This window comes from Paenibacillus sp. Y951, from assembly GCF_056786395.1.
The window spans coordinates 57,672-115,342 of sequence record NZ_JBXCIY010000012.1; the positions used below are offsets into that span (position 1 = coordinate 57,672).

Annotated in this window: 58 protein-coding genes (1 of these 58 only partly in view); 2 read left to right on the forward strand and 56 right to left on the reverse strand. The window is 39.2% G+C overall.

The genetic code is table 11. The features are described from left to right. Positions 1 to 193: 193 nt before the first annotated feature. Entirely contained in the window at positions 194 to 352 is a 159-nt protein-coding gene (locus tag AC1TPB_RS16795) for a hypothetical protein (protein WP_482077560.1), read from the forward strand. Between the two features lie 5 nt (positions 353 to 357). Here the strand turns inward: AC1TPB_RS16795 and AC1TPB_RS16800 are convergent, their stop codons facing one another. The 55 genes from AC1TPB_RS16800 to sucC form a co-directional block, all read right to left on the reverse strand. Next, positions 358 to 4,677: a PolC-type DNA polymerase III gene (locus AC1TPB_RS16800; RefSeq protein WP_482077660.1), complete on the reverse strand. Its 4,320-nt coding sequence runs from the start codon at positions 4,675 to 4,677 to the stop codon at positions 358 to 360. Positions 4,678 to 4,891: 214 nt separating this feature from the next. Continuing rightward, positions 4,892 to 6,340, reverse strand: coding sequence for a proline--tRNA ligase (gene proS / locus AC1TPB_RS16805; RefSeq protein ID WP_482077561.1), 1,449 nt, complete (start codon positions 6,338 to 6,340; stop codon positions 4,892 to 4,894). A 9-nt stretch (positions 6,341 to 6,349) separates the two neighbouring features. Further along, complete coding sequence (gene rseP, locus AC1TPB_RS16810) at positions 6,350 to 7,615, reverse strand: RIP metalloprotease RseP (protein ID WP_482077562.1); 1,266 nt, start codon at positions 7,613 to 7,615, stop codon at positions 6,350 to 6,352. A gap of 85 nt (positions 7,616 to 7,700) precedes the next feature. After that, positions 7,701 to 8,840, reverse strand: a complete 1,140-nt coding sequence (locus AC1TPB_RS16815; RefSeq protein WP_482077563.1) for a 1-deoxy-D-xylulose-5-phosphate reductoisomerase — start codon at positions 8,838 to 8,840, stop codon at positions 7,701 to 7,703. A 16-nt stretch (positions 8,841 to 8,856) separates the two neighbouring features. Further along, the gene (locus AC1TPB_RS16820) at positions 8,857 to 9,651 is read right to left on the reverse strand and encodes a phosphatidate cytidylyltransferase (protein ID WP_482077564.1); all 795 of its coding nucleotides are present in this window, start codon (positions 9,649 to 9,651) and stop codon (positions 8,857 to 8,859) included. A gap of 27 nt (positions 9,652 to 9,678) precedes the next feature. Further along, positions 9,679 to 10,443, reverse strand: a complete 765-nt coding sequence (locus tag AC1TPB_RS16825; protein ID WP_482077565.1) for an isoprenyl transferase — start codon at positions 10,441 to 10,443, stop codon at positions 9,679 to 9,681. A gap of 78 nt (positions 10,444 to 10,521) precedes the next feature. Beyond that, a complete protein-coding gene (gene frr, locus AC1TPB_RS16830) occupies positions 10,522 to 11,076 on the reverse strand; it encodes a ribosome recycling factor (RefSeq protein WP_482060998.1) in 555 nt (184 codons plus the stop codon). Beyond that, positions 11,076 to 11,804 carry a UMP kinase gene (gene pyrH / locus AC1TPB_RS16835; protein WP_482060999.1) on the reverse strand — a complete coding sequence of 243 codons (729 nt, stop codon included), beginning with the start codon at positions 11,802 to 11,804 and terminating at the stop codon, positions 11,076 to 11,078. Before pyrH ends, frr begins: the two co-directional genes overlap by 1 nt. 105 nt (positions 11,805 to 11,909) lie before the next feature. Then, on the reverse strand, positions 11,910 to 12,560 hold the full coding sequence (gene tsf / locus AC1TPB_RS16840) for a translation elongation factor Ts (protein WP_482061000.1): 651 nt from the start codon (positions 12,558 to 12,560) through the stop codon (positions 11,910 to 11,912). A 115-nt stretch (positions 12,561 to 12,675) separates the two neighbouring features. Next, positions 12,676 to 13,374 carry a 30S ribosomal protein S2 gene (gene rpsB, locus AC1TPB_RS16845; RefSeq protein ID WP_482077566.1) on the reverse strand — a complete coding sequence of 233 codons (699 nt, stop codon included), beginning with the start codon at positions 13,372 to 13,374 and terminating at the stop codon, positions 12,676 to 12,678. 180 nt (positions 13,375 to 13,554) lie between these two features. Next, positions 13,555 to 14,127: a hypothetical protein gene (locus tag AC1TPB_RS16850; protein ID WP_482077567.1), complete on the reverse strand. Its 573-nt coding sequence runs from the start codon at positions 14,125 to 14,127 to the stop codon at positions 13,555 to 13,557. After that, the gene (locus AC1TPB_RS16855; protein ID WP_482077568.1) at positions 14,120 to 14,710 is read right to left on the reverse strand and encodes a DUF6115 domain-containing protein; all 591 of its coding nucleotides are present in this window, start codon (positions 14,708 to 14,710) and stop codon (positions 14,120 to 14,122) included. Before AC1TPB_RS16855 ends, AC1TPB_RS16850 begins: the two co-directional genes overlap by 8 nt. 27 nt (positions 14,711 to 14,737) lie before the next feature. Further along, positions 14,738 to 15,058, reverse strand: a complete 321-nt coding sequence (locus tag AC1TPB_RS16860; protein ID WP_482061004.1) for a hypothetical protein — start codon at positions 15,056 to 15,058, stop codon at positions 14,738 to 14,740. A 29-nt stretch (positions 15,059 to 15,087) separates the two neighbouring features. Then, entirely contained in the window at positions 15,088 to 16,491 is a 1,404-nt protein-coding gene (locus AC1TPB_RS16865; protein WP_482077569.1) for a DUF342 domain-containing protein, read from the reverse strand. 14 nt (positions 16,492 to 16,505) lie between these two features. Continuing rightward, positions 16,506 to 17,291, reverse strand: coding sequence for a FliA/WhiG family RNA polymerase sigma factor (locus tag AC1TPB_RS16870; protein ID WP_482077570.1), 786 nt, complete (start codon positions 17,289 to 17,291; stop codon positions 16,506 to 16,508). A 4-nt stretch (positions 17,292 to 17,295) separates the two neighbouring features. After that, positions 17,296 to 17,751, reverse strand: a complete 456-nt coding sequence (locus AC1TPB_RS16875) for a hypothetical protein (RefSeq protein WP_482077571.1) — start codon at positions 17,749 to 17,751, stop codon at positions 17,296 to 17,298. A 1-nt stretch (position 17,752) separates the two neighbouring features. After that, positions 17,753 to 18,247: a chemotaxis protein CheD gene (locus tag AC1TPB_RS16880; RefSeq protein WP_482061008.1), complete on the reverse strand. Its 495-nt coding sequence runs from the start codon at positions 18,245 to 18,247 to the stop codon at positions 17,753 to 17,755. Further along, positions 18,244 to 18,864, reverse strand: coding sequence for a chemotaxis protein CheC (locus tag AC1TPB_RS16885; protein ID WP_482061009.1), 621 nt, complete (start codon positions 18,862 to 18,864; stop codon positions 18,244 to 18,246). Before AC1TPB_RS16885 ends, AC1TPB_RS16880 begins: the two co-directional genes overlap by 4 nt. A gap of 3 nt (positions 18,865 to 18,867) precedes the next feature. Continuing rightward, on the reverse strand, positions 18,868 to 19,329 hold the full coding sequence (locus AC1TPB_RS16890; protein WP_482077572.1) for a chemotaxis protein CheW: 462 nt from the start codon (positions 19,327 to 19,329) through the stop codon (positions 18,868 to 18,870). A gap of 139 nt (positions 19,330 to 19,468) precedes the next feature. Then, positions 19,469 to 21,535 (reverse strand): chemotaxis protein CheW, encoded by a 2,067-nt coding sequence (locus tag AC1TPB_RS16895; RefSeq protein WP_482077573.1) that lies wholly within the window; start codon positions 21,533 to 21,535, stop codon positions 19,469 to 19,471. Positions 21,536 to 21,575: 40 nt separating this feature from the next. Then, positions 21,576 to 22,853, reverse strand: coding sequence for a protein-glutamate methylesterase/protein-glutamine glutaminase (locus AC1TPB_RS16900; protein WP_482077574.1), 1,278 nt, complete (start codon positions 22,851 to 22,853; stop codon positions 21,576 to 21,578). A gap of 23 nt (positions 22,854 to 22,876) precedes the next feature. After that, positions 22,877 to 23,743, reverse strand: a complete 867-nt coding sequence (locus tag AC1TPB_RS16905; protein ID WP_482061013.1) for a MinD/ParA family protein — start codon at positions 23,741 to 23,743, stop codon at positions 22,877 to 22,879. After that, a complete protein-coding gene (gene flhF / locus AC1TPB_RS16910; protein WP_482077575.1) occupies positions 23,736 to 25,163 on the reverse strand; it encodes a flagellar biosynthesis GTPase FlhF in 1,428 nt (475 codons plus the stop codon). Before flhF ends, AC1TPB_RS16905 begins: the two co-directional genes overlap by 8 nt. Continuing rightward, the gene (gene flhA / locus AC1TPB_RS16915; protein WP_482077576.1) at positions 25,160 to 27,190 is read right to left on the reverse strand and encodes a flagellar biosynthesis protein FlhA; all 2,031 of its coding nucleotides are present in this window, start codon (positions 27,188 to 27,190) and stop codon (positions 25,160 to 25,162) included. Before flhA ends, flhF begins: the two co-directional genes overlap by 4 nt. Positions 27,191 to 27,208: 18 nt before the next feature. After that, on the reverse strand, positions 27,209 to 28,309 hold the full coding sequence (flhB, locus tag AC1TPB_RS16920) for a flagellar biosynthesis protein FlhB (protein WP_482077577.1): 1,101 nt from the start codon (positions 28,307 to 28,309) through the stop codon (positions 27,209 to 27,211). A 15-nt stretch (positions 28,310 to 28,324) separates the two neighbouring features. Further along, positions 28,325 to 29,116: a flagellar biosynthetic protein FliR gene (fliR, locus tag AC1TPB_RS16925; RefSeq protein ID WP_482077578.1), complete on the reverse strand. Its 792-nt coding sequence runs from the start codon at positions 29,114 to 29,116 to the stop codon at positions 28,325 to 28,327. 12 nt (positions 29,117 to 29,128) lie between these two features. Further along, positions 29,129 to 29,398, reverse strand: coding sequence for a flagellar biosynthesis protein FliQ (fliQ, locus tag AC1TPB_RS16930; RefSeq protein ID WP_482061018.1), 270 nt, complete (start codon positions 29,396 to 29,398; stop codon positions 29,129 to 29,131). Positions 29,399 to 29,419: 21 nt separating this feature from the next. Further along, positions 29,420 to 30,175, reverse strand: a complete 756-nt coding sequence (fliP, locus tag AC1TPB_RS16935) for a flagellar type III secretion system pore protein FliP (RefSeq protein WP_482077579.1) — start codon at positions 30,173 to 30,175, stop codon at positions 29,420 to 29,422. 14 nt (positions 30,176 to 30,189) lie between these two features. Next, entirely contained in the window at positions 30,190 to 30,810 is a 621-nt protein-coding gene (locus AC1TPB_RS16940) for a flagellar biosynthetic protein FliO (protein ID WP_482077580.1), read from the reverse strand. Between the two features lie 13 nt (positions 30,811 to 30,823). Further along, complete coding sequence (locus AC1TPB_RS16945) at positions 30,824 to 31,189, reverse strand: response regulator (protein WP_482077581.1); 366 nt, start codon at positions 31,187 to 31,189, stop codon at positions 30,824 to 30,826. A gap of 21 nt (positions 31,190 to 31,210) precedes the next feature. Beyond that, on the reverse strand, positions 31,211 to 32,452 hold the full coding sequence (fliY, locus tag AC1TPB_RS16950) for a flagellar motor switch phosphatase FliY (protein WP_482077582.1): 1,242 nt from the start codon (positions 32,450 to 32,452) through the stop codon (positions 31,211 to 31,213). Then, complete coding sequence (gene fliM, locus AC1TPB_RS16955) at positions 32,442 to 33,443, reverse strand: flagellar motor switch protein FliM (RefSeq protein ID WP_482061023.1); 1,002 nt, start codon at positions 33,441 to 33,443, stop codon at positions 32,442 to 32,444. Before fliM ends, fliY begins: the two co-directional genes overlap by 11 nt. A gap of 34 nt (positions 33,444 to 33,477) precedes the next feature. Continuing rightward, positions 33,478 to 33,942: a flagellar basal body-associated FliL family protein gene (locus AC1TPB_RS16960; RefSeq protein WP_482077583.1), complete on the reverse strand. Its 465-nt coding sequence runs from the start codon at positions 33,940 to 33,942 to the stop codon at positions 33,478 to 33,480. Continuing rightward, positions 33,939 to 34,166: a flagellar FlbD family protein gene (locus tag AC1TPB_RS16965; RefSeq protein ID WP_482061025.1), complete on the reverse strand. Its 228-nt coding sequence runs from the start codon at positions 34,164 to 34,166 to the stop codon at positions 33,939 to 33,941. Before AC1TPB_RS16965 ends, AC1TPB_RS16960 begins: the two co-directional genes overlap by 4 nt. A gap of 57 nt (positions 34,167 to 34,223) precedes the next feature. Further along, the gene (gene flgG / locus AC1TPB_RS16970; protein ID WP_482077584.1) at positions 34,224 to 35,036 is read right to left on the reverse strand and encodes a flagellar basal body rod protein FlgG; all 813 of its coding nucleotides are present in this window, start codon (positions 35,034 to 35,036) and stop codon (positions 34,224 to 34,226) included. A gap of 76 nt (positions 35,037 to 35,112) precedes the next feature. After that, positions 35,113 to 35,493, reverse strand: a complete 381-nt coding sequence (locus AC1TPB_RS16975) for a TIGR02530 family flagellar biosynthesis protein (RefSeq protein ID WP_482061027.1) — start codon at positions 35,491 to 35,493, stop codon at positions 35,113 to 35,115. Beyond that, entirely contained in the window at positions 35,493 to 36,026 is a 534-nt protein-coding gene (locus AC1TPB_RS16980; RefSeq protein WP_482077585.1) for a flagellar hook capping FlgD N-terminal domain-containing protein, read from the reverse strand. The genes AC1TPB_RS16975 and AC1TPB_RS16980 overlap by 1 nt, the downstream gene beginning before the upstream one ends. Before the next feature lie 31 nt (positions 36,027 to 36,057). Continuing rightward, positions 36,058 to 37,383, reverse strand: coding sequence for a flagellar hook-length control protein FliK (locus AC1TPB_RS16985; RefSeq protein WP_482077586.1), 1,326 nt, complete (start codon positions 37,381 to 37,383; stop codon positions 36,058 to 36,060). Between the two features lie 27 nt (positions 37,384 to 37,410). Continuing rightward, positions 37,411 to 38,316, reverse strand: coding sequence for a MotE family protein (locus AC1TPB_RS16990; protein ID WP_482077587.1), 906 nt, complete (start codon positions 38,314 to 38,316; stop codon positions 37,411 to 37,413). A gap of 32 nt (positions 38,317 to 38,348) precedes the next feature. Continuing rightward, entirely contained in the window at positions 38,349 to 38,795 is a 447-nt protein-coding gene (gene fliJ, locus AC1TPB_RS16995; RefSeq protein WP_482077588.1) for a flagellar export protein FliJ, read from the reverse strand. A gap of 7 nt (positions 38,796 to 38,802) precedes the next feature. Then, on the reverse strand, positions 38,803 to 40,128 hold the full coding sequence (gene fliI, locus AC1TPB_RS17000; protein ID WP_482077589.1) for a flagellar protein export ATPase FliI: 1,326 nt from the start codon (positions 40,126 to 40,128) through the stop codon (positions 38,803 to 38,805). Beyond that, complete coding sequence (locus AC1TPB_RS17005; protein ID WP_482077590.1) at positions 40,115 to 40,960, reverse strand: FliH/SctL family protein; 846 nt, start codon at positions 40,958 to 40,960, stop codon at positions 40,115 to 40,117. Before AC1TPB_RS17005 ends, fliI begins: the two co-directional genes overlap by 14 nt. After that, complete coding sequence (fliG, locus tag AC1TPB_RS17010; RefSeq protein WP_482077591.1) at positions 40,953 to 41,966, reverse strand: flagellar motor switch protein FliG; 1,014 nt, start codon at positions 41,964 to 41,966, stop codon at positions 40,953 to 40,955. The genes AC1TPB_RS17005 and fliG overlap by 8 nt, the downstream gene beginning before the upstream one ends. Positions 41,967 to 41,977: 11 nt before the next feature. After that, entirely contained in the window at positions 41,978 to 43,561 is a 1,584-nt protein-coding gene (gene fliF / locus AC1TPB_RS17015; RefSeq protein ID WP_482077592.1) for a flagellar basal-body MS-ring/collar protein FliF, read from the reverse strand. A 40-nt stretch (positions 43,562 to 43,601) separates the two neighbouring features. Beyond that, positions 43,602 to 43,904, reverse strand: coding sequence for a flagellar hook-basal body complex protein FliE (fliE, locus tag AC1TPB_RS17020; RefSeq protein ID WP_482061036.1), 303 nt, complete (start codon positions 43,902 to 43,904; stop codon positions 43,602 to 43,604). A gap of 26 nt (positions 43,905 to 43,930) precedes the next feature. After that, positions 43,931 to 44,389: a flagellar basal body rod protein FlgC gene (flgC, locus tag AC1TPB_RS17025; protein WP_482077593.1), complete on the reverse strand. Its 459-nt coding sequence runs from the start codon at positions 44,387 to 44,389 to the stop codon at positions 43,931 to 43,933. 3 nt (positions 44,390 to 44,392) lie between these two features. Continuing rightward, on the reverse strand, positions 44,393 to 44,812 hold the full coding sequence (flgB, locus tag AC1TPB_RS17030) for a flagellar basal body rod protein FlgB (RefSeq protein ID WP_482077594.1): 420 nt from the start codon (positions 44,810 to 44,812) through the stop codon (positions 44,393 to 44,395). Between the two features lie 212 nt (positions 44,813 to 45,024). Further along, on the reverse strand, positions 45,025 to 45,792 hold the full coding sequence (gene codY / locus AC1TPB_RS17035) for a GTP-sensing pleiotropic transcriptional regulator CodY (protein ID WP_482077595.1): 768 nt from the start codon (positions 45,790 to 45,792) through the stop codon (positions 45,025 to 45,027). 28 nt (positions 45,793 to 45,820) lie between these two features. Continuing rightward, a complete protein-coding gene (hslU, locus tag AC1TPB_RS17040; RefSeq protein ID WP_482077596.1) occupies positions 45,821 to 47,224 on the reverse strand; it encodes an ATP-dependent protease ATPase subunit HslU in 1,404 nt (467 codons plus the stop codon). A 20-nt stretch (positions 47,225 to 47,244) separates the two neighbouring features. Next, the gene (gene hslV, locus AC1TPB_RS17045; RefSeq protein WP_482061041.1) at positions 47,245 to 47,790 is read right to left on the reverse strand and encodes an ATP-dependent protease subunit HslV; all 546 of its coding nucleotides are present in this window, start codon (positions 47,788 to 47,790) and stop codon (positions 47,245 to 47,247) included. 84 nt (positions 47,791 to 47,874) lie between these two features. Continuing rightward, a complete protein-coding gene (gene trmFO, locus AC1TPB_RS17050) occupies positions 47,875 to 49,194 on the reverse strand; it encodes an FADH(2)-oxidizing methylenetetrahydrofolate--tRNA-(uracil(54)-C(5))-methyltransferase TrmFO (protein WP_482077597.1) in 1,320 nt (439 codons plus the stop codon). A gap of 102 nt (positions 49,195 to 49,296) precedes the next feature. After that, a complete protein-coding gene (gene topA / locus AC1TPB_RS17055) occupies positions 49,297 to 51,393 on the reverse strand; it encodes a type I DNA topoisomerase (RefSeq protein WP_482077598.1) in 2,097 nt (698 codons plus the stop codon). Positions 51,394 to 51,421: 28 nt separating this feature from the next. Then, a complete protein-coding gene (gene dprA / locus AC1TPB_RS17060; protein ID WP_482077599.1) occupies positions 51,422 to 52,546 on the reverse strand; it encodes a DNA-processing protein DprA in 1,125 nt (374 codons plus the stop codon). A 185-nt stretch (positions 52,547 to 52,731) separates the two neighbouring features. After that, positions 52,732 to 53,664, reverse strand: coding sequence for a succinate--CoA ligase subunit alpha (gene sucD / locus AC1TPB_RS17065; protein WP_482077600.1), 933 nt, complete (start codon positions 53,662 to 53,664; stop codon positions 52,732 to 52,734). Between the two features lie 51 nt (positions 53,665 to 53,715). Next, positions 53,716 to 54,876, reverse strand: a complete 1,161-nt coding sequence (gene sucC, locus AC1TPB_RS17070; RefSeq protein WP_482077601.1) for an ADP-forming succinate--CoA ligase subunit beta — start codon at positions 54,874 to 54,876, stop codon at positions 53,716 to 53,718. 436 nt (positions 54,877 to 55,312) lie between these two features. Between sucC and AC1TPB_RS17075 the strand changes: the two genes are divergently transcribed. Next, positions 55,313 to 56,200 carry a magnesium chelatase domain-containing protein gene (locus tag AC1TPB_RS17075; protein WP_482077602.1) on the forward strand — a complete coding sequence of 296 codons (888 nt, stop codon included), beginning with the start codon at positions 55,313 to 55,315 and terminating at the stop codon, positions 56,198 to 56,200. On the opposite strand, the gene AC1TPB_RS17080 is transcribed toward AC1TPB_RS17075, so the two are convergent. Continuing rightward, a protein-coding gene (locus AC1TPB_RS17080; RefSeq protein WP_482077603.1) for a recombinase family protein crosses the window boundary here: on the reverse strand, positions 56,169 to 57,671 show its 3' portion. 255 nt of this gene lie beyond the right edge of the window; 1,503 of the gene's 1,758 nt are visible here — the last part of the coding sequence; its start codon lies off the right edge, out of view; its stop codon occupies positions 56,169 to 56,171. The two genes, AC1TPB_RS17075 and AC1TPB_RS17080, sit on opposite strands and share 32 nt — an antisense overlap.

The following is a 57,671-nucleotide window of genomic DNA, read 5'->3' on the forward strand; positions in this document are numbered from 1 at the left end:
TGCGAATAAGGACGCCCTCGTATACGTAGTATAGCCCGAGAGACCGGAGTTTTTCAAGTACGTTTCATCTTCGATGTCGAATAAGCTACCTGCGGCGCATCGCAATCACAAGCGCTGAAACGAAACCCAGCAACGTGTACGGCACGAGTACACAAGCGGTCAATGCCCGATACTTTCAATAAAGGTTCAAAAAGTGGGCTTTCAGAACCGAGAAGATGGAACGCTACTTGAGAAAGGCGGAAGCGCAAGTGTACGTGGTTGGTACACGCGAACCGTACTTTCCAAGTTCGTTTCATATTCGACGCCGACTATGCTACGAAGCCAATCATCGTTATCAAAGTCCACTGTTTGAACTTCCTAAAAGAGTGAAAGTTGGTTGGATTCTGGCATCCCTCTAAAACATCCCATCGCAGTTAATAGCTCGATAATCGTCTTAGAAGCTTTTGTTCTCATCTGAAAATCTTCAATAGATAAGTACTCTCCATCATCTTTTGCTGCTGCAATATTACGTGCAGCATTTATGCCAATACCGCCTACCGCCGCAAAAGGAGGGATTAATGCTTCACCCTCTATTTGGAATTTTTCCGCGTCTGAACGATAAATGTCGATCGGTTTGTACGTAAAGCCACGTGCAGTCATTTCAAGAGACATTTCTAGCTGAGACAGCATACTTTTCTCTTTTGGTGTTGCACTGAAGCCCTTACCTTCAATCTCTTCAATCTTCTTGTAGATAGCCTCATAACCTTGACATAGCAGCTCAAGATCAAAATCATCCGCACGAACTGTAAAGTATGTCGCATAAAATTCAGCAGGGTAATAAAGCTTGAAAAATGCAGTACGAACTGCAGATATAACATATGCTGCCGCATGTGCTTTCGGGAACATGTATTCAATACGTAGACAAGAATCGATATACCACTGTGGCACTTTACAATCCTTCATATCTTGAATCCATTCAGGTGTTAATCCTTTACCTTTACGTACGCTTTCCGTAATTTTGAACGCCAATGACGCATCCATATCTGCTTTATATATTAAGTATAACATAATATCATCACGACATCCGATAACCGTCTTAATGTTACATGTGCCATTTTTAATTAATTCTTGAGCATTCCCTAACCAAACCCCAGTACCGTGAGATAAGCCTGAGATTTGCAGCAGATCGGCAAAGCTTGATGGTTGTGTCTCATGAAGCATTTGACGAACGAACTTCGTTCCCATTTCCGGTATACCATAAGTAGCAACCGCAGAACGTATTTGTTTTGCGTTTACGCCCAGTGCATCCGTCGAGTTGAATAGACTCATAACCTTCTGATCATTCATCGGAATCGTCGTCGGATCAACACCGGTAAGATCTTGCAGCATCCGCATCATTGTAGGATCATCATGACCCAAAATATCGAGCTTCAATAAGTTTTCATCAAACGCATGATAATCGAAATGAGTAGTTTTCCATTCCGCATTCACATCATCTGCTGGGAATTGTACCGGTGTAACATCCTCAACTTCCATATAATCAGGAACAACGACGATTCCCCCTGGATGCTGACCAGTACTTCGCTTAACTCCAGTGCAACCACTAGCTAATCGAACAACTTCCGCATTACGCCATTTTTTACCATGCTCTTCTTCATATTTCTTTGCAAAACCATAGGCTGTTTTATCGGCAACTGTACCAATTGTACCCGCACGAAACACACTTTTTTCGCCAAACAGCTCTTTTGTATAGTTATGAGCAATAGGCTGGTAATCACCTGAGAAGTTAAGATCGATATCAGGTACTTTATCCCCTTTAAATCCTAAAAACGTTTCAAACGGGATATCATGGCCTTCACCTTTCATCGGTTTACCGCATTGAGGACAGTCCTTATTAATCAAGTCAAAACCACTCGGTATGCTGCCATCTAAAAACCAATCGCTATGTCTACAGTCTGAATTCAAACATAAATAGTGCGATGGCAATGGATTAACCTCGGAAATACCAAGGAACATCGCAACGACTGATGAACCAACTGAACCTCGTGATCCTACAAGATAGCCATCTGCATTTGATTTTTTAACTAATTTCATCGAAAATAAATAGTTGGCCGAAAATTTAAATTTGATAATTGGAACAAGCTCTTTCTCAAGGCGATCAATGACAACTTGCGGCAGCTGCTCACCGTACATTGATTTGGCAGTATCGTAGCATATATTACGAATATCCTCATCTGCACCTTCAAGAATCGGTGTAAACAACTCACTAGGAAACATATCATATGCTTCAAAGCGCTCAGCCAATTCATTCGTATTCGTAATGACGACTTCATAAGCAATTTCTTCACCTAGAAAAGCAAATTCCTTCAGCATTTCATCGGTTGTTCGGAAATGTGCATCTGGCTTGCGCATACTTTTCAGTGGACTAAATCCAGTAATACCTAGTATTGTAATCTCGCGATATATTTTATCCATTGGGTTAAGATAATGAACGTTGCCGGTAGCAATAACTGGTTTATTCAATTTAATACCAATTTGATACACTCTTCTCAGTGCCTGTTCTATATCCGCACGCGAGCCAACTAATCCTTTATCAACTAAATGCATATAGAAATCTATCGGTTGAATTTCTAACACATCATAGAACTGTGCAACCTCTTCCGCTTCCTCTTGCGATTTATTGAGCACCGTCTCAAAAAACTCACCCTTTTCACAGCCAGATATAACTAGTAACCCTTCACGATGAGCCATTAGTTTACTTTTGGGAATGGTAGCTACCTTTTTGAAATGCTCTGTATGAGAAAGTGAAATTAGCTTGAACAAATTTTTCTTCCCTACTGCATTAAGCGCGTAGACGGAGGAATGGAATGGTCTTGCATTAGAAAGATCAAGCCCTACGTAATCATTAAGCTGAGTTAGTTTAATAATATTTCGATCTGTTGCATCTTTTATTAGCCCATTCAATATTCCACCAAGTGCAATCGTATCGTCGATGGCACGGTGATGATTATCAAGACTAACTTTATATTTATCAGCTAACGTATTCAACCGATGATTTTTCATAGTTGGGTAAATTAAACGGGCTAGTTCAAGCGTGTCTAGCACAGGATTTTTCACTTCTGGAAAACCTAATGTTTTACAATTCGCTTGAATAAAACCAATATCGAAGCGAGCATTATGGGCAACTAGCACATCATCGCCTATATATTCAATAAACGCCTTCAATGTAGGTTCAAGCTCTGGAGCATCAACAACCATGTCATCGGTTATATTGGTTAATTGCTGAATATTGTATGGAATTCTCTGATGGGGATTTATGAACGATGTAAAACGATCAATTTCTTCTCCATCTTTCATTCGTATACCAGCAATTTCAATAATTTTATTGTTAATGACAGATAGCCCAGTAGTCTCGAGATCGAATACGACGTAAGTTGTATCTACTAATGATAATGGTTGCGCATTAAGGACAATCGGAACTGCATCATTAACTAAGTTCGCTTCCAAGCCGAACATGACTTTCATATCATGTTTCTTAGCTGCTTTCACAGCGTCTGGGTAGCATTGTATATTGCTATGATCTGTTACAGCGATCGCTTTATGACCCCATTTGGCAGCCATCGCTACATAATCGCTAATATGTGTGACCGCATCCATCGTACTCATCGTCGTATGAAGATGGAATTCCACACGTTTTTCCTTCGCATAGTCCATCCGACTTGGCGGAGCATTTACTTCATGAAGATCATTAGGAATCATGACAAGCTCAGGCTCTTGCATAAAGCGATCGTACTCTACTTTTCCGCGAGCTTTGATCCACTTACCATTTTTCAGTTTACTTAAAATCTTAACATCATCTTTCGTCTTAGCAAAAACTTTCATCGACAAAGAGTCCGTAAAATCAGTCAAATAAAACGTAAATAATGTACTTCCGTTACGTAATTCTTTCTTATCTAGTGAGAAAACTGAGCCTTGTACAGCAATTTTCTTTTCTTCATCGACAATATTCATAAGCGGAATAGCTTCATCACGAATATCATAGCCAATCGCAAGACGGATGACTTCTTCATTGCTCGGAGTCTCTTCTTCATCAACTTCAACAGGCACTTCAGCCATAAGTTGTGATATCGCTTCGCTATCTTCTTGCTGAATTTCATCACGGAATTGCTCATAAATTTCTTGCTTACTTTCAGAAAGAATAAGTTTAACCGTGATGTCGCGTGAGAAATATTTTTGATAGAAATTACTCACTTCTTCATCTATTTTCTTCTTCTTAGCTAGCTCTAATCCTGTATGATCCATTAATCCAATCGTTAGTAACTTATCGGCAACTACAATATCCGCTCTTTGCATCCAACCATTAACTGATGCAATATTTTTCTGGGCCCACTCAAGAAATACCGGCCAATATTGCATCACAATATTTTCAGACTCGACTATAGAATCATAGTTAAAATTAAAAGAAGTGCTCGCTATATGAGCAAACTTTTTACGAACTTGATGTGTTAAGCCATTATATGCCTGTAAAGGAACTAAAGACGTCTTGCGTATGCAAAACGTCCAGTCATTGTTGTGCTTATTGACGATGACTTGATCAATGTACCCATCTTCAAAATAAGCTTGAATGAGTTCCTGCGGCAGCCCTGACTGTTCTAACAACATCTCAAAGCGCTGACGCTTACCGTCGGCATGGTTCATCATTATCCACTCCTGACGTTAGATCATTTTAGAGGTTGTTCAAAAAGCGGACTTTGATAACGATGATTATGCTAACGTAGCGTAATCGACATCGCATCTGAAGCGAACTTGGAAAGTACGGTTCGCGTGTACGAATAACGTACACTTGCGCTTCCGCCTTTCTCAAGTAGCGCTTCACCTGCTCGGTTCTGAAATCCCGCTTTTTGAACTTATATTAATATGCTCTTGCAAAAATAACTGTATGTATGGCTTCGTCGCCACACACTAAACAAGTCGATTTCGGAGTATCCGGCTCGAATGGAATGTTACGACTCGTCGCACCCGTCTCATCTTTTACCGTTTTCTCACAAGCGGCAGAACCACACCAGCCAGCTTCAACAAATCCACGTTTTTTCTCCATAGCTGCTTTCATCTCATCTAGCGTATCTACTGAATAAGAATTTTCTTGACGGAATGCTAGCGCACGATCGTACATCGCTTGTTGTGTTTCTGCAAGAAGCTTCTCTACTTCAGCAACTAGATCTGTTTGAAGTACTGCACGTTTCTCACCAGTTATACGGGAAACAAGCATAACTTGTCCATTATCCATATCGCGAGGACCAAGTTCAAGACGAACAGGGATTCCACGCATTTCATATTCATTGAATTTCCAGCCTGGACTAACATCAGAACGATCGTCTACACGAACCCGAATTCCTGCTTTTTTCAGTTCAGTATACAATTCATCAACACGTCCAACGACAGCATCTCTCGTTTTGGCAGGTCCAATTGGAAGCATAATAACTTGAGTTGGTGCAATTTTCGGTGGCAATGCAAGCCCACGATCATCACCGTGAACCATAATTAATGCACCGATTAACCTTGTACTTACACCCCATGATGTTGTATGACAATATTGCAATTCATTGTTGCGATCCAAATATTTAATATCAAAGGCAACAGCGAACTTTTCGCCAAGATAATGTGATGTACCTGCTTGTACTGCTTTACCATCTTTCATCATTGCCTCGATGGAATAAGTATCCACAGCACCAGCAAAGCGCTCAGATGGTGTTTTTTCGCCTTTAATAACAGGAATCGCAAGGAATTCCTCTACAAAGTCTGTATAGATATCAAGCATTTGACGTGTTTCTTGACGTGCTTCTTCTTCTGTTTCATGCGCTGTATGTCCTTCTTGCCATAGGAACTCACTTGTACGAAGAAACGGAAGTGTTCTTTTCTCCCAACGAACAACGTTTGCCCACTGGTTAATTAGAACGGGTAGATCACGATAAGATTGAATCCATTTGGAATACATATGTCCGAACATCGTTTCAGAAGTAGGGCGAATCGCTAGACGTTCCTCTAGCACTTCACCTGCCGCTTCTGTTACCCATGGCAATTCAGGGTTGAAGCCTTCAACATGTTCCTTCTCCTTTTGGAAGAAGCTCTCTGGAATGAATAATGGAAAATAAGCATTTCTATGTCCTGTTTCTTTGAAGCGACGGTCAAGATCCTTCTGAATATTTTCCCAGATCTCATAACCCTCAGGTCTGAAAATGATACAACCACGGACTGGAGAATAATCCATTAATTCCGCTTTTTTAATTACATCGATATACCATTTAGAAAAGTCCTCAGATTGAGGTGTAATCTCTGTTACAAATTGTTTATCCTTAGCCATATGCTAGAATTACTCCCCTCTAATTAATCTCAAAATATCATTATATGTGACGACAAGCATTAATAACATGAGCATTGCAAAACCAATAAAGTGAACAAATGCTTCTTTGTTCGGGTTAATCGGCTTACGACGAATCGCTTCAAGTCCGATAAATAACAACCTGCTGCCATCTAATGCAGGGACAGGCAACAAATTAAATATACCTAAGTATAGACTAAGTACTGCAGTCCAACTCGTCAACTGCACAATACCTTGGCGAGCGATTTGACTCGTAATTTCAGCAGTACGAACGGGTCCACCAAGATCGTCTAACTTAAACTGACCTGTAACTAGCATTTTTAAGCCGTCAAAGATCATTATGGTCATATCTTTCATTAATGTACCAGCCTCGGTAAACGTCTCTCCAAACCCTGCTGAGCGTGTACCATAACTTGGGGAGACACCGATCTTGCCGTCTCCAGCTTCATCTGGAAGTGGCGTTACATTAATGTTTTGGACTGTACCATTACGCTCAATTTGTATCTCAACTGGTTTGTTTGCACTTTCGGCTACAATATCAATCATTCTTGTAAAATCAACACCAATTACTTCGCCGTTCACCATAATAATTTTATCTCCGACTTGTAAATTTGCCGTGGCAGCAGGAGATTCTTGACTAACAATTTGACCAATCAAAATACTATCCTTAATTCCAGCCATCTGGATATAGACCAAGAACAAGACAAAAGCCAAAATAAAGTTCATCAGCGGGCCTGCAAAAATAGCCATTGCCCGTTTGCCAACCGATTTACTAGAAAAATGACGATCGATTGGAGCGATCTGAGTTTCATTCCCTCTAGCTATAACTAAAGCCTGTGGATGAATACTATATTTTTCCACTTCACCATCGATATCAAGATCGATATGTAATTGGCGTTCTAAATCTACGGAGACCACTTCACCACGGATCGATTCACTACGTTCATCGAGACGATCCAAATAGATCCGATGTACAACCCCATCCTTTAACCTTACAGCTATCGTCTGTCCCGTCTGTACTTCGACAATTTCAGGATCTTCGCCAGCCATCCGCACGTAACCACCTGCTGGAACTAAACGAAGCGTAAACTTCGTCTCGCCACGCTTGAACGAGAATAGTTTGGGTCCAAAACCAATTGCGAATTCCCTTACAAGAATACCCGCTCGCTTGGCGAAATAGTAATGACCCCATTCATGGATCGTAACAATTACGAAAAATACTAATACCGTTAATAGCACCGTTTGAATCATTTGCATACTTTCTCATAGCCTCCCGTTGTTACGGCCTGTACATAGATTATCATTATTCTACTGCGAGACACAAGAGAACTACCCTTCACAATTAAATTCGAGCGGCAATTGTTCTTGCTTCTTGATCGACAGCAATGATGGCCTCAATACTATCAACTTTGCAGCTATGATGTTGTGAGAGAACAGACTCTACAACATTTTCGATGGCTAAAAATGATATTTCACCACGTAAAAAGCGTTCAACAGCAATTTCATTGGCAGCATTGAACACTGTAGGAGCAGACAAGCCGGCTCTTCCACATTCAAAAGCCAATCTCAACATTGGATATCGCTCGAAATCCATATGACGGAAATTAAGTTTGCTAATAGAAGCTAAATCTAATCGATCCGTACGTGTTGCAATTCGCTCAGGATATGTTAATGCGTATTGAATCGGCACTCTCATATCAGGCATTCCAAGCTGAGCAATTACACTACGATCATTGAATTCAACATACGAATGAATAATACTTTCCGGATGTATAATGACTTTGATCTGATCATAGCTGAGATTGAACAACCAGTGAGCTTCGATTACTTCAAGACCTTTATTTGCCATAGTAGCTGAATCTATCGTTATCTTCGCGCCCATCGACCAATTGGGATGGTTCAATGCTTGCTCTACCGTAACATTCGCTAATTGTACTCTAGAATAATCACGGAACGAACCGCCCGAGGCAGTTAATGTAATATGATCAATGCTACTTATCGATTCACCGTTAAGGCATTGAAAAATAGCAGAATGTTCGCTATCAATCGGTAAGATCGCAACTTGCTTCTTTCTAGCTCGCTCCATAACGATATGTCCTGCCGTCACAAGCGTCTCTTTGTTAGCTAGTCCGATTGTCTTACCTTCGTCGATCGCTGCTAATGTAGCCGGCAACCCACGGCTTCCTAGTATTGCGGTAACAACGATGTCGGCATCTGAAACAGTCGCCACTTCGATTAAGCCTTCTTCTCCATATACAACTTTAATATGAGGAGGAATATGTAATTTTAATTGCTCTGCAAGTTCTTTCGTTGCAACGCTTATGACTTGAGGTTTATACTTTTGCGCTTGTTGTATTAATCTTTCAATATTACTACCAGCGGAAAGTGCAACCACTTCAAATTTATCAGGATGCTGATCAACGACATCTAATGTTTGCGTACCTATTGATCCTGTTGACCCTAGCAGTGAAATTTTTTTCAAAATATTACCCTCCACCTTAGACAGGAATAAGCCCAGTTAACACTAATATTGGAAAAACAATGATCCAACTATCTGTGCGATCAATTATCCCGCCATGACCAGGCATTATATTACCCATGTCTTTAATTCCACGTACGCGCTTGTATGCGGATTGAATTAAATCACCGAATTGTCCTGCTACAGCAGCAACCATACCAATCACGATTGCACGCCACATTTCAATTAGATCAGGAGCAAATAGTGCAAAAATGACAGCAACAATAACGGAACTAACAACCCCGCCAATTGCACCTTCAATCGTCTTGTTAGGACTTATTAATGGCCATAGTTTATGTTTTCCAAATGCACGCCCAGAGAAATACGCACCAATATCCGATGCCCATATGACACAAAATGCTAGTATACTCCACCATAAACCATGCTGTTCAAGTAGGCGAACATCGATCATCGACGCAAAGCCGATACCTATATACACTGTGCCTAAAAAACTTACAGCTACTTCATCAATCGTATACTTATTTTTGGATAATACCGTAAACGCAAATAGCACAAACATAAGTAACCATATCATCGTTTGATCAGTAATCCACTTCAAGCCATAATGCTCATAAGGAAATACAAGCGCTAATAATCCGACGACCGAAATGATATGTATCGGATTACTCCAGCTTAATTTATTCATACGAGTAAATTCAAACAATCCAATAATCGCCATTAGAAGTACTAATACTGAATATAGTGGACCCCCGACAATTAATAAACCAATAAAAAAAGCACCAAATAATAGACCAGTAACCATTCTTTGCTTCATTACAAAATTTCACCTCGAATGATGAGACTATACACCGCCGAAACGGCGAGCTCGCCGCTGATATTCTTCTATCGCTGCAGTGAAATGCTCTTCAGAGAATTCAGGCCAGTATACATCTGTGAAATAAAATTCGCTGTACGCTAATTGCCAGAGCATAAAGTTACTTAATCTAACCTCACCACTAGTACGAATTAGCAAATCTGGATCTGGCATTTGCTCTGATTGCATATATGAGGATAGTAATTCCTCATCGATATCGTCTAATTGAATTTGCTGTTGTGCGACTTGAGATGCAACAAGTTTAACGGCTTCAATAATTTCCAATCTTCCCCCATAATTCAAGGCGAAATTCAGAACAAGTCCAGTGTTTTTAGCTGTTTTTCTCATCGCTACTTCTACAGCAGTTCTAGTATGAGCAGGAAGGTTTTCAATGTCGCCCATCATACGTACTTGAACATTATTTTCCATTAACTCATCAATTTCCATTTCAAGAAATTGTTGCGGTAACTTCATTAGAAAGTCAACTTCTTCTTTTGGGCGTTTCCAATTTTCAGTTGAAAAAGCATACATCGTTAAATATTTCACACCTAGATGACTAGCAGCCATCGTAATTTTCTTCACTGTTTTCATACCAGAACGATGTCCCGCAATCCGAGGAAGCCCCTTTTTCTTAGCCCATCGCCCGTTCCCATCCATTATAATTGCAATATGAACTGGAATATTGTCAGATTTCAAGGTTTGTTCTGAAACAGATAATTTCTCGTTTTTTCTGGACCAAAGACGCTTAATCAATTAGCTCTCCCCCCGACAAAATCAAAGAATATTGTCCATTTATTGAAAGAACCCCACCTTATGGAGGGGCACTAATCATTAAACTTCCAATATTTCTTTTTCTTTTGTAGCTAATACTTTATCGCTTTCAGCAATGAATTTATCAGTTAGTTTCTGAACATCATCTTGAAAACGTTTGGATTCATCTTCAGAAATCTCAGATTTCTCAAGTTTTTTAATGCTATCATTAGCATCGCGACGAACATTACGAATGGCTACTTTTGCTTCTTCAGCAATTTTTTTCGCTGTTTTCACAAGCTCCATACGACGTTCTTCTGTAAGCATTGGTACAGACAAACGAATCGTACCACCATCATTTGATGGTGTCATGCCTACATCCGATTTCATAATCGCACGTTCTATCTCACTTACAGAGGATTTATCCCATGGTTGAATAATTATAGTTCTAGAATCCGGAGTTGTAATATTTGCTAATTGATTCAATGGTGTTGTTGCACCATAGTATTCAACTTGAATACGATCCAAAAGAGCAGGACTAGCTTTTCCAGCACGAAGCGTAGCAAATTCACGCTTCAATGAACTGATCGCTTTTTCCATTCTCTCTTCAGCAGATGTCTTAATTTCTTGTGACATTACTTCCCACTCCCTTTTACAATAGTACCAATCTTTTCACCTAATACGACACGTTTAATATTGCCGTTTTCGGTGATCGAAAATACGATAAGCGGAATATTGTTATCCATACATAGAGAAGTTGATGTAGAATCCATAACTCCAAGATTACGATTCAACACTTCCATGTACGTCAATTCTTCAAATTTCTCAGCTGTTTCATCTATGAATGGATCAGCAGAGTATACACCATCAACTTTATTTTTCGCCATTAGGATAACTTCTGCTTCAATTTCAGCAGCACGAAGCGCAGCTGTTGTATCTGTAGAGAAGAATGGGTTACCTGTACCAGCTGCGAAAATAACGACGCGGCCTTTTTCAAGGTGACGAATAGCGCGGCGGCGAATGTAAGGCTCAGCAATTTGTTGCATTGCGATTGAGGTTTGTACACGTGTTGGCACATCAATTTGTTCTAATGCGTCTTGAAGAGCTAAGGAATTCATTACTGTTGCTAACATCCCCATATAATCAGCCGTTGCACGGTCAATACCTTTTGCAGTACCAGCGATACCACGCCAAATATTTCCACCACCAACTACGATTGCTACTTCTACACCAAGTGCGATTACTTCTTTAACTTGGCTTGCAATAGAAGAAATGACTGTTGCTTCAATTCCATATCCTTCTTGACCTGCTAGTGACTCACCACTAACTTTCAATACGATGCGTTTAAATACTGGATGCTCCAACTTTTATACCTCCATCTTACACCTCTTTAACGAGGTCTTCAATTATGTTGCTTTTGATACAAGTAAGGCGGGGCAGACGCCCCGCCCTTTATCCTTGAGTTCGGATTAATTATTGATTTGAGCCATTACTTCTTCAGCGAAGTTTTCAACTTTTTTCTCTAAACCTTCACCTAGTTCGAAACGAACGAAACGACGGATTGAGATATTTTCACCGATTGTGTTAATTTTTTCATTAACAAGCGCCGCGATCGTTTTGTCTGGATCTTTGATGAATGACTGTTCAAGCAAACAGAATTCTTCATAGTATTTAGAAATACGACCTTCAACCATTTTCTCTACGATTTTAGCAGGTTTACCTTCGTTAAGAGCTTGAGCAGTAAGAATTTCTTTTTCTTTCTCAATTTCTTCCGCAGAAACTTCTTCACGGCTTACGAATTTCGGGTTAGAAGCAGCAATGTGCAATGCAATATCTCTTACGAATTCTTTGAACTGATCTGTTTTTGCAACGAAGTCAGTTTCACAGTTAACTTCAACTAGAACACCGATACGACCATTACTGTGGATATAAGATTCAACTAGACCGTCAGAAGCAAGACGACCTGCTTTGTTTGCTGCAGCCGAAAGCCCTTTCTCACGTAGGAAATCAATCGCTTTATCGATATTATTGTCTGTTGCTTCTAGGGCTTTCTTGCAATCAAGCATTCCTGCCCCTGTTCTTTCACGTAATTCTTTAACTGCCTTCGCATCTACTGCCATCTAAAAAACCTCCTAAAGTTGTTTATCATATTTTAGTTCAAAAAAAAGGATGGTGAGAGGTTTTCACCATCTGACCACCCTTTGTTGTTTATATGGTTATACCCAAAACCTGCAATTAAGCAGTTGTTTGCTCACCTTGGTTAGCTTCAACGATAGCATCAGCCATTTTAGCAGTAAGCAATTTAACAGCGCGAATTGCATCGTCATTACCAGGAATAACGTAGTCAATTTCGTCTGGATCACAGTTTGTATCAACGATACCTACAATTGGGATACCCAATTTGCGAGCTTCTGCAACAGCAATACGCTCTTTACGAGGATCGATTACAAACAATGCGCTTGGAAGTTTTTTCATGTTTTTGATACCGCCTAAGAATTTCTCTAGACGATCTTGCTCTTTCTTAAGAAGAATAACTTCTTTCTTAGGAAGAACTTCATAAGTACCATCTTGCTCCCACTTCTCAAGCTGTTTCAAACGATCAATACGTTTTTGAATAGTTTGGAAGTTAGTAAGTGTACCACCCAACCAACGTTGGTTGATAAAGAAGTTACCACAACGCTCAGCTTCTTCTTTTACAGAATCTTGAGCTTGTTTCTTAGTACCTACGAAAAGAACAGTACCGCCATCAGCAGCGATTGATTTGACAAAGTTATAAGCTTCATCAACTTTTTTCACTGTTTTTTGTAAGTCGATAATGTAAATCCCGTTTCTTTCTGTGAAGATATAACGATCCATCTTAGGGTTCCAACGACGAGTTTGGTGACCAAAGTGCACACCAGCTTCTAGTAGTTGTTTCATGGAAATAACCGCCATATTCAACACCTCCTGTTTGGTTTTTTTATTGTGTCCGCCGCTAATCGCATTTCTCATTATCACTTTTGCATAGCAAAAGCACCAATAATAAGATTGATAAGCGTGTGTTTTTAACACCGAAAATTAATATACCATATCGTGGTTACAGAATCAACCTAAATTGTACAGCAATCGTTGATTTTATTCGATTAACGTTAATTTTTCGACATTAATTAAGTTTTTACTCTCTTTTTCAGTTAATGGAATGCCCGATAGCAGCTTACGAATTTGCTCATCAGTACTCCCTTCCTCTACTAAAAAGAAACCAGCTCTGATCCTCTTATCGTGCTCTTTCAAATGTGCTGCAAAAGAAGTTGCACTTTCAATAATACTATTGCTTACAAGCAATTTCGCTGTTTTGTTCACCGATGCACCTGGATGAATACGCAATACATACCGCTTAGCAGGCTCATCAGCTACGATAGGCGGCTCTGATGACTCAATGGTATCGTCCAGTCCTGTTTGCCCCTCAACAACGGCTGCAGCAGTTGTACTAGGTGTCTGGGCCTCTAGATCAGTTTCATCATCCATCTCTAGTTCAATCTTATTCGAAGGGGTGGGTTCAATCAGGTCTCCGCCTGTCGTATTATTGATTTCATCGCTTATCTGATTAAGCTGCTTTTGACTATCTGAACCTAGATTATAAAGCTGGAGTAGCAATGCGCCAATAATTATTCCAATTCCTACGCCGATTAATAAAGAACGCTTATGCATGACGAGCATTCTCCTCTTGCTTCGCGAGCTGTAATATTAATTGTACTTCTCCTTTGTTTTTCCCAAGTTTTTTGGCAATAGCTTCTACCGATTTTCCATTTTCATACAATTCAAACAATTCTGTATATCTGCTATGTATACTGTTTTCCGGCACAATACTTTGCTTCAATTGTTCAATCTGTACGTCAAATGAAGATTGTTGCATAACAGGTGTCGAACTTTCACCTGAAAAAGCAGAATTTCCAGCCAATATTGATACTTTTGCATCAAAAGCTGCATTGGCATGCGAAAGGGAAGATAGTCGCTCTTCTAATTCTGAGCACTTCTTCTCCAGTCGCATCATTTGATCTGTCTTCAAGCGATCTTCTTCGCGCATTGTTTGCAATGAGTTTGTGAGCATTTTGACCAATCCATCATGCTCTTTCTCCATATTTTCCATAAACTGTTCGAATGACATTTCTAGTTGTTCGAATTGGGCATGATTTGAACTAGTAGTCGCTTGATTCTTCTTGTTCTTTGGTAATATCGCTGCTGTAACCGCAATAACTGCCCCTAATAAAGCGATATATTGCCAAGATTGCATAGAGTATCCCGCCTTGATTAATCTGAATTATAGTCGAATATCAAATCTATGCCCTTTATATGGATGCTTGCTGTCATCATTAAGCTCCTGGTCAAGAGCGTTATCGGTTTGTGTGCGCTTCTTAGATTTTTGTTCTTGTTGATTACCATTTTCCTGATCACGAATAAGTGCTTTATCCGTTTCCTCAACCGATTGGGCTACAGATCTTAATTCGTCAGTATGCTTCAATGCATTTGAAGCTAATATTGTCTGTTCAGTTACTGGTCTTTGCATTGCCTGCTGTTGAAGAGAACTCATCTCAGGAGTTCGCGGAACAGATAGCTGGAGATTTAATGGATTAATGCCCATATCTTGCCCCCCAATTCATATCGTTCTAATTAATAAATTGGTACCATAACAATTTCGCCGTCTTCATACTTGAATATGATATTCGATGTGCTATCTTTGATATACCTAGTATATCGTCCAATAACGATCTTGACACCACCATATACCGTGTTTTTAACACTTACACTAGCATTTTCACTATTTTCTAGCTGCTTCTCTATTTCAAACAAGCGATCCTTGAACTCAGTAATTGAAGTAACCGTCTGTTGCTTCGTATTAATTAGCTTTTGTCTCATAGCTAAGCGATCAGGCGTTAATTTTCCTGCTGCTGCCATTTGATCTAGAATAACAAGTGCTTTCTCGGTCCGATCCAAGTTTTCTGTATGCTCTTTCATTCCATGACGCAGTTGAACTTGTTCTTCACGCAAAGTCGGATTAACACCTACTTCAATAACTGTGTTTGTAGACATAGAATTACCTATTGTTCTTGCCGATACGCCTTCTCCTGCTTGAATCGTTCCGCCGACGATGAGTCCTTTGGAGCTACTGCATTCTACGGAATGTCCAGCTCGTACGATAGAATGCATAATGCTTTGAGATACAATAATATTATTACCTGCAATAAGAGTAGCATCTTGAATAAAGGAACACTTAATATTATTTTTGGCTTTAACCTGTCCTTTACCTGAAGCCATTATTCCGCTAGTAACTTCAATAGAGCCCTCTGACTCCAAGTCTGCACCCTCTACTCCACCAATAACGCGAATATCACCTACTGCTTTAATCTTGAAGCCTGTAAGTACATTACCACGTATTACAACTGTTCCGACAAAATCAATATTTCCAACGCGATAATCAACGTCACCATTTACTTCAAACACTGGAAACACATTAATTCTTTCTTGGTCGGTAATCGAGATCAATCCATCAATTGCAGCATATAATGCATTTCCTTCACCGTTCTTCACTACATTTTTGCCTACTTTAAATCGTGCAGACTTTCCAAGTGTAGCAGTTATTGGATCATCGGTTACACTAATACCTGCCTTTCCGTAGGTTGGAGCAATTAATTGTGCAATAAGTTGACCTCTATTAACATTATCAAGTTTCGAAATTTGTTTGAAATCAATCGTTTCTGATTCATTCATTTCACCGATTGACACTTTGTTACTTATTTTACTTACAAAATCGACCTTACCATCTATGCCTTTACCAGGAGGAGTTCCCTTTGCGATCTCTATCTTTTGTTTCATATAAACAAGGGGATCTTTAGCTATTAATCGTAAATTGTCGTACAGTATTCCATGGACAATACCTTTTGATCTAATATATTCGTCTAGGTCTGCCACTTCATAGGATACTTGATCGGAAATATAATGAAAATTAAACAAAGCGGTTAGCTTATCAGCAGAAATTTCGATATTAATGTTGGAATCAAAAATTTGTTTGTCCATATCTATTCACCTCTCTACGATTGAAATAATTGATCTTTGTAATGCTCTAGCACTCCACGTAATCTTTGTATAGCTTTTGAATGGAGCTGAGAGATCCGTGAAGGCGACAAAGACATTACTTCAGCAATTTCACTTAACGACAAATCCTCGAAGTAAAACAACGAAATAACCGTTCGTTCTTTCTCCGTTAGTCGATCAATACCCTTCACCAAGCTTTGTTCTAAAAAGACATCATCAACTGTTGATTCCGGTCTTTTAGCGGCTGGATCTATTAAAAGAGACATTCGAGTCTCTGACTCTTCTTCGCGAAGTGGTTCCTCTAGTGAAAATATCGTAGTTACAGAAATATCCTGAACCATACTGGAAAACTCTTTTTCACTAATATCTAGATACTCACATACTTCCATATCAGTAATCGAACGCATATGACGTTGTTCTAATACTTGATACGCTTCTTCAATCTTTTTGGCCTTTTCTCTAACTGAACGAGGGACCCAATCAGCTTGACGTAATCCATCAATAATTGAACCTCGAATACGCCATGAGGCATAGGTTTCAAATTGCAAACCTCTTAAATAATCAAACTTCTCAATCGCATCAATTAAGCCCATTATACCATGACTTGCCAAATCGTCTTTAATAACATTTTTCGGTAAACCAATTGCCATTCTATTCGTAACATATTCAACTAACGGTAAATAATTTTCAATCAAATCTTTTTTGGCGTCTATCTCACCTTGTTCTCGCCATGCCCGCCACAATTCAATGTTAGTCAAATGAGGCACTTTTTGCTCGTTCATCGACTCACTCTCCTGTTAGATGACGTATTACTTTTGTCAATTCCTCAGATTCCATACTATCAGTATTTACAAGCTGAGTGGGTTTCAATGGTTGAAATTGTTCACTCAGATCTTGTGAAACTTTTACTTCATCCTTTGGAGTAGACGATTTTGTTTGTGTGATTTGTGCTCTCAAAACTTCGTTTAAGTCCTCATCTTCATCAGGTGTAACGAAATTAACATTTGTTCCTTTAAGTGATTGAGCTGCTTCCGCTTCCGTAACAGCCTCCACTTCCTGACTCGGATTGATGATTACACCACATACAAAACGCACAGGAAAAGCTAGTAGAAAAAAAGTAATAAAAGCATAGGTACCTCTAATAAGAGATGTGATAAGTGGATTATTAGTTAGAGAGAACAGCATTATCAAGAAAAAACCAAATATCCCAAAACTGAGATTCCAACGCCAAGTACCAAACATTTTAAAGCTCCTTTGTTCCAAACTGTACACTACGGACGGAAAGAATACCGTTATCACTGTTAATTTCGATTGTACGTCCAAAATTACCACCAGTATCTTGTGCCAGCAATGGGATTTTATATTCCTCTAATAATAGTAAACAAGATTCTACATTACGAGGACCAATTCTTAACGTATCATTCTGTCCAGGTAAAGTAAACATTTGAGAGCCTCCAGCCATTTTCGCTCGAAGTGCATTCATACTTGCACCATTTTTCAATAGTAGCTCAATCAATCTAGGAATTGCAGTATCCGCGTATTTTGCAATATTCATGGGATTTTCTCTGGCAATGCTTGAGGAAGGCAGCATGACATGTGCCATACCAGCAAGATGCTTTCTCGGATCATAAAGTGTTAACCCTACACATGAACCAAGTCCAGTAGTCTTTAACACTTCGCCATGACTAGCGATATTCAAATCTGCCATACCGACTTTGATTAGTTTATCGCTTATCATGAACTACCTACCCCTAGAGATTGAAAGATTTTCTGGAACGAATCTGGATCTGGAATTAGAAAAAATTGACCTTCCATCGTTTTACAATCTTCAATAAATTTAGTTTCAATGAGTAATGCTGAGTCGCCCATCTGACCATAATGCATAATCCCATAGCTTAGAATAGCACCCGCCATATCATGAGCGACAATTGGAACTGATGGCATCATTTGTAGTTTTGTGAAATCTGCCAATGATGATAAATACGATCCCACAAGAATATTACCAATTTCACATAATACAGATAACTCCATTTCGGAATACACACCATCGTTAACATGCTGTAATGGTATAAGTTGTTCCATTAAATGCTGCGCATATTCCTCTTGAATAATAAAAAACATATTACTAGGAACATCGCCTTCAACACGCAAAAACACAGCAACGACAACTTGTTCAGATCCGCCTACACGATCAGCAATTTCTTCAAAAGGCATGAGTCTTACACTTGGAACAGACATATCGACCGGCTTGTTCAATAACGTAGACAAGGCTGTAGCCGCATTACCTGCTCCTATATTGCCTACCTCCTTCAATACATCTAGTTCAAATGCTTCAAACCGGTTAAAATTTGTCACTCTCTACACCTCTAACTGTTCAAGTTGAACAAGCTCTGAACGATTCAAAACTTCAGATAGATTCAACATAATAAGTAGTCTATCTTCTCCTATTTTTGCAATACCGTCTAAATATTTTGCTTGAATGCCCCCAACAATTTCTGGTGGCGAATCAATAGTATCTGTATCGATATCAATAACATCATTCGCGGCATCTACAATAAAGCCAACTTCCATTTCATTAACTGCCACTACAATAATACGAGTATGCTCTGTTATATCAGTTTCTGGAAGATTGAAACGACCACTTAAGTTAAGGACTGGAACAACAATTCCACGTAAATTAATTACGCCTTTAATAAATGAAGGAGTTTTGGGAACCCTTGTGATCGGTGACATTCTTTCAATCGTTTTTACTTTGTCTACCTCAATCCCATACTCCTCGTTACCTAGACCAAATACGATTACTTTCAATTCCTCAGCCATATTTACCCCTCCTAAAACTTTTCATAAGTCTCGATATACTTCCCAGTAATGAAAAGTAACATCGGAAGCTTAATCTAAAACTTTTCATAATTCTCGATACACTCCCATTAAATTGAAAAGTAGCATCGGAAGCTTAATCTTATTTAATTAAAGCGTTTGGATCGATAATCAGTGCAACTTGACCATCACCAAGAATAGTTGCGCCGGAAATACCTGAAATGTTTTTCATATATTTGCCGAGTGACTTCAATACGATTTCACTTTGCCCGATAAATTCATCGATAATAATAGCTGCCCATTTCTCGCCTTTATGAATGACGATAATTTCATGTTCATTCTCAAGTTGCTCATCGAAACTAGTAGAATCAAACAAATTTGATAGAGAAATAAGTGGAATAACAGCATTCCTGAATTTAATCATTGGATTACCGTGAACAGTTAAGACGCTAGATTTGGGAATGATTGCTGTCTCCACGATTGAGCTTAGTGGAACTGCATATTTCTCGTCCCCTAGCTTAATAAGCATCGCAGAAATAATCGAAAGTGTTAATGGTAACTGAACCGAGAACTTCGTCCCTTTTCCTTGGACGGATGTAACAGAGACATTACCACCTAATGAAGTAATCTTCGTGCGCACAACATCTAAGCCCACACCACGACCAGAAATATCTGAAATCGAATCAGCAGTACTGAAACCAGCTGCAAAAATTAACATATGAATTTCATCATCTGATAGTTTGCTAGCATCCTCTGGCTTCACAACACCTTTGCTAATTGCTTTTTCTAATATTTTTTGTTTATTAATGCCTTTACCATCTTCTTCAACTTCAATAAACACATGGTTTCCACTATGGAATGCACGTAAATGTACAGTACCCATTTCTGACTTACCAGCTGCGATACGTTCACTTACTGTTTCGATACCATGGTCTGCTGAATTACGTAATAAATGTACGAGTGGATCCCCAATTTCATCAATAACCGTACGGTCAAGTTCCGTTTCCGCACCAGTAATAATGAGATCAATCTTTTTATCAAGTGATTTGGCAATATCACGGATCATACGTGGGAAACGGTTGAATACGGTGTCAATGGGAACCATTCTTAGTTTCAACACAATATTTTGCAAATCAGAACTAACACGAGCCATATGCTCGACGGTTTCCGACAAATCACTACGTTTAATCTCACTAGCTAATTGTTCCAAACGTACACGGTCAATTAACATTTCACTGAATAAATTCATCAATGAATCCAATCGATCAATATCAACACGAATGGTACGATTTGCTACAGCCGCTTGTGAACTTGGCTTCGCATTTTTCTTCTCTTCTAAGTGCGCTACTTGCGATTCTGCTGGACTAGTAGTTGCTCCAGTAGATTCAGATGCTAGATTTTTATTAGTAGGTGTATCAGAATATGAAAGCGATGTTAGTGATTCTTCATCAATTATAGATACTTCTACACTCTCTATTTCCGAAATTTTATTAATTTTAGCTACAATTTCCTCTGAGCTTACTTGTGAAATTATAAACACTACAAAGGATCTATCGAATTTTTCTTGTTCCAGTGCTTCCACAGTGGGCTCCGACTTTACGATTTCTCCGGAACTTTCTAGTACATCGAATACCATGTATGAACGAGCTGCTTTCAGCACACAACTCTCCGTTAAAGTAATCTTCACATAAAATACTTGATGACCACTTTCAATCGATTGCTTCAATACTGATGACTGAAACTGATCTAGCATTGCATTACTATTATTCGTTGTTACTGAAGAAGTTTGAGCGGTTGCAGAAATATCTGCTGCACCATCTATTTTATGATCACCTTTGACGATTTTCACAAGATCGGCTACAATCGCAGACACATCTGCCTTACCCGTTCCACCTTGTACGATATCCTGCACCATCGTTTCAAGTGCATCTAAACCTTTGAATAAAGTATCAAAAATAAAACTATCCATTTTCAGTTTAACGTTACGAACCAGATCAAGGACATTTTCCATCTCATGAGTTAACGATGCAAGATCTTCGTAACCCATTGTTGCAGACATTCCCTTAAGTGTATGCGCAGAGCGGAAAATATCTTGTACAATTGATATATCCTCAGGGTCGCTTTCTAGTTTCATTAAGTTATCATTTAACGCTTGCAGGTGATCATTCGATTCGTCAATAAACATTGATAAATAAGCATTCATATCCATTATATGACACCTCCTATTAGTTTGCACTGCTCTTTGGAGCTTACCTCATTACAGCATTAACAATTTCAGGTGCAATCTGTGTCAATGGAAGCACCTTATTCGCAGCTCCTAGCTCCACTGCTGATCTTGGCATGCCGTACACGATACAGCTTTCCTCTGCCTCAGCAATTGTCGAGGTCACTCCATGCTCAAAGAGTTGCTTCATCCCTTGAGCTCCATCACTCCCCATACCTGTCATAATAACAATATGTCTCTCCAATTCATCAAATGGTAGCAATGAATCAAATAAAGTATCAACAGAAGGGCGATGACCATTTCTTGCAGGAGCACTCGTTAAATTAATTTCATAATGATGATTAACCATAACAACTTCCATATGGTATCCGCCTGGAGCAACATAGGCTTTACCATTTTCCAGCCTAACACCATGAATCGCTTCCATGACGGTTAGTTCACTAAAACTATCAAGTCTTTGTGCCAATGAATTCGTAAATCGTGGCGGCATATGCTGAACGATGACAACGGGAGCTTTTAAGTTGCCAGGTAAAGCAGTCAACACTTCGTGTAATGCCCTCGGACCTCCAGTGGATGTCCCAATTGCAACAATCTGCGTAACCACCTGATCGTTTTTACGTACACGTGAAACTACTTCACTAACCGCAACAGGTTCAACGATACGTTTGGGCTTTATCGTCGGCTTAAGAGACATATCAGTCAAAGGATTCGTAACGATTGGCTTCGTTTTCTTGTCTACTATATTCGATTGACTAGTTACTAGTGAGCTACTCTTTTGTATACGACTAATGTTATCATTTTTCAATAGATTTGACGTTGTTTCTAGACGATTTTGTAATAATTTATTACTTTCCTTCAAAGACTCCGTTACCGGTTTGAAAATATCCAATTTTCGGCGAGTAAGAACAGCTATTTTCAGCTTTTCTACGATCATTTCTCCAACGGCAATAATATCCTGTGACTGGGCACCTACGCCTGTTGGCTTCCGAATAAAGTCAAAGGCACCAAACTGCAAAGCTTTAATTGTGTCACGGGTATTCGCTTCACTTATTCCAGATAACATGATAATTGGAATCTTATGCTTTTTCAAAATATGCTGAAGCGCATCAATACCATTCATAAGCGGCATTTCTAGATCTAATGTGATAACATCGGGATTGAGTCTATTTGCACTAGCAACTGCCTCAATACCATTAACAGCAGTCCCGATAACCGTAAATTGCGGGTCTTTTTCAATAAGATCGGTTATTATTTTACGCATAAAGGCTGAATCATCAACGACTAATACACGATAAGGGTCCATTACTGTTCCTCCATTCTCAAGGATTATCTAGTACGTCTAAATAATTTATGTAAAAATCCTTTCACACCAGAAGAAGTGCCTGTATGTGGTATGTTCAAAAAATCTTTAGCAATCAGCATAATTCCTTTTGCTGCTTCCGAATCTGGAAATAGCATTAATAATGGAACTTGCTTCTTCACCGATTTCGATACATGCACATCATCGGAAATATAACCTAGTACTGGTAACTCAATATTAAGAAATCGTTTAGTAACACTACTAATATTATTAGCTGTCATTTCACCTTCTTGTCGATCCATCGAGCGATTAACAACAAGTCTGAATTTAACATCTGAATCTAAAGAGTTAACCATTTTAATTAAAGCATATCCATCGGTGATCGAAGTCGGTTCAGGAGTGGTAACGACAATCGTTTCATCAGACGATGTAATAAATTGTGCTGTTTCTTTCGAAAGTCCTGCTCCAGTATCAAAAATAATGTAATCGTACTGACCTTGAAGCTTTAATATTTCGCGCCCAAAACGTTCAATCTCTAGCTCTGTTAAGCGTATTAGATCTAATAACCCGGAACCGCCTGCTATATAATGCAATCCTTCAGGTCCTACACTAATAATATCCCAAATTGTTTTTTCGTTTTTGATTAGATGATATAGATTATACTGAGAAGAGGTTCCCATAAGCACATCGATATTTGCCATCCCGATATCAGCATCCAGTACTAGTACTTTCATCCCTAGCCTTTGCAGCGCTAGACTAAAATTCAAACTGAAATTAGATTTACCAACTCCACCTTTTCCACTAGTTACAGAAAGAAATCTCGTCTCCTTCTGTTTTTGCGTGTCTGAATGTTGCTTTACTAATTGTCGTAGCGCTTCTGCTTGGTCATTCATGATGTGGATCTCCTAGCAATAGTTCTATATAACCTTCTACAGAAAATACTTCAATATCATCTGGTACATTTTGACCACTTGTTACAAAGAGGGGCTGCAAGCCATACATCATAATCATATTAAAGATCGAGCCGTATACATTAGCTTCATCAAGCTTCGTGAAGACGACTTTTCTAACACCATATTTACTGAATTTCTCTGCAACGACATTCATATCTTGCGTTCTACTCGTTAGACTAAGAACTAGAATAGCCTCACTTGTTTCACCATTTTGAAGTAAACTATTCACTTCTGATACATGAATATCACTCTTAAAGTTGCGTCCAGCAGTATCCATGAAAATAAGTTCAACCTGCTCTAACTGACCGTAAGCACGCTGCAAATCTAAAGGAGAAAATACAACTTCTAAAGGTATATTCAAAATATTAGCATACGTTCGGAGCTGCTCTACCGCTGCAATACGATAAGTATCCGCTGTAATTAAACCGAGCTTCTTCCCATCTTTAATGGAATAATTGGCCGAAAGCTTTGCGATTGTCGTTGTCTTTCCAACACCTGTAGGACCTACAAATTGGACAATTCTCGAGCTTTGATTGATTTCTGCCAATTGATATGGAGATAGCCATTCAAGAAATTTTTGTTTTGAAAAATCCCAAACGGCATCAGTAGATAATCTCTCATTATTTTGAAGTTCTAGTTCATTCAGCTCATCACTGATGACTTCGATCCATTGCTTAAATATTTCTTGTTCACCTAATCTTTGCTTCATCGCTTCGATAGCTGGAGATTCCAAGCGAAGATCACTAGAATAAGTTGAAAATCGTTGCATCTCCTGGCGCAAGCTTTTTAATTCATTTACAATAAATAGCTCAGATTTCGAAAATTCATTCGATCGCGATTGCACTGGTGCTTCGACTGAATGATGAGCCCCATTAGATGTGCTCACCGCATCAGTTATCACAGTATCTCTCCCCTGTGATGAATTCGCACGAATCGGTTCTTTTGCAGTTTCTCGCTCGGTATTAGAATCTACTGAAGATGATCCTCCGTATAATTTCGAAGCGAATGATGCAGCATTAGGTGTATCTAATAATTTATTAATATTTGCTTGAATATCTAGTGGAGACGACGAACGTAGCCCATCTTCCTCCACTTTAGCTGATCCTTTGCCACGTTGACTTGCCTTTAATATTTGTTCAACAACATAATCAACCTGATCGCTAGATACCTTTTTCGACTTTTTTTGAGCCTCCGGCTCAACTGCTGCCATCACTTCTATTTTACGCTTACGAAACATACCAAGAAATCCACCTATTTTAATCTCTTTCGTTTCTAAAATGACTGCGTCCGTTCCCATCTCGTCACGGATGAGAGCAACGGCATCAGGCAATGTATCGACTACATATCGTTTGACTCTCATAGATTAACCACCCCAACGCTTTGAACTTCTACATTCGGTTCTAATTCACTATATGACAAAATAGGAATATCCTGCAATGTACGAGCAACAATTTGGCGCAAATACATCCGAATCGTAGGTGAAGTAAGAATGATCGGTTGCTGTCCCGATTGTAGCAAACGATTCACTTGCTCTGTTAATCGCTGATAAATTTGTTGTGAAGACACTGGGTCGAGTGATACATAGCTTCCTTGATCATTTTGTTGAACAGAATCGATAATTTTCTTCTCCAGCTGTGCGCCTAAAGTAATAACACGTAACGATTGACCAGCTGCTGAATATTGCAATGTAATTTGACGAGATAATGATTGTCGAACATATTCCGTTAATATATCTGGATCTTTAGAATATTGACCATAATCAGCCAATGTTTCAAATATCGTAACGAGGTCGCGAATCGATACCTTCTCTTGCAGTAATTTCGTTAATACTTTTTGAACATCACCTATTGACATAATACTAGGAATAAGTTCATCCACAAGTGCCGGATAACTCGTCTTAACATTTTCAACAAGTGCTTTTGTTTCTTGACGACCAAGTAATTCATGTGCGTGTCGCTTCACAATTTCGGTTAAATGTGTAGCAACAACAGATGGGGGATCGACAACCGTGTAGCCGGATAGTTCAGCACGTTCTTTGGTCATCTCATCAATCCAGATTGCAGGTAAACCAAATGCCGGCTCGGTTGTTTCAATACCATGAATCGTATCATCTTCAAAGCCTGGACTCATTGCCAAATAGTGATTCAATAATAACTCTCCGCCTGCGACCGTATTACCTTTAATTTTAATGACATATTCATTGGGCTTAAGTTGAATATTATCTCGTATTCGAATAACTGGAACGACTAGACCTAATTCTAAAGCGCATTGCCGGCGAATCATAATAATTCGATCTAGTAAATCTCCACCTTGCTGTGTATCAGCTAGCGGTATTAAACCATAACCAAATTCAAACTCAATCGGATCGACCTGTAATAAACTAATGACACTTTCTGGACTCCGTACCTCTTCTATCTGTTGCTCTTCTACAAGTAATTCATCTTGAGCAGCTTTCTTCGTTTGTGAATTTTGAATTAAGTACGCACCAATCCCAATTGCAATTGCAAACGGCCATGTACGCATAATTCCAATTGGAGTTAATCCCAAAAGTGCAATTGTACCAGCAGCTACATATAGTAATTTCGGATATTTGAATAATTGAGCAGTAATATCTTCTGCTAGATTACCCTCAGAAGCAGAACGAGTTACAATTAAACCTGCAGCAGTTGAAATAAGTAGCGCTGGAATTTGGGCAACTAGACCGTCACCAATCGTTAAGATCGTAAACTTATTAAGTGATTCTCCAAAAGATAGATCCCAGTTCACCATACCAATAATGAAACCACCAATTAGATTGATAATCATCATCACGATTGTGGCAATGGCATCACCTTTAATGAACTTACTTGCACCATCCATCGCTCCGAAGAAATTAGATTCTCGTTCGATGGTAGAACGACGTTCTTTGGCTTCAAATTCATTAATGATTCCTGAGTTCAAGTCAGCATCAATACTCATCTGCTTACCTGGCATTGCATCTAGCGTAAATCTCGCCGCTACCTCTGCCACACGCTCGGAACCTTTTGTAATAACAATGAATTGAACCACTACTAATATTAAGAAGACGACAAAGCCGATAATTACGTCTCCGCCACCAACCCATTGACCAAATGTTTCAATTACTTCTCCGCCCTCAGCCTTGGATAGAATACTTCTTGTAGTAGAAATACTTAGTGATAGCCTAAATATTGTCGTTACCAAAAGTATTGCTGGGAAAATAGCAAAATCAAGCGCAGATTTCGTATTCATCGCAACTAATAGGATCGTAAGTGCTATCGTAATATTCACAATTAAAAGTAAGTCAATAAGCAATGTAGGGATTGGCACGATCATCATGAGAATAATTCCGATGATTCCGCAAGTAATAATGAGCTCTTTCAGCTTCATGATGGTCCCACCCCCTAGTTACTTCTTATTTGGTTTGTTGCCTTTAAGCTTATATACATATGCCAATACTTCAGCTACAGCTTGGAATAAGTCAGCTGGTACAGAGTCTCCTATTTCAGCTTGACTGTACAGTGCTCTAGCTAGCGGCTTATTTTCCATTGTAATAACACCATGCTCGTTTGCAATCTCACGAATTTTGAGAGCGAGATGATCCATTCCTTTAGCGATAACCTTTGGTGCATCCATATTGGAAGAATCATATTTGAGTACAACGGCAAAGTGTGTCGGGTTGGTAATAACAACGTCAGCATTGGGAATTTCTTGCATCATACGAGAAATTGCCATTCTTAATTGCTTCTCTCGAATTTTACTTTTAATTAAAGGGTCACCTTCTGATTTTTTGTGTTCCTCTTTAATATCTTGCTTGGACATTTTCAAACTTTTTGCATGTTCGTACTTTTGATACATCAAATCTAGTAATGCTAGCACGATAAGTATTGAACCGATTGTAATACCTAGACGAAGTACTAGTGAAGCAGCATATGAAAAGACCATATCAAGCGGCTGCAATGCCAAACCTTGAATTGTTGTCCATTCCCCTATAACTATACTGTAAACCATGATCCCAATAATTGTTACTTTCAATAAACTTTTCGCAAACTCAACAAGACTTCGCATTGAAAAAATCCGTTTGAATCCTTCAATCGGATTCAATTTGCTAAATTTCGGCTGTAAAGGCTCTCCTGTTAACAGAAAACCGAATTGCACGACATTACCGACAACGCCAACGATCAGCACTATGGCGAATACTGGTGCTAATAGAATTAATATTTCTAACATAATGGATACAAAGAAATCTCCCAAATTACCAGCTGTTAACTCTAGCATTAACCAATTTTCAAATAGATTAGTGAATAAACCTATGAAATGTGTTTTGTAATAGCCACCGATCATCATAAACGATGCAAATACTAAAGTAAGAATTAGTGCCGCCGGTAATTCCTGTGATTTGGCAACTTGACCTTTCTTACGTTCATCAAAAACTTTCTTGGGAGTAGCTTTCTCTGTTTTCTCTTGATTGAATAATTGTAAGTCAAGCTGTAATGCATATTTTCGCACGAAATTGCCTCCAATCTATGCAGGCGGACCGCTAACTATTCCGAAGAATTGTTCTAAATTATTAAACATAATCGAGAATACTTTTTCGAAAATAAGACTCATACCAGGTAGCATTAACATAACTAACAGCAACCCCAGCATAATTTTAACTGGAAAACCAATAACAAACACATTGAATTGAGGTGCTGTCTTTGCTAAAAAGCCAAGCCCAACATCCGTCAAGAACATCGCGACCATAATCGGTATAGCAATTTGAATTCCAATGATAATACTCAGTACCACTGCATTGGTCATAAATTCAGCTATACTACCATCTGCCATTTTAGCAAACCAGTTATTTTCGATCGGCATCCATTGATAGCTATCCATTAGTCCCGTTAGTAAGTAATGGTGTCCATTCATCATTAGAAATACGACTAGCATCAATAAATATTTGAAATTACCTAGCAAAGGAACAGATGTACCCGATACAGGATCAATAATATTCGCCATGGCAAAACCTATTTGCATGTCGATAATACCACCTGCTGTGTGCATCAAAGCAAAAAATAAATAGACGATAAAGCCCAACATTAAACCGATTAATACTTCGCGAATAATGAGCATTATATATTGTAAGTCTAGCACCATCGCTTGATTATCAGCATGCATTGAAAAGACAAACACTGAGATAAAAAAGGCTAATCCAATCTTAAATGTCGGTGGCACATTTCTATGAGAAAAAATAGGTGCTACGACGAAAAACGCTGTTACTCGACAAAATATAAGCAAAAAAATAGGAACTGCATTCATAAATACTTCTGTCATCGAATTCACAGCCTAACCGATATATTGATGTAGATTGCTAAATATCGTATACGTGAAGTCAACAACCGTATTCAGTATCCATGGTCCAAAGACAATAACAGCCAATAGTACCGCAACAATTTTCGGTACAAAGGCTAACGTCTGTTCTTGAATTTGGGTTGTTGCCTGAAAGACACTCACTATTAATCCTGTGACTAATGCTAGCACTAGCATGGGTGCGGCGGCTTTCAAGACAGTGAATACGGCTTCTCCTGCAAGACCAATTATGAAGTCTGCACTCAATGTCTTCCCTCCTCACAAGCTTTATGGGCTAAAGCTTAGTAGTAATGATCGAACGATCAAATACCACCCATCAACTAATATGAATAATAAAATTTTAAATGGTAAAGAAATCATAATCGGTGGTAGCATCATCATCCCCATTGCCATCAACGTACTTGCTACAATCATATCAATGACGAGGAACGGAATAAAAATCATGAATCCCATCTGAAATGCCGTTTTCAGTTCACTTATCGCATAGGCTGGAATTAATGTTGTAATAGGAATATCTTCATATGTAGCTGGTTTCTCGGTTTGAGTATAATTCAAAAACAACAACAAATCCTTCTCGCGAGTATGCTTGAACATAAATTCTTTCATAGGTTTACCTGCTTCTTCAAGCGCTTCTTCTTGTGTTATTTCACCTTGAAGATAAGGTTGCAACGCTACTTCATTGATCTGATTAAATGTTGGAGCCATAATAAAGAAGGTTAGAAACAGTGCTAAACCAACTAAAACTTGCGACGGTGGGACAGTATTTGTACCCATTGAGGTTTTTACGAAACCTAGTACAATGACAATTCTAGTAAAACTCGTCATAAGAACTAATATTGCTGGTGCAATACTCAAAACCGTAATTAATAGTAGTATCGTTATTGTGCCTGTACCTGAACTTTCACCATCAGACCCACCAACGTTAATGGAGATATCAGGAAGTGCTTCAGCGTGAGCATACGGTACCAGCGTTATGAATAGAAACAGTAACAGCGGTACGATAAGCATCCACTTTTTTTTCATTGTCCATCAACCATTCATTTATTATTATCTTTCAAAAGTGACTCTAACTCCTGCTTACGTTCCGCTTGTTTATCGAGCTTACTTTGCAGCAAGTCTTCAAAAGAACTAGACTCATTCCACATGTTAGTTTCTGTTTCTTGGAAGCCCTTTTTCGAACGTTTATTAGAATTAGATGATAGCCAATCCTTCATCGTAGCAAAAGTAATCATCGGTTGTTCTTTCAGTTCGAGCGCTGCAATGATCTGCTCTACTGTGTCCGGATCATCCATTTTGTCGAGTAGTGTTACTTGCTCACCAACACCAACAACATAGATTCGATTAGCTATCTCAATAATTTGCATAGAGGAATTCTGACCAAGACTGATACCACCTAATGAACGAAGACCGCGCCCAGTCCCCCATGCACGATTACGCTTTGAAAGAAATTTAATTGTGAAAATTAATAGTGTAATTACAATAGCAAGAGCGACGAATACCCAGATAACCTCGCCCATAATTCCAGTATCCATTTTTTCAACTTCATTACTTGAGCCAACCCCTGACTCGCTGTTACCATCAGTAGCAACAGCGATATAAGGAAGAGACATTGTAAGTAAAGTTGTTAATGCCGTTATTTTCCAACCTAACTTCAACATGTTAAGCCTTCTCTCATTGACCAAGCGTCTTTTTAATTGCTTCAATAACACGATCCGCTTGGAATGGTTTTACGATAAAGTCTTTTGCACCTGCTTGAATGGCATCAATAACCATTGCTTGTTGCCCCATAGCGGAGCACATAATTACTTTAGCGTTTGGATCAATTTTACGAATTTCCTTCAATGCAGATATACCATCCATCTCAGGCATTGTAATATCCATTGTTACTAAATCAGGTTTTACTTCTTTAAATTTCTCAATAGCTTGGGCACCATCTGGTGCTTCCCCTACTACTTCATAACCATTTTTGCTTAAAATATCTCGGATCATCATTCTCATAAATGCAGCATCATCAACAATTAGAATACGGTTTGCCATGTTTCTTCCTCCTAGAGATCACTATTGTAGTTTTTGAATTCTGTCCCATTGACTTACGATATCCGTTACGCGCACACCAAAGTTTTCATCGATGACAACGACTTCACCCTTAGCGATTAGCTTGTTATTCACAAGAATATCAACTGGCTCACCGGCTAGTTTGTCCAACTCGATGATAGAACCTTGAGATAACTCAAGAATATCTTTAATTTGCTTTTGGGTTCTTCCTAATTCTACAGTGACCTTCAATGGTATGTCGAGTAGTAAATTTAGATTAGTTCCATCAACCTGCGGTAAACTACCTTGATTAAAGTTCGCGAATTGCACGGGCTGCACATTAACATTACGATTTAAGTTCATGTTATTATTTGGCATATCATATCCCATCGCTGGCTGACCGTACATATTTTGAGATTGCGGTGAAGCAATCGGTGGTACGTTCGCCATAGGCTGTTGTTGCACTTCCTGATATTGCGGAGCTGGTGCAACCGGTGGCGCAACGTGCTCGACTTGTGCCGGAGCAGTAGGTGCTGAAGGTACTGGTGCAGCTATTTCCTCAGTCGTATCTCCCATAAGCGTCGCTACCATTTGTTTGGCAAATGAGATCGGCAACAATTGCATAATCGTTGAATCAATAAGATCACCAATTGTTAGATGGAATGCAATTTTGATAAACATATCATCTGATGGAAGATGATCCAAACCATCGCCACTTGCTACATCTAATATATCAATACCAGGTGGTGAAATATTAACTAATCGATTGAAAATCGTCGACATGGACGTTGCAGATGAACCCATCATCTGGTTCATCGCCTCTTGAACTGCAGAAATATGAATATCATTCAATTCCTCATTTAGTACATTTCCTTCACCACCAAGCATCAGATCAGCAATGACTTGAGCATCTTTCGTGTGAATAACCAATGAGTTAATGCCTTCAAAACCATCAACATATTCAACACTTACTGCAACATGAGGTTTAGGGAAAATATCTCCAAGTTCGCTTTTGCGCACTAGTGATACTGTAGGTGTCGTAATATCCACTTTGCGACCAAGTAATGTAGAGAGAGCTGTTGCCGCACTACCAAATGTAATATTTCCAATTTCACCCAGCGCATCCTGTTCCATCGCCGTAAGGAAACTTTCCAGAGCTACCTCTGAAGTTGCTTCTGTTACTACTGCCGGTTCTTCAGGTTCGCTTGAGGATTGACGAAGCAACGCATCGATTTCCTCTTGAGACAAATAATCTTTACTCGTCATAATCTTCTTCCGCTCCTTCATTCAAAATCTCATCAATTTGAATCGCTATACGATCTTTAATTGACCCTGGACTTCCGATGAATTTAATCTTTTCTCCAACTCTTATTTTAAGCCCTTCATCAACAGGTTTATTTAATGTTAGAACATCACCTTGAGCAAGACCTAAAAATTCTTGTATTGTAATCGATGCTTCACCAAGCTCAGCAATGATTGGCAACTTAGTTTTCTTAACTCGATGCTCAAGCATCTCAACTTCCTCTGGTATACGTTCTTTTTTCTGTGACACAAACCAATGATGTACAGACAATCTTGGCATAATTGGTTCCAATACGACATGCGGTATACATAAGTTAATCATTCCAGTTGTATCCCCAATTTTCGTACTGAATGAAATTAATGCAATAGTTTCATTGGGTGAAACCACTTGCATAAATTGTGGATTAGTCTCAAGCGCTTCTAGTCTTGGCTTAATATCAATAATTGTTTTCCAAGCCTCTTGTAAGCTATCGAATGCTCTTGAAAAAACTTTTTCCATAACAATAGTTTCAATTTCAGTGAGAGAATTCATTTTCGCTGGTGCTGTACCTGGTCCTCCGAGCAAACGATCAAGCATTGCATACGCTACATTTGGATTTACTTCTAGAACCATACGACCTTCCAATGGATCAGCCTCAAAAATATTCAGAATTGTCATTTTGGGGATAGATCGAATGAACTCGTCATAAGGTAATTGTTCTACGTCAACTACATTAATTTGAACAAAAGTTCTAAGTTGAGCAGAGAAGTAAGTTGTCAAGTATCTTGCAAAGTTTTCATGAATTCTTGTTAAGCTTCTAATGTGATCTTTCGAGAATCGAACGGCACGCTTAAAATCATACACACGTACTTTTTTCGTAACTTCTTCTTTTTTCAAGTCCTCTGCATCCATCTCACCTGATGATAATGCCGCTAATAATGCATCAATCTCATTTTGAGATAAAATATCAACCATGTCTCTCACCTCCTTAGAGGAAATTCTCTAGTAGCTAGATTTTAGCAATCATAAAGCCAGTAATTTCAACTTTTACTAGTTTTCCTTTTGGTAGAATTGGGTTTATTAGGTTTAACAACTTAGATTCCAAGGTATCTTCACCTTGTGAACCACTCAGATCTTCGGCAGTCATATCAGCCAAAGCTCTACTGATGATTGGTTTGATTTCAATTTCTAATAGTTGATCGAAACTTGCTTTTGTCTTCTTATTATCTAATTGGAAAGCAAAACTAATAATAACCATATCTTTAGGGTCTTTCAGATTCCTTTTAAATTCAGTTAGCGTAGAAGTTACTTCAACACGTTTTTCTGCACTTAACACTTCAACTTTCACTGGTTCATTTTCAGCAGTTTTTGCAGAGTCATCTGCAAACATTGTTTTGTATACAACTACACCAACAACTGCAATTAATGTAATGGACAACAGTATGGTAATTAACCATGGCAGCATCTTTTTCATCGCAAAGGCTCCTTTGTATGTTCAATCTTTTGGGCCGCAGCAACAAGGCCAATTGTTTGAAGAAACTGCTGATTAAGACTGACAATGTCAGCTGTCTTTTCTTTCACTACGATTTTATTACCCGTTGTTAACGTAATAACGCTATCAGCAGCCTCTTCAACCAACTCAATAAGTAGCGCGTTAACCGTCACTTTTTGACCATTAATTCGCGTCAATGTAATCATATGCACCCCTCCTGTAGATAGGGAGATCGTTAGACCCCCCTATTAACTATTAAGTGATTATCGTTTCAAGTTAACGACCTCTTGTAAGATTTCATCGGAAGTAGTGATGATTCTTGAGTTAGCCTGGAAACCACGTTGTGCTATAATCATTTCTGCAAATTCAGATGTTAGATCGACGTTAGACATTTCTAATTGACCTGCAATAATTGCACCTGTACCTAGCTCAGCATCATTAGGTGCGACAATTTCCATCTCACCGTCGGGGTTAGCATTCACTGTCATACGGTACAAACTACCACCAAGCTTCTCTAAGCCACCTGGATTCACTACTTTAACAACACCAAGCTGAGCAACTTCTACTTGACCATCAGCAGTTACACCGATAACAGTACCATCTTGAGCAATAGAGAAAGCTGTAATTTCTTCATCTAGAACAATTGGCGCGCCATCTGATCCAAGCACGAATAGTCCATCGCCATTAACAAGTTGACGGTTACCATCAAGTACGAAGTTACCTGCACGAGTTAGCATCTGCTCTGTTCCATCGCCAGCAGAAACAACGAAGAACCCGTCGCCATCAATTCGCAAATCTGTCGGTTGATTCGTCGTCATCGCACTACCAGGACTATGAATCGTATCAATAGCAGAGATTGTAACGCCTAGACCAACCTGCTTCGCATTAACACCACCACTTGTTCCTTCTTCCGGTGCGGTAACACCACTAATTGATTGACTCAAAATATCTGAGAACATGACGCGGCCAGCTTTGAATCCTACAGTATTTACGTTAGCAATATTGTTACCAATGACATCAAGTTTTGTTTGAAAGCCTTTCATTCCTGAAACGCCAGAGTACATCGATCTTAGCATTTTTATAATCCTCCCAAGTTCTTATTATTAGCTGTATCAATCGGTCAACAGCTAGAGGCTCCCTTATCGGTCCAGCCTAGTTCAAGATGATCGCACTATCTATCTGGGTAAACACATTACTTTTAAGTTGTCCGCCATCTAGTGCCGTCACAACTGTTCTAGTAGGTACATTCACGATCATCGCGATATCGCGATAGACGATCAATGAATCTTTGGCACCTTTTTGAGCTGCCGAATCTACTGCTTGGCTAATTTGCGTTAAACCTTCACTTGGCAGTTTAATGCCTCTTTGTGCCATTCGTAGTTCAGCATGATGACTGAACTTCAACATCGCACCATCCAATACATCAGAAAACTTCGTCGTATCAGCGGATTGTTGTCCACGAGCACTATTTGATAATGCAGTTGGATTAACCTGCATCGGGTATAAATGACCTACTTTAATAACATCACTCATTATGGTGTCACCTCTCCGTTAGAAGAGTTATCCTCAGGTGTTTCAGTAGAACCGTCTTCAGGAACTTCAGGAGTTTCTTCTGTAGATTCATCGGGCTCAAATGTTTCAGGTTTTGTCTCTGAAATTTGACCGACAAAGTCGATACCAATACGTGCACCACCGACTTCAACATACAGTAAACCATCTTGTGAAATAATCGAATCTACTACGCCACTCCTTTGAATTACTTTGCCTGTTTCATCAAATTCATTCCAAGTAACTGTTTTTCCAATTAAGCTAGAAGCAGATCCAATGTTCTGACGGATCAACGCAAGTTCGCCTGCCATATTCGATAGCTGCTCAACAGATGTAAATTGAGCCATCTGGGCAATAAAATCTGTATCACTCATCGGATTCATAGGATCTTGGTTACGCATTTGAGCAACCAGTATAGTTAAAAATTGATCTTTACCCATTTCATTCGATTTTGCAGCCGCTTTACTTACATTAGATTTATCATAGTTTGGCCATACTGACGTAACTGAACTTGTCATTATTTTCACCTCCATTCAACAATTGGGTGTATTACACCATTTCATTGACTGCACGACCGTAGCCTAGTTCTCGATGTGACGCATTCGTAACCAACTCTTCTTCAAAGTTTTCATCGCCATGATTACGTTGCTGACTACTCTGATCTTGTAAATGCTGTTGACTACCTTGCTTCTGCTGTTGCGATAGCTGCGCTGCAAATGCCCCTTGCGTTACTTCAATTTTCTCAACCGCAATTCCTTGAGACGCTAGAGAAGCACGTAATTGAACCATTTGATTTTCCAATGCATCTTTGCCCATGGCTGTTTCAGCCTGAAATATTGCCGTCAAAATACCATTTTGCATAGATATTCTAACATCAACATGACCTAAATTTTCAGGTGTTAGCATTAGTCTAGCTTCTGTCACACCATTCAACGAAGAGATGTTAAACTTCTCTACAATAAGACCTTTCATCGTGTCAGCAAACTCACTAGCTAGTACGAATGCAGATGGTGTTGATGCTCCAGCTTTCGCTAACTGAGGCAAGAAATCTTTCACATTATCAGCTTTCAACATCGCTAATGCTGTTGTTGGTTGACTTTGTACTTCATCGCCCTCAGCTTGAGTAGTTACCTCCGTCTGATTCGTTACAGATGTCGTTGTATTTGTATATCCGACTTCCTGTGACAATCGCTGTAGATGAGATAATGCACTTTCCGCTTTCACTGCAGCTACGAATGGAGAAGTAATGGCTTGGCTAGCTTCGCCTTGATTCGCGTTCAATTGCTTGACTAGGTCATCAAGAGATGTTTTCAACTGCTGAAGTTGATTCGTAATAACAACCTCTGGTTGCTTCCCTTGAAGCATCTTCGTCGAACCTTCTTGCAATGCTTGCTGCAACAATAATAGCTGATCTTGAAGCTTTGTAATTGCATCATATTGCATAGTAGATTGAGTAGTTGCAATAAGCGTTGAATTTACATTCGCATCGAAAGATATCGCAGGCTGCTCATTTTGAAGCGTAATAACTTGTAAAAGCGCTGCAAGCTGTTGCATTAACCCGTCCAACATATTAAGTTGATCGCCAGTTAGCTCGGCATCTTTCAAGGTCTCCAACTGATCTAACAAATTTTCAACAAGCTGATCTAACTCTTGCGTCGTTAATGTCTCTTCTGCTAGTACAGGCACGCTACTTACTAATTGAGTTAATGGTCCAGTGGTCATTGCTCCTTCAGTTGCTCCAGCATTTGCAGCTTGACCGTTAACGATTTGCACTAGTTGATTTTGAAAGGTTGTTCCCTCTACTGACGTTGCTGCCTGAGAAGGATTAACATTCCCCATCATTGCGCCCGTAGTAAGTACATTTAACAGTTCCAATTTTTCACCTCCTTCCACATATAAGGATTATGAATCTTGCATAAGTTTGGTTGCGAGATTTGCTGCTGTGTTTTTATTCACTGCCGATATTTCCTCTAAAATAGCAGATCGAGCACTACTACCGCTTGCCTTCAAAATACGTAGCACTTTGCTTGAGCTAATATCCATCATTTTCACTAGCATATCAGCTGCAGCTTTAGGCTCCATTGCTGAGAATGTAGCAGCAAGCTCGGCATCAGTTACTTGTGAATCTGTCGCCGTCGATGCTGTCGATGCTTGAAGTTTCTTCACTTGTGACTGAAGTGCCGCAAGTTCCATATTCAACACAGAATCATTGTCTTTCAGCCTTAATGTAACATCAGCTGCGATTTGTGGCGTCATTTTCTCCATAATACGAACGCGATCCTCTGCACGCATTTGACTGAATAACAATGCCATTTCATCAAGTGACATACTTTGCATAATTGGCGCTGCTTTACTAGGTGTCATCTTAGCAAACATACTAGCTAGCTCAACAATACGGGCAGTATAATCTTCATCCGTAAGCTTTGATTCTGCTACGCTTTGCTTCAAAAGATCATTTTCCGCTTGTAACGATGTAATTGTACTTTCTTGTGATGTCTGCTCAGTTGTAGTCTCAGCAAGTTGTGTTCTTGCTGTAGCAAGTTCCGCTTCTAGCGCAGTAATCTTTTCAGTTAACTTATCATTACGTACGCTATTATCTGATCCAGTAGATCCCTCTGTTGGTTCAGGTAAGAAATTACGTATAATCGGAATATCCTGACCTACTTTAATTGCACCATTACGAAAATCAATATTAAATAACGTCAACACTACACCTATTAGCACAATTAAAAATATAATTGGAAGTAAGAAAAACATTAATCGTTCGATAAAACTAGTTTCTTGCTTTTCCTCATCTATGGCTGCCAATTCCATTCACTCCCTTTACAGGCGTTTCTCTCTTATGAGGTTGGTGACATAAAACGGATGGAAGCCATCTCGTCTAATTCATTTTGTTCCTTCAACTGAGTTTCGTACTTAAACTTGTCGAAAGCATGTTCTTTTGCTTTATCCCAAACCTTTTCTTCCTTCATCTTTGATGCAAGTTCTTGACGTTTCTGGAATACTTTCCGTTCGGCATTCATAATATCTTGTTGCTTAAGCTTAATACTTTCCGCGCAGTACTCAATATATTGATTTATAATAAGTACTTCTGATAAAGGTATAGCTGTGAGCACCGATTGCTCTAACTTCAATTCCCAACTTTTTTGCTCTTGCAAGTATTGTTCAAGAAGTGTTTGCTGGGCTCTAAGTTCTGCTAGCGCGTCTGACAAAATCCATTCAGCCTGCGTTTTTTCACTACTTTTCAAATCTACTATCTTTTGAAAAGTATATTTAAAGAATGCCATTGATTAATCAACTCCTACCAAAGTTAGCAATTAATTTCTCTTGAGCTTCTTCTAACGTAATTTTGTCATTCGTACGTTGTCTCGTAAACTCGTTGATTGAATCAATATATTCAATGGCCATATCAATATTTTGATTTGAGCCTTTTTGGTACGCACCAATATTTATTAAATCCTCTGATTCACGATAGATTGCTAGAAGCCTCTTCAACTCATTCGCAGCATCTAACTGTTCATCTGTAACAATTTCATTCATAACACGACTGACAGATTGTAAGACATCTAAAGCAGGATAATGCCCCTTATGAGCAAGTTGACGACTTAATACGATATGACCATCTAAAATTCCGCGTACGGCATCGGCAATCGGTTCATTCATATCATCACCGTCTACTAGAACGGTGTAGAAGGCGGTAATAGAACCCTTCTTACCTGTCCCTGCTCGTTCTAACAACTTAGGTAATGCCGCGAATACAGAAGGTGTATAGCCCCTTGTAGCTGGCGGCTCACCTATTGCTAGACCGACTTCGCGCATAGCCATTGCATAACGTGTTACAGAGTCCATCATCAACATCACGTTCAAACCACGATCACGGAAATATTCAGCTATTGATGTAGCAATCATTGCACCCTTCATTCGAATCAATGCAGGTTGATCAGATGTCGCCACAATAACAACCGAACGTGCTAGTCCTTCTGGACCTAGATCCTTCTCTATGAACTCTAGTACTTCACGTCCACGCTCACCGATTAAGGCGATTACATTGACATCGGCTGTAGTATTTCTAGCAATCATTCCAAGTAGTGTACTTTTCCCTACTCCTGAACCAGCAAATATACCAACACGTTGTCCTACACCAACGGTCAACAAACCGTCAATTGCCTTAACACCGATACCAAGTGGCTTAGATACACGAGGTCTCGCTAGTGGATTATTAGGCGGACTATGCGTGGAATAGTTAGGCATTCTACTAGGCAAAAAACTACCATCTAATGGATTACCTAAGCCATCTAACACTTTCCCTAATAGTTCTGAGCCGACTTTAACGGTAAGCGGCTTACCCGTTCCTACCACATCGCAACCAGGACTAATCGCATGTAATTCACCTAAAGGCATAAGAATAACCTTATTTTCTCTAAACCCAACGACCTCTGCCTTCAACGGCTTCGATGATTTTGTAGGATAGATATAACATAAATCTCCAATACTAGCGTCGGGACCTTGTGATTCTACTGTGAGGCCGATAACTTGAGTAACTTTACCGTTAATACGAACTGGATCGATATTTTTCAGATGATCTCGATACTTATCCATTTCCAAATTAATCGGTGTCATTAGTTTGACCTCTTTCTTCAATGCTCTGATGTGCGACCAAAAGTAATTCTCTCTTAATCTCTGAAAGTTGAGTATCGATTCTAGCATCTATACTACCGAACTTAGAACGTATAACACAGCCTTCATCTTTTACCGATGAATCTGGAATAATGACTAATTCTGCTTGAGAATCAATTGTTGCATTCAGTTCTTCACGCGCTGCTTGCACAAAAGATAAGTTCGCAGGCGATACACATAATGTAATTTCACCCTGCTCACGTCTACGTGAAAGTGTTCTCGTTATAATTTCTAATACGATCTCTGGTTCTAGCGTAAGCTGTTTGCCAATGATTTTCTCAGCAATACTACAACTTAATTCAACGATAAATGGTTCGGCCTCTTGGATAATTTGCTCTCTCGTTCGATAAGCATCCTTCAATATCGTAGATGCTTCTTCAAGATTCTGTTCCCATTCTGATCTCACTTCTTGCTGTGCTTGTACCATACCGGACTGATAACCTTGTTGATGTCCTTCTGCCTGATGCTGCTCTTTAATTGCTTCATCCTCATTGCGTTTCTCAAGCCACCATACTTCGATCTGTGCATTAGCATCCTCAAGCAACTTTTCACATTCAAGAGCTGCTTCACTTATGCGTGCTTCGGCTGTAGCCATGGCATCAGAAACGATTTGATCACGCAAAGATATCGTAGCCTCATCAGGTCCCTCTTCAACTGGTTCACTTGTCTCTTCTCTATCAGTTTCTTCATGTTGCGGAAAATGTTGATTATTCCAGCGCAACTTTTTAAGTTCATCTAGCGTCATAACATGAGAAGACTTGATTAGATTAGACAATGATATCATCCCCTCCGCCGCGAGCAATAATAATTTCACCAGATTCCTCTAGTCGTCTTATAATTGCAACGATGCGTGTTTGTGCTTCTTCAACGTCACGCAAACGAACAGGTCCCATGAATTCCATTTCTTCTTGGAAAGTCTCAGCCATACGTTTGGACATATTGCGGAAAATTGCTTCACGTACTTCTTCACTAGATACTTTAAGTGCAAGTTGTAGGTCTCCATTTTCCACATCACGAATAATTCTTTGAATGGAACGATTGTCGATACTAACAATATCTTCAAATACAAACATACGTTTTTTGATATCTTCAGCAAGTTCAGGATCTTGAATTTCAAGCGCATCAAGAATAGTACGTTCGGTACCACGGTCAACACCATTCAATATTTGAACAATAGAATCGATACCACCGGCATTTGTATAATCTTGTGTAACTGTTGAAGATAGCTTTTGTTCTAATATATGCTCAATTTGAGTAATCACTTCAGGCGAAGTACTATCCATCATCGCAATTCGTTTCGCTACATCCGCTTGCTTGTCTTGCGGTAGTGACGATAAAATCGTTGATGCTTGTTCAGACTGAAGATACGAAAGCACTAACGCAATCGTCTGTGTATTCTCATTTTGAATAAAGTTTAAAATTTGAGCCGGATCAGCTTTGCGTGCAAAGTCGAAAGGTCTAACTTGAAGTGTCGCTGTCAAGCGCGTCAATACTTCTTTCGCTTTGTCTTCGCCTAATGCCTTGTCCAAAATTTCCTTCGCATATTCGATACCGCCTTGAGAAATATACTCTTGAGCCATACATATTTGATTAAATTCGGTCAATATATTATCTCTATCAGTACTATCAACTTTCCTTACATTAGCGATTTCAAGCGTTAATTGCTCAATTTCATCATCACGTAAATGTTTAAAAATTTGTGCGGACACTTCTGGTCCTAGTGTGATTAATAAAATCGCTGCCTTTTGACGACCAGACAATCCTTGAGAAAATTTCGACAATTACAGCACCTCTATTCATCTACTAGCCAGGTACGAAGCAAGTTGACGAAATCGTCAGGTTTGCGTTTGGCAAGTGTCTCTAGATTTTTACGAGCTTGACTATCATTTTGTAACGTATCAAAATCAATGGCTTCAAATGCAGGTCTTTCTGGAATGTCGTCGAATACTTGTTCTTCTTCTCTAGCCGCTTTACGACGACGAGAAACTACGACTACTAAAGCAACAATAGCAGCTAACGCAAGCAAACCAATACCGATCAGCCAACCAAGAGATATTCCAGCCCCTGAAGTTTCAACTTCCGCGGTAGTGAAATTACGTGCAATAAGCGTCACTTTTTTATTCAATATTTCATCATTTTCCACGTTTTGGTCTGAATTTGCTAATTGACTTCTTACAAAGCTAGTTAAATAGCTTGTAATTGCAGCTTGTTCCGCTACGTCAGCTAACTCTGTAGCCTCATAACCTACACTAATGGATAGATCTTTAACGACATAAGGCGCAGACTCTATAATACTCTCTATTCTATTCACTTCATAATTCGTTGTGCTAGAGTTAGATTCCGTACTGCTTTCACCATCATTTGTAGAAGTTTGATAGGTTGGAACATCCGTTTCCCCCGTACCAACTACTCCACCTGATGTACCGCTTGTATTCGTAGAAGAACTAGATTCCTGCTGCTCACTAATAATAATGCCGTTATTGTTGTTATTTTCAAGAGGTAAAACAAGACTTTCTTGACTAGATTTCTTATCGAAATTCAAGCTACTAGAAATACTAACAACAATATTGTCTACTCCGTAAATTTGGCTTAAATATTGCTGAACGCTAGCTTTCACATCTTGCTCATACATTTTTTGCACTTTAAATTGTGTTTCTATTAAATTCGAGCTGCTACTTAACAAGTCATTAGTAGCTGATGATGTCAGTTCTCCTAATTGTTGACTTGAAATCGTAACACCACTAACCTCAAGACCTGCTACAGTTGATTTTACCAAATTGAAATATCCATCGATTTCAGCTTGTGTAGGGCGGTAACCAGCTGCAAAATTAAGCACGATCGCTGCGGAAGGCATACTTTGCTCATCCGTAGTGAGGAAAACACTCTCTTTCGGTTCATTAATTAGTACTTTAGAGCTTTGAATACCTTGAAGCCCATTTAATAACTTTTGTACTTCTCCATTAACCGCATTTTGATATTTTACATTAAATTCATTTTCCGTTGTGCCAAGTGTAGAGCTACCAATTCCGAACGATTCAGCAAATCCAATTGATCCATTTTGAATCATACCTTCAGAACCAATTGCAATTTTTGCTTTAACAGCATCTTTCGTAGGAACAGAGATGGATGTTCCCATCGCATCCAGCTTATAAGGGATAGCTGCTGATTCCAAATATGTAATAATTGCAGCTGAATCCGTTGCATCCAAGTTATTGAAAGCAACCTCGTATTCAGTCCTCGTGAAAATAACAGTCGCAAGCACGATCGCTACGACCAAACCGGCTAGCGAAGCACCTAGCCATATTTTTTGTTTTCTACCCATTTGTTGAAAAGCACTTTTAGCCTTATTAATATATTGGGCGACTCTTTCGTTCACGTTTTCACCTCATCTGAGTTCTATGCTAGTCTCAACAAACTTAGATTTGGATCCGCATAATTTCTTGATACGCAGTTACTGCTTTATCGCGGATCTGTGAGGTTAATTGTAAACTTAGCTGAGCTTGACTCGCAGAAATCAATACTTCAGTAGCATCCACTTTACCCGCTAGATACAAATCATTTTTAGCATGCACTTCTGCTTCTTGCGCAGATACACTTTCTAATGCATCATTCAGAAACTGTCCAAAAGACTTCGTAATTTCAGCAGTACTCTTTTCAGTAGGCGCTGCATTTATACTTTTAATTTGTTGCAAACTTATACTGGAAATTGAATCAATCATGTTTTGCCTCCATTCTTAGTGTGAACCTATTTCCCAATTTCAAGAGCTTTCATAAACATTGATTTCGTAGCATTAAGAGCAGTTACGTTCGATTCATAAGCCCGATAAGCAGCTATCATATCAACCATCTCCGTCGCTGTATCAACATTAGGCATATTAACATAGCCATCTGCATTAGCATCAGGATGTGTCGGATTATAAACTAACTTAGTTGGCGAAGAGTCTTCTATGATTTTTGTCACAGTTACACCACTTAACATTTTGCTTGCTTGCTTTCCATTCAATGTATTATTAAGGACGGACGCAAATGATGACGCATTTGAATCCATAACCACCATTTTCCTCTTGTATGGAACATATTCACCATTTACAAAGCTACCTCTTGTTGTTTGTGCATTAGCAACATTTGATGAAATAACATCCATTCTCATGCGGTTTGCTGTTAAAGCGGACGCACTAATGTCAAAGCCATTAGAGATTTTCACCTATTATCTCCCCCCTGTGATCGCAATTCTCATCATTGAAAACTGATGATTAAGCTGCTGAACGTACATATTATAATTTAATTGATTTTTGGCAAGTAAGGTCATTTCCGCATCATGATCAACATTATTATTCGTAGTTGCATTCATTGCTGTAGTCGTATCTGTTACGAGCTGTGATGTTGGTAAACCAAGCTTCCCACCGTTAATGGCAATATGACGTTCGTTAGTTGTTTGACCTTGCAAGGTTAGTCCAGAGCCAGAACCCATTGCATCAGCAATTAACTCTTCGAAAAGCAGCTCTGATCTTTTGAAGTTTGGAGTTTCTGAATTGGCGATGTTATTAGAGATTACACGTTGCCTTGCTTCAGCAGAATATAGCGCTGATTCCATCCGTTGAAAAGAGGTACTATTCAATAGTTTCATTCATCTCACCACTTCCCTAATTACTCTTCTCTTCTCATTCCACGCACATATGTCAAATTCCTCTATTTCACAACAAGAAATATTAAAATTTTATAATATTTCGTCGAAAGATGTATCTATAATAATCTAGAATCATCCAGTTTTTTTCAATAAGAAAAAAGCCCTATTTTATAAACTCACTAGGGCTTTTGGAATGGTTACTACATAAATCATTATTTATTCTTTTTTAGTTCCTGCAACAATTGTATATTTAATATTTTAATGTAAGTACCTTTCATTCCCAAAGAGCGAGTTTCAATAACTCCAGCACTTTCTAATTTGCGAAGTGCATTGACAATAACAGAGCGTGTAATGCCTACGCGGTCTGCTATCTTGGATGCTACGAGTAGCCCTTCTTTGCCATCAAGCTCTTCAAATATATGTTCAATAGCTTCCAATTCGCTATAAGATAATGAACCAATTGCAACAGCAACAACTGCTCTACTACGTGCTTCTTGTTCAATTTCTTCACTTCGTTCTCGCAATATTTCCATTCCGACTATTGTACTACCATACTCCGCTAGAACTAGATCATCGTCTGTAAACTGAGCACTCACTCGCGTGAGCAATAATGTACCGAGTCGATCCCCTCCACCAATAATAGGTACAATAGTCATGTTTTCTTGCTCGCCTATTCTTAAAATAATCTCAGAATCCATTTTTTCCATTGAAGAATTCGTATTTGTTTCATCAACTTTTAAGAACAATGCATTCATTTCATTAGAAAATCTTAATTCTTCAGAGTTAAGCGATCTTAAATAATCATGGGCATAAATATCCAAAGCAGCACAACCAAGCACTTTACCACGACGGCTAACAACGAACACGTTGGACTGAATCGTTGTGCAAAGCACTTCAGCCATCTCTCTAAAATTAACTGATTTACCCGCTGCACGTTGTAATAACCGATTCAAGGTTCGTGTCTTATTCAATAAACTCATTACCGATTGCCTCCCAAATCTATTACTGCTACAAAATGTATTGACTCAAATCACGATCTTTTGCAATATCCCCTAGTTTAGCTCTAACATATTCAGGAGTAATCTGCATATGCTCCAAAGTTAATTCCGGAGCTTCAAATGAAAGATCTTCCAATAACTTCTCCAGAATAGTATGCAATCTTCTAGCACCAATATTTTCCATATTGCGATTGACATCTGCCGCGATTTTAGCTATTTCTTTAATCGCATCTTCTGTAAAATCAATTTTAATACCTTCAGTTTCCAACAGCGCTGTATACTGCTTTGTTAAAGCATTTTTCGGTTCCGTCAAAATGTTAACGAAATCTTCTTCCGTCAGTGAAGTTAATTCGACACGAATCGGGAAACGTCCTTGTAGCTCCGGAATTAGATCTGAAGGTTTGGCAATATGGAATGCACCAGCTGCAACAAACAGCACATAGTCCGTTCTAACAGGGCCATACTTCGTCATAATCGTTGAACCTTCCACGATTGGAAGTATATCCCTTTGAACGCCTTCACGCGACACATCCGGTCCTGAGCCGCGAGACGGCGCAGCGATTTTATCAATTTCATCGATAAAAATAATTCCGCTTTGCTCCGCGCGAATAACGGACTCTGCAATAACTTCATCCATATCGATTAATTTAGTAGCCTCTTCTTGAATGAGTACTTTTCTTGCTTCCTTTACAGGTAGCTTTCGCTTTTTAGGTTTCTTCGGCATTAATGAACCTAAAATATCTTGCATATTCATTCCTGAGTTCTCCAACCCTTGACCATTTAACATATCCATCATATTAGGCGAATTATCTTCAACTTCAATTGTAATTTGCTCATTCTCAAGCTTGCCTGCTGCAAGATCAGCTTTTACATTGGCACGTCGCTCTGCCAATCCATGATCGACCTCTGAATCGTTGTCATTGGCAGAATCATCAGAATTATTACCACCGAACAACATTTCAAATGGATTTTTGTTAGCCTTAGGCTTTGCTTGTGAAGGAGCCAACAGTTCGACGATACGCTCATTAGCAAGTTTTTCAGCTTCCGCCTTAACAACTTCTGTTTTTTCAACTTTCACCATACGAATGGCAACTTCAACTAAATCACGGACCATCGACTCAACATCACGACCAACATACCCAACTTCAGTAAATTTAGTCGCTTCTACTTTGACGAACGGTGCCTTCACTAATTTCGCAAGACGTCTTGCGATTTCTGTCTTACCTACTCCTGTTGGACCGATCATTAGAATGTTTTTCGGTACAATCTCATCTCGCAGATTTTCATCTAACATACTTCTGCGATATCGATTACGCAACGCTACCGCTACTGAACGTTTTGCATCCTTCTGAGCTACAATATACTTATCTAGTTCCGCAACAATTTGACGCGGTGTCAGAGCCTTATTTTCCATACCTCATCGCCTCCGCTACTCTATAATATTTCTTCTACCACAATATTGTGGTTAGTGTACACACATATTTCTGCTGCAATCTCTAAAGCACCGTGAGCAATATCTTTCGCTTCCATATCAGGAGCATGACGTTTCATCGCTCTTGCAGCCGATAACGCAAAGGATCCTCCTGATCCAATAGCAATGACATCGTCATCAGGTTCAATGATCTCACCATTACCTGAAATCAATAACATTCCACTTTTGTCCATTACGATCATCATCGCTTCTAGTTTGCGAAGGACACGATCTGAACGCCATTCTTTAGCAAGTTCAACCGCTGCACGCTGCAAATTACCATGATGTTCTTCCAGCTTAGCTTCAAACTTCTCAAACAATGTAATCGCATCTGCAACAGAACCAGCAAAACCTGATACCACTTGACCACGATAGAGTCGTCGAACCTTCTTTGCCGTTCCCTTCATGATCATAGAATTACCAAATGTCACCTGACCATCACCTGCAATAGCGCCTTTGCCATTATGTCTTACCGCACAAATCGTTGTCGCATGAAATTGCATCTCCATCTTTTACGCCTCCTTCAAACTTTTTGTGTGCTTCCAGAATATCTTCTCGATTACGAAAAGTTACTTCGAAAGCATTGACTGGAATTATCTACCTAATTGCTCATCCTTAAACTGCTTAATATGCTCTAATGCACGATTTGCAATCGCCTCATTTTTTTCCTTCTTATTTCGAATTTTATTCTCAAGTGGTGGAAACAGACCAAAGTTTGCGTTCATTGGTTGAAAATGTTTGAAATCTGCCGTTGTAATGTACTCGGCCATGCTTCCAAGTGCAGATTGGACAGGCAATTGAACTAATGGTTCACCTTTTGCCAGCTTAGCCGCATTAATTCCGGCGATTAATCCTGATGCTGCAGATTCAACATATCCTTCGACACCAGTCATCTGACCTGCAAAGAATAAATTTTCTCTTTGCTTCGTTTGGTATGTAGCTTTCATAAGACTCGGTGAATTAATAAATGTATTTCGGTGCATAACACCAAAGCGGACAAACTCCGCATTTTCAAGTCCTGGAATCATGGAGAAGACGCGTTTTTGCTCTCCCCATTTCAAATGCGTTTGGAAGCCAACCATATTATATAATGTTCCTGCTGCATTATCTTGACGAAGTTGAATAACAGCATGTGGTAATTTACCTGTATGAGGATTTACAAGACCTACTGGCTTAAGTGCTCCAAATAACAAAGTTTGTCTACCACGAGCTGCCAGCACCTCAACAGGCATGCAACCTTCGAAGTATACTTCCTTCTCAAATTCCTTTAACGCAGCAACTTCAGCTGTTATCAATGCATCGTAGAAAACATTAAACTCATCCTCAGTCATCGGACAATTCAGATACGCCGCTTCACCTTTATCATAGCGCGATGCCAAATACACTTTATCCATATCAATTGAATCTTTGTCAATGATTGGAGCTGCCGCATCATAAAAGTAGAAGTATTCCTCACCAAGTAATCCTTGAATTTGCTTAGATAATGATTCTGCTGTTAATGGTCCCGTAGCGATAACAACGATTCCATCTTCAGGAATTTCTGTTACTTCTTCATTACGAACTTCGATAAGCGGATGATTTCGTAGACGATTCGTAATTTCGCCAGAAAAACCGTCACGGTCAACAGCTAATGCACCACCCGCCGGAACTGCATGTTGATCAGCACTACTTATAATAATAGAATCAAGCATACGCATTTCTTCCTTCAATACACCAACCGCATTGCTTAATCCATTCGCGCGCAAACTGTTACTACATACTAACTCAGCAAATTGATTGGTATGGTGCGCAGGAGTTTTTGTTACTGGGCGCATCTCATATAAAATCACTTCAACACCTTGCTCGGCGATTTGCCAAGCCGCTTCACTACCTGCAAGACCTGCACCCACAACAATGACTTTCTGATTACTCAATCTATTTCATCCTCTCAGATCACATTTTCAAATTTCAAGTGTAGAATGACAATATCCTCCCAATACATGGGAGGACAATGACGTTACATATACATAACGATATTATAGTTCGTCGTTCTCATCTTCGATAATTTCTTCCGTGAAATCACAACTGACACATTGCAATTTAGCACCGCTTCGATTACGTTTTTCGACAACCACCTCGTTGCAATTGGGACAAGGTTTATTCGTTGGTTTATCCCAAGAAACATAATCGCACTCTGGATAGGTGACACAGCCGAAGAAGATTCTTCCCTTTTTGCTCCGTCTCTCGACAATATGTCCTTTATTACATTTCGGACATGTAATCCCTATATCTTTCACGATTGGTTTCGTATTTCTACAATCCGGGAATCCAGAACAAGCTAAAAATCGTCCAAATCGTCCCATTTTATATACTAAAAACTTACCACATTTCTCACATATTTCTTCGGATACTTCATCTTGAATTTCAATTTCTTTCATTTCTTCTTCTGCCACTTCTAATCGCTTCTCAAAAGTTTCATAAAAGTCAGCTAATATTTTGATCCAATCTTCCGTTCCTTCTTCTACATGGTCAAGATTACCTTCCATATTGGCAGTGAACTCGACATTCAAAATTTCAGGGAAAAACTCTTCCATCAATTGAATGACTAATTCGCCTAGTTCCGTAGGGAAGAACTTTTTCTCCTCCATTACCACGTAGCCACGCTTTTGGACTGTTTCTAATGTAGGAGCGTACGTACTAGGACGACCAATCCCCAATTCTTCCAACGTTTTAACCAATCGCGCTTCCGTATATCTTGGAGGTGGTTGCGTAAAATGCTGCTTCGGATCAATCACTTCTGGTGCAAGCTTGTCTCCAACAGCTAGAGCAGGTAGAAAAGTGTACTCTTCTACCGTATCATCATCATTACCTTCCACATATACTTTCATAAAGCCTGCGAATTTAATTTTAGAGCCTGTTGCACGGAACGTTGCTGAACCACTATTAAAATCAACGGTCATCGTATCTAACACAGCTGAAGACATCTGACTTGCAGCAAAACGATCCCATACGAGTTTGTATAATCTAAATTGATCACGTGATAAGAAAGGCTTCATCGTCTCTGGATCACGAAGGATCGAAGTAGGTCGAATCGCTTCATGGGCATCTTGGGCATTGCTATTTTTCTTCAAATACTGCCTTGGCTCATCCGGCATGAATGTAGCACCGTATTTGTTAGTCACGTATTCGCGTGCCTCTTCTTGAGCGATTGGAGAGATACGAGTAGAATCCGTTCTCATATACGTAATCAAACCGACTGTACCTTCCTTACCAAGCTCCACACCTTCGTAAAGTTGTTGTGCAACACTCATCGTCTTAGAAGCTCGGAAACCAAGCTTACGGGCCGCTTCCTGTTGCAATGAACTCGTGATAAACGGTGGTGAAGGATTTCTTAAGCGCTCTTTCTCTTTCACTTCAGCTACAGTAAACTGATCAGCTGTCATCACATTCAGCACTTCATCTACATCATCCCGATTGGCAAGTTCTTTCTTCTTACCGTTCAAACCATAGAACTTCGCTTCGAAATTTTGCTTCTGATGTTCAAGCTTTGCCGTAATCGACCAATATTCTTCAGGAATAAAAGCATCAATCTCATGCTCTCGATCGAGAATCATCTTCACAGTAACGGATTGCACACGTCCAGCTGAAAGCCCTTTTTTTACTTTTTTCCACAATAGCGGACTAATTTTGTAACCTACTAATCTGTCAAGAATACGTCTAGCCTGCTGTGCATTCACTAAGTCCATATTAATAGCGCGTGGCGTCTTGAAAGCATCCTTGACTGCCTGCTTTGTAATTTCATTGAATACTACACGACAAGGTTCCGTCTCATCGATATTCAAATAATGAGCCAAATGCCATGCAATCGCTTCTCCTTCGCGATCCGGATCGGCTGCGAGATAGACTTTTTTCACTTTTTTACTTGCATCTTTCAATTCCTTCAATACACTACCTTTACCGCGAATCGTAATGTATTTCGGGTTAAAATCATTCTCCACTTCAACACCAATTTGACTTTTAGGTAAGTCACGAATATGTCCCATAGACGCTTTTACAATATATTTACTACCTAAATACTTACCAATCGTTTTGGCTTTGGCGGGTGATTCTACAATGACTAACGAATCTGCCATACGAGGTGCCTCCTCTGTTAGATACAAATTACAGTGCAATATATATTGAACCTGGATGTTGTTCTATCAATTGTTTTATACATAAATTTAGCAGAAGAACGTTCAAATGTCCAAACGGAATGTTAGTAAGGTTAGAAATTTCATTAATGGAGAGCGAATTTTCTCTCAGCAATGTAACAATTTTAACTTCATTCTCGGACAATTCATCTAATAATTTGTTCTCCGTCTGATGCTTCGTTTCATTTGCATTTTGACTATTCACATTATCTTTCAACCATGGTAACTCCTCAAACAACTGTTGTGAGGACAATAGCATTCTAGCATATCCATTCTGAATAAGAAAGTTTGGCCCTTCACTTTTAGTTGAATGAATAGGTCCAGGTACAGCAAATAATTCTCGATCCATATCAAGTGCATGCCTCGCTGTAATCATCGAGCCACTTTTACGTTCTCCTTCTATTATAATAGAAGCGAGACTTAATCCGGCTATAATTCGATTACGCTGATGAAACTGACCAGGATGAATAGGTGAAGCATGTACACTTTCAGAAATAAGCAAACCTTCTTCTCCAACTCGCTCATATAGTTCATAATTATTAGCAGGATAGCATTGTGTTATTGCTGTCGGTAATATGGCAATCGTTGAACTACTGTAAGACAAAGCTGCTTTATGGGCAATCGTATCTACACCATTGGCAAAACCACTTACAATCGTTAAACCTTGCTCTGCAAACTGTCCACTGAAAAGCTTTGTACACTGCTTTCCATAGCTCGTAGGATATCTAGTGCCAACAATAGCTAATGATCGCCTCTGAAGCAATTCTAGCCGTCCACGTACATATAGAATCCAAGGTGGCTGTGCAATTTGTTTCAAAGCTTCAGGATATTGTTCATCCCAGTACGTAATACAACGATAACGATGCTTTTGTTGATGAACTTCACGCTCTGCAATTTCCTCATACGTATAGCCACTCCGAAATTGCTGTAATCGCTCCGCTATTTGTGCCTTTACGCCAAGCTTCCGTAATTGTTCAATAGACCATTCATCTTCCGCATGGAGATCATTATCTATAATTAGCTTCATAGTATGCCAACCAACACCTACGATTTCAGAAAGCTCGATCATAAAGTGCTTATATTGATCATTGTTCATATAAATACTCCTTTTCTATGAACAAGATCTTGCACTAGTACTCTCATATTGTGCCTTAATATAGAGGCAGATTGCAAGTCTTGCTCGATAAATTGCTTAAATTTTCTAAAAATTTCACAAAAAAAAGCAGCCTTACCCCTTTCAATTGAAAGAGATAAGGCTGCTTGCCTTATATATCTATATCATTATTTCACAGTTGTACATTTTTCAAGTAGACCTTGTTCTTCTAGTACAGTTACTAGAGTTGAACCCATCTCCGATGGTGTAAGAGCTACTTTAACTCCACATGCTTCAAGCGTAGTGATTTTCTCAGCAGCAGTTCCTTTACCACCTGAAATAATCGCGCCTGCATGTCCCATACGCTTCCCTGGAGGAGCAGTTGCACCACCAATGAAACCTACTACTGGCTTCGTCATATTCACTTTGATCCACTCAGCCGCTTCTTCTTCTGCAGTTCCACCGATTTCACCGATCATAATAACTGCATAAGTGTCAGGATCATCGTTAAAGCGACTCAAAATATCGATAAATTCAGAGCCTTTAACAGGGTCCCCACCGATACCAATCGCAGATGATTGACCAATACCACGAGTCGTTAATTGATGAACAGCCTCATAAGTAAGTGTTCCAGAACGAGACACTACCCCTACATGACCTGGAGTATGAATATAACCCGGCATAATACCGATTTTGCACTCGCCTGGAGTAATAACGCCTGGACAGTTAGGTCCGATTAATACGGAATCTTTACCTTCCATATAACGTTTTACATTAACCATATCAAGTACAGGAATACCTTCAGTAATACAAATAACAAGCTCTACGCCTGCATCGACAGCTTCAATAATTGCTTCTGCCGCAAAAGCAGGAGGTACGTAGATAACAGATGCTGTTGCACCTGTTGCTTCAATAGCTTGTGAAACCGTATTAAATACAGGCAATGTAGTTACATCACCATTCTCAAGTGTAATCTCAACTGACGTGCCACCTTTACCAGGTGTTACGCCGCCAACCATTTGCGTACCATAGTCTAATGCACCTTTTGCATGGAATAGACCAGTAGCACCAGTGATACCTTGAGTAATAACTTTTGTATCTTTATTAACCAAAATAGCCACTTATCTCACATCCTCTGAAAGTTTTCGTGTACGTACTCGAGAAATGCAGTTCTATTTTACTAGAGCTACAATTTTTTGCGCGCCATCTGCCATGGAATCAGCCGCAACAATATTCAGACCAGATTCATTAAGAATCTGCTTTCCTAGTTCCACATTCGTTCCTTCTAAGCGAACAACAAGTGGACGATCTAGGCCGATTTGCTTAGCAGCTTCAACCACACCGTTTGCGATAACATCACAACGCATAATGCCGCCAAAAATGTTCACGAAAATACCTTTAACTTTTTCATCAGACAGAATAATTTTGAATGCTTCAGTTACTTTTTCAGTAGTTGCACCGCCCCCTACATCTAGGAAGTTAGCCGGGTCTCCACCGTAATGTTTAATAATATCCATTGTCGCCATCGCAAGTCCTGCACCATTAACCATACAGCCGATGTCGCCATCAAGTGCAATATAGCTAAGGTCATACTTGGAAGCTTCAATTTCCTTAGAATCTTCTTCTTCAAGATCGCGAAGTTCTAAAATATCTTTGTGACGATACAAAGCGTTGGAATCGAAATTCAATTTCGCATCCAATGCCATAACATTGCCATCACCAGTTACAACTAGAGGGTTAATTTCGGCAATAGAGCAATCTTTTTCCACGAAAGCGCTATATAAACTTAGCATAAATTTCGCTGCTTTGTTAACTAGCTCGTTCGGAATATTGATTGCATATGCTAATTTGCGAGCTTGGAAAGCTTGCAAACCAATTGCTGGATCAACCACTTCTTTGAAAATTTTCTCTGGATTACTGGCAGCAACCTCTTCAATCTCAGTACCGCCTTCTTCTGATGCCATAAATGTTACGCGACCTGTCGTACGATCAAGAACTACACCAACGTAGTACTCTTTCTTGATGTCACAGCCTTCTTCAATTAGAAGACGCTTAACTTCTTTACCTTCTGGACCAGTTTGATGAGTAACTAGCACCTTGCCTAAAATTTCACTTGCATAAGCTCTAACTTCGTCAAGATTTTTTGCTACTTTAACTCCACCGGCTTTACCGCGGCCACCTGCATGAATTTGGGCTTTAACGACAATTACCGAAGTCCCTAGCTCTTGCGCAGCTTGTACAGCTTCATCAACTGTGAAAGCTACTTTCCCTTTGGGAACGGATACACCATATTGTTGAAGCAGAGCTTTACCTTGATACTCATGGATATTCATGTTGAAATCCTCCATTCACTGACTATGACAGTAATATGTACAAAGAAACTGCTTACATTGTAACATCTTTCTCAAGGATAAGCTTCTCTTTGTGAAAAAAGAGTGAGCTTATTTTGCTATCAGTATGATCTCTTTTTGATATCAGTGCATTTTTCTTACTTTATATGCTATTTCTTATTCATTTTTCATAATATAATTACATGATTTTTACTTATTAATTAGATTTAGCTAGAACATACTCGTTGCAACTGAAGCTCTATAAGCGGTTTCGCCGCATTCTGAGCTCTTGGGCTTAAATTTTTGTGTCTATTACGCGAAAAGTAGCATCCTGACTTCCTATTAACCTTTAATTGACAAATTCTGATATGCTACTTATTATTATGTTAATAGATAACTTGAGGAAGCACCTCCAATCTAACCATTGGGGGTGCTTTTTGTGTATACATCGCTTGCTAGTGCTATTGTTATCGGGGTCAATGGACGCGGTATAACGGTCGAAGTCGATATTACAAGCGGAATTCCGCAAATCAGCGTGGTCGGATTACCAGACTCCGCGATCCGGGAATCGGTCGAGCGCGTTAGATCAGCTATTCGCAATAGTAATTATCAGTTTCCTTTAGAAAGAATAACGATCAATCTCGCACCTGCTGATCTTAGAAAAGAAGGTGCTGGGCTAGATCTAGCTATTGCCGCAGGCATACTGAAAGCATCAAAGCAAATTAAATGCGAACTAGCAGCAACATTAGTTGTCGGTGAATTATCGCTCGACGGACATATCAGACCAGTACACGGCATTCTTGCTATGCTTGAATATGCCAAGGCAGCAGGTATTACACAAATCATACTGCCTCGTTTCAATACTGATGAAGCTTCACTTATTTCTGGACTGCGGCTATGTCCCATTACTAATTTACGAGAATTAGAGAACATTAATTATATACCATCTGCAGAATTACTAGCTTTGCATGAGCAAGAACGAAGTCTAGCTTCATCTACTGGAATCCATAAGCAAGATATTGATATTAGTGATGTGGTAGGACAACAAGAAGCAAAGCGTGCATTATTAATTGCAGCTGCAGGGCGCCATAATATTATTGTATCGGGTCCTCCCGGCGTTGGTAAAACGATGTTGATCCGGCGATTACCAAGTATTATGCCACCGCTACAAGAAGCTGAAGCACTTGAAGTTACCAAAATTTACAGTGTTGCAGGTAAATTATTACCGAACACCGCTGGCTTCATTAGCGCTCCGCCATTCCGTTCTCCGCATCATTCTATTTCAGTCGCTACTGTTACAAATAGGGTGAAGATAATTCTTCAGTAGTTGAGCCACCAAGATTATATTTTTTAATGTCTTTCTGTGCCATATCCTCATATATCTGTGATTCAACTTTATCAATAAAGCTCCATTCAATGTTAATAACTTTTGGATTATTTGGATCAATGTCAGGATGATCAATTGTCATATCAAAGGTGTAGGCATTTATACAGGTAATAATCTTCCTTAAATTTGCGTTAGTAATGTTGTTTTCGTCAAAGAGTTCTATATACTTAACAAATTGATCAAACTTTAACTTAGCTTCTTCAATTTGCTTGTCTATAGTCAACAGCTTATCTTTTTCAGACTTGGCTTCCCTCAACTCAGACTGTAATTCTTTATTCTTAATACCAAACTCCTCTTTTTCAATAATGCCTTCACTTAACAGCTCAAATATTAGTTTAATTTTTTTATTCAACTTTTCTATTGTGTCTTCAACATCTGACTTCTCTTGTTCTTCATTTTCATTATTAATATAAGTGTAGATGTAGTTGTCTAAAGTTATCTTGTGATTCTCTTTCTTAAACTTAGCAACCTCACCTTTAATAAAGGTTAATAGATACTCCTCAGGATGACTATTATTATATTTGCATTTTGCGCTACCATACATGTCATTCTGAGTACAACGCCACTCATATCCTAAGTCTTTACTTGTGCCATCTTTTCTTACATAAGCCTTACGTTTCTTTCTCTTCATAGATGAGCCACAGTTGAAACAATAGAGAAGATTACTGAGTACATGTTGATTACTATGTCTTCCAGTTACATTTATCCTCTTAGTTTTAATGATTGGATTCCCTTCATCATCTGCATACTTGTCTTCGTGATGAGAGATATGACCAAATTGTTTTAAGCGCTTCTGTTTCTCTATTTGTACTAAAGAAAACAACTCACTATCTATTATAATCAGCTCATCTAACTGATGCTTAATCCAGTCCTCCTCATCGATTGCTATGCGTTTATCTCTATTAACATCAACAACCTGTGTCATATGCTGTATTTGTAACCCTTTGTATATAGTATTGTCTAGTATGCGTGATATTTGTGTCTGACTCCACAGTTTACCCTTTTTAGTATGTATATTCTGAGCGTTGAGGTAACGAACTATCTTTCCTGTACCGTTGCTCTCATGATAGTACTTGTGATAAATTTGCTTAACAATCTCAGCTTCTTGTTCATTAATAACTAGATAACCATCTACAATATTATAGCCAAATGGTGCATGACCAGTGAATTTTCCCGCTTGCTGTGCTTTCCTGATGCCAAATTGAGTAATATAAGACTTGTTATTTGAGTCTTCTTGAGCTAATGAAGAAAATAGGTTAATCATAAACTCCTTAGAGTTATCTAATGAGCTAACTTTCAAATCTAAGAAATAAACACCAATATCTAGCTCTTTCAAATCTTTAATTACTCTAGCAGTATCTTCCACATTTCTAGCAAATCGAGATACACTTTTTGTTATGATAATATCAAA

Coding starts and splice junctions, on each gene's coding strand:
- flhA (WP_482077576.1), bottom strand. CDS start 27,190: ATGAAGCTGAAAGAGCTCATTATTACTTGCGGAATCATCGGAATTATT.
- fliR (WP_482077578.1), bottom strand. CDS start 29,116: ATGACAGAAGTATTTATGAATGCAGTTCCTATTTTTTTGCTTATATTT.
- AC1TPB_RS16900 (WP_482077574.1), bottom strand. CDS start 22,853: ATGGACCCTTATCGTGTATTAGTCGTTGATGATTCAGCCTTTATGCGT.
- fliP (WP_482077579.1), bottom strand. CDS start 30,175: ATGAAAAAAAAGTGGATGCTTATCGTACCGCTGTTACTGTTTCTATTC.
- sucC (WP_482077601.1), bottom strand. CDS start 54,876: ATGAATATCCATGAGTATCAAGGTAAAGCTCTGCTTCAACAATATGGT.
- proS (WP_482077561.1), bottom strand. CDS start 6,340: ATGGCTAAGGATAAACAATTTGTAACAGAGATTACACCTCAATCTGAG.
- fliE (WP_482061036.1), bottom strand. CDS start 43,904: ATGATTGATTCAATTTCCAGTATAAGTTTGCAACAAATTAAAAGTATA.
- rseP (WP_482077562.1), bottom strand. CDS start 7,615: ATGCAAATGATTCAAACGGTGCTATTAACGGTATTAGTATTTTTCGTA.
- fliM (WP_482061023.1), bottom strand. CDS start 33,443: ATGGTTGATATTTTATCTCAAAATGAGATTGATGCATTATTAGCGGCA.
- AC1TPB_RS16895 (WP_482077573.1), bottom strand. CDS start 21,535: ATGGATATGAATGCTTATTTATCAATGTTTATTGACGAATCGAATGAT.
- topA (WP_482077598.1), bottom strand. CDS start 51,393: ATGGCAGATTCGTTAGTCATTGTAGAATCACCCGCCAAAGCCAAAACG.
- fliY (WP_482077582.1), bottom strand. CDS start 32,452: ATGACGAGTAAAGATTATTTGTCTCAAGAGGAAATCGATGCGTTGCTT.
- AC1TPB_RS16880 (WP_482061008.1), bottom strand. CDS start 18,247: ATGATAAGCGATAAACTAATCAAAGTCGGTATGGCAGATTTGAATATC.
- rpsB (WP_482077566.1), bottom strand. CDS start 13,374: ATGGCGGTTATTTCCATGAAACAACTACTAGAAGCTGGTGTGCACTTT.
- codY (WP_482077595.1), bottom strand. CDS start 45,792: ATGAGTTTATTGAATAAGACACGAACCTTGAATCGGTTATTACAACGT.
- dprA (WP_482077599.1), bottom strand. CDS start 52,546: ATGAACAATGATCAATATAAGCACTTTATGATCGAGCTTTCTGAAATC.
- flgB (WP_482077594.1), bottom strand. CDS start 44,812: ATGAAACTATTGAATAGTACCTCTTTTCAACGGATGGAATCAGCGCTA.
- fliJ (WP_482077588.1), bottom strand. CDS start 38,795: ATGGCATTCTTTAAATATACTTTTCAAAAGATAGTAGATTTGAAAAGT.
- AC1TPB_RS16875 (WP_482077571.1), bottom strand. CDS start 17,751: ATGTTTGGTACTTGGCGTTGGAATCTCAGTTTTGGGATATTTGGTTTT.
- AC1TPB_RS16870 (WP_482077570.1), bottom strand. CDS start 17,291: ATGAACGAGCAAAAAGTGCCTCATTTGACTAACATTGAATTGTGGCGG.
- AC1TPB_RS16850 (WP_482077567.1), bottom strand. CDS start 14,127: ATGCATAAGCGTTCTTTATTAATCGGCGTAGGAATTGGAATAATTATT.
- AC1TPB_RS16860 (WP_482061004.1), bottom strand. CDS start 15,058: ATGGGCATTAATCCATTAAATCTCCAGCTATCTGTTCCGCGAACTCCT.
- AC1TPB_RS16960 (WP_482077583.1), bottom strand. CDS start 33,942: ATGAAAAAGATGCTGCCATGGTTAATTACCATACTGTTGTCCATTACA.
- hslV (WP_482061041.1), bottom strand. CDS start 47,790: ATGGAGATGCAATTTCATGCGACAACGATTTGTGCGGTAAGACATAAT.
- AC1TPB_RS16800 (WP_482077660.1), bottom strand. CDS start 4,677: ATGAACCATGCCGACGGTAAGCGTCAGCGCTTTGAGATGTTGTTAGAA.
- AC1TPB_RS16905 (WP_482061013.1), bottom strand. CDS start 23,743: ATGAATGACCAAGCAGAAGCGCTACGACAATTAGTAAAGCAACATTCA.
- hslU (WP_482077596.1), bottom strand. CDS start 47,224: ATGGAAAATAAGGCTCTGACACCGCGTCAAATTGTTGCGGAACTAGAT.
- AC1TPB_RS16940 (WP_482077580.1), bottom strand. CDS start 30,810: ATGTTGAAGTTAGGTTGGAAAATAACGGCATTAACAACTTTACTTACA.
- AC1TPB_RS16945 (WP_482077581.1), bottom strand. CDS start 31,189: ATGGCAAACCGTATTCTAATTGTTGATGATGCTGCATTTATGAGAATG.
- flhF (WP_482077575.1), bottom strand. CDS start 25,163: ATGAGAGTCAAACGATATGTAGTCGATACATTGCCTGATGCCGTTGCT.
- AC1TPB_RS16865 (WP_482077569.1), bottom strand. CDS start 16,491: ATGGACAAACAAATTTTTGATTCCAACATTAATATCGAAATTTCTGCT.
- tsf (WP_482061000.1), bottom strand. CDS start 12,560: ATGGCAGTAGATGCGAAGGCAGTTAAAGAATTACGTGAAAGAACAGGG.
- AC1TPB_RS16980 (WP_482077585.1), bottom strand. CDS start 36,026: ATGACAAGTTCAGTTACGTCAGTATGGCCAAACTATGATAAATCTAAT.
- flgG (WP_482077584.1), bottom strand. CDS start 35,036: ATGCTAAGATCGATGTACTCTGGCGTTTCAGGAATGAAAGGCTTTCAA.
- AC1TPB_RS16890 (WP_482077572.1), bottom strand. CDS start 19,329: ATGGCTGAGGAATTGAAAGTAATCGTATTTGGTCTAGGTAACGAGGAG.
- AC1TPB_RS16975 (WP_482061027.1), bottom strand. CDS start 35,493: ATGAGTGATGTTATTAAAGTAGGTCATTTATACCCGATGCAGGTTAAT.
- AC1TPB_RS16855 (WP_482077568.1), bottom strand. CDS start 14,710: ATGCAATCTTGGCAATATATCGCTTTATTAGGGGCAGTTATTGCGGTT.
- fliI (WP_482077589.1), bottom strand. CDS start 40,128: ATGACACCGATTAATTTGGAAATGGATAAGTATCGAGATCATCTGAAA.
- AC1TPB_RS16820 (WP_482077564.1), bottom strand. CDS start 9,651: ATGAAGCAAAGAATGGTTACTGGTCTATTATTTGGTGCTTTTTTTATT.
- frr (WP_482060998.1), bottom strand. CDS start 11,076: ATGTCACAAGAAATTAAGACATCTGCTGAAGAGAGAATGGAAAAAGCG.
- AC1TPB_RS16965 (WP_482061025.1), bottom strand. CDS start 34,166: ATGATTACATTGACGCGAATTAATGGTCAAAAAGTGACGGTTAACGCG.